Genomic DNA, 56,532 nt, shown 5'->3' with positions numbered 1-56,532 from the left:
GTTGACGGTGAAGCTAACCTTAAAGCACGTTTCGGCGGCGAAGGTGTGATCACTACTGAAAACAGCCGTGTTCCTGCAATGGTTGTTTCAACTAACGAAGAACTAGTTATCGCTGAAGATACAGCTCGTCTAGCTGAAATCTAATCGGTCGATACTGATTCCAACGGCTGGCCTAGGCCGGCCGTTTTTTCATGGCTTATGACCATAGGTCATGCTTTTTTGTGGTGCTGTCCAATACCGGTTCACCCATCGTTATTGCACAGCACTGTCGTGTTCAATAGTTGAGGAATCCATAGTGTCCCGTACTATTATGCTTGTTCCGGTTGGTGCCGGAGTTGGTCTTACTAGCGTAAGCCTTGGTGTGCTTCGTGCAATGGAGCGCAAAGGTGTTCGCGTTTCTTTCTTCAAGCCTATCGCCCAGCCACGTCACGGTGGCGGTCAGCCAGATCTAACAACGAACATCATCGCAGCCAACAGCGATATGAAAGTGGCTGAACCATTCTCAATGGCTTGTGCTGAAGAGCTTATCCGTAACGATAAGAGCGACGTGCTACTAGAAGACATCGTTGCACGCTTCAAAGAAGCAACAGCTGACGCTGAAGTTGCGCTAATCGAAGGTCTAGTACCGACTCGCAAGCACCCATTTGCTAACCAGATCAACTACGAGATCGCTAAGACTCTGGATGCGGAAATCGTATTCGTTGTTGCACCTGGTACTGATAACCCAGCTCAGCTTAAAGAGCGTATCGAAGTAGCATGTTCTAACTTCGGCGGTATCAAGAACAAGCAAATCGCTGGTGTTATTGTTAACAAGCTTAACGCACCTGTTGACGCTGAAGGCCGTACTCGCCCAGACCTATCTGAAATCTTCGACGACGCTGAAGCTACTGTGCCTTCAAACGTTGAAGTTATGCAGGTATTCAACTCAAGCCCAATCCGTGTACTAGGCTGTGCACCTTGGAGCGCTGAGCTGATCGCGACTCGTTCAACTGACATCGCTAAGCACCTGAACGCTGAAATCATCAACGAAGGTGAAATCGCAACTCGCCGTATCAAGAGCATCACTTTCTGTGCGCGTTCTATCCCGCACATGGTTGAGCACTTCCGCCCTGGCTCTCTGCTAGTAACTTCTGCAGACCGTCCAGACGTTATCGTTGCAGCATGTCTTGCGGCAATGAACGGCGTTGAAATCGGTGCCCTACTGCTTACGGGTGGCTACGAGCTACCTAAGCCAGTTATGGACCTATGTGAGCGCGCATTCGAAACAGGCCTGCCTGTTATGACTGCTATGGGTAACACTTGGCAGACATCTCTGAACCTTCAGAGCTTCAGCCTAGAAGTACCAGCTGACGACAAAGAGCGTGTTGAGCTAGTTAACGAATACATGGCAAGCCACATTGATGGCCAGTGGATTGAATCTCTAACTGAAGGTTCAACCAAAGAGCGTCGCCTAAGCCCACCAGCATTCCGTTACGAGCTAACTGAACTTGCACGTAAAGCGGCTAAGCGTATCGTTCTGCCAGAAGGCGACGAACCACGTACAGTTAAAGCAGCTGCTATCTGTGCTGAGCGCGGCATCGCTGAGTGTGTGCTTCTTGGTAACCCAGAAGACATCAAGCGTGTTGCTGAGCAGCAAGGCGTTACTCTAGGTGCTGGCGTAACTATCATCAACTCTGATGAAGTACGTGAAAACTACGTTGCTCGTCTTGTAGAGCTACGTGGCCACAAAGGCATGACTGACGTTGTTGCTCGTGAAAAACTTCAGGATTCTGTTTTCCTAGGCACAATGATGCTAGAAAACGACGAAGTTGACGGCCTGGTTTCTGGTGCGGTTCACACGACTGCGAACACTATCGTTCCTCCATTCCAGATCATCAAGACTGCACCTGATGCGTCTATCGTATCTTCTGTATTCTTCATGCTACTACCTGATCAGGTACTGGTATACGGTGACTGTGCGATCAACCCAGATCCAACAGCTGAGCAGCTAGCAGAAATCGCTATCCAGTCTGCTGACTCTGCAAAAGCATTCGGCATCGAGCCTCGCGTAGCAATGATCTCATACTCTACCGGTACTTCTGGTAAGGGTGCAGACGTTGAGAAAGTACGTGAAGCAACCAAGCTTGCTCAAGAGAAGCGTCCTGATCTAGTTATCGACGGCCCTCTACAGTACGATGCTGCGATCATGGAAAACGTTGCTGCTTCTAAGGCGCCTAACTCTCCAGTAGCAGGTAAAGCAACTGTATTCGTATTCCCAGACCTAAACACGGGTAACACGACTTACAAAGCGGTACAGCGTTCTGCAGACCTAGTATCTATCGGTCCAATGCTTCAGGGCATGCGCAAGCCAGTTAACGACCTATCTCGCGGCGCACTAGTAGACGACATCGTTTACACTGTTGCTCTTACTGCGATCCAGGCAAAACAAGCTGACGACGCTAACAAGTAATTTTTTGTTACTTGCATAATCTTTCAATGCCCCGCACCGCGGGGCATTTTTTTACTCATATAAAATCAGTTTCTTATCTTTTCCCCTGAATAATTATTCCTACTTTTTTCACGCAACTGACAGCATATGTTGACAGGCGTCACAATACCCACATAAAGAGTATGAATATTCGTTAACGGAATGTTTTTTCGGAACTTGTATACCACTTTTGGTGTAGTTGATGGTTTATAAACCCGAGTTAAGAACTTAGTGCAGAAGTTCGAGCGGTTATTGACTTATATGAAACAAGGATAATGGAATAATGTTCTGGATACACCTGTTATTACTGCTAGCTGTCATTTTGATCGGCATACGCCATGGCGGTATCGCCTTTGGTTTACTTGGGGGCCTTGGTGTCTCCGTAATGACATTCGTTTTTGGTATCGCCCCGGGCCAACCGCCTGTCGGTGTTATGCTTATCATCCTCGCGGTGGTTGCCGCCTCTGCCACCCTTGAGGCCACCGGTGGCTTGAAGCTACTGGTTAAATTTGCCGAGCGCCTGCTTCGCAAACACCCTGAGCATGTAGTTTTCCTAGGCCCGATTTGTACTTACTCACTGACAGTACTGGTAGGTACCGGCCACTCGGTTTACCCGCTACTGCCTGTTATCTATGATGTCGCTTATAAGAAAGGTATCCGTCCTGAGCGTCCGATGGCAATGGCCACCGTTGCTTCGCAAATGGGTATCACTGCCAGCCCAATCGCAGCTGCTGCTGCCGTGGTGATGGCAACGGCAATGGACAACAATCTGGATATCAACCTGATCAACGTGTTGATGGTGACCATTCCGGCAACCTTTGGCGGCCTATTGATTGCGTGTCTGTGGAGCCTGAAGCGCGGTAAAGACCTTGACAAAGATCCAGAGTTCCAAGCTCGCCTTGAAGACGAAGAGTTCCGCAGCAGCCTGGTAGATCCTGACCAGGAAGGCTCTGCTGAAGAAGAAGCCGAGCACGAGCGTACAGCCAAGAAGGGCCTTACTGTATTCTTGCTGGGTATTCTTGCCGTTGTTGGTATCGCCCTGTTCAGCAAGCAGGTGCTGCCACAAGGCGTTGGCATGTCGGTCGCTATCCAGTTCATGATGCTATCGGTCGGTGCGGTAATCCTGCTGACCACCAAGATTTCGCCTAAGCGTATCGTTAACAGCAACGTTTTCATTGCCGGTATGAGCGCGGTGATCACCATCTTCGGTATCGCCTGGTTCAGTGACACTATCATCGGCCACCACAAAGAGTACCTGGTTGGTCTGGTAAGCGGCATGGTTAACGTCTACCCATGGACCTTCGCCTTTGCAATGTTCTTCGTGTCAGTGTTCCTGAAGAGCCAGGCAGCCGTGCTGACGATTATGATGCCGCTAGGTTTTGCCCTTGGCATCGACCCTGCAGTACTGATTGGTGTGCTACCAGCGTGTTACGCTTACTTCTTCTTCCCGTTCTATCCAAGTGATCTAGCTGCTATCAGCTTCGACCGCTCGGGCACTACGGCAATCGGTAAGTACGTACTTAACCACAGCTTCATGATCCCAGGCTTTATCGGTGTGGGCTCTGCCACCATCATTGGTTACTTCATCTCTATGATGGTGAACTAAACCAGTCCGGAAATAAAAAAAGGCCGCTACATCCGTAGCGGCCAACATGTCAGACTCGAATCAACACAAGAAATAAAAAACTAACTCAATACCAAGCTAGTAAAACGTAGAACACGGTACTCCCCACTTACTTGCTGCGTAAGTAGATAATCCAATACCCCATACCGACAAACACACCACCACCGATGATATTCCCCAGAGTTACCGGGATCAGGTTATTGATAACAAAATTGCTAAGGGTCAAGTCAGCGAAATCCGCAGGATTCATGCCAGACATCTGCCAAAACTCTGGCGTTGCGAGGTGCTTGATACCAATAGCCATCGGTACCTGGAACATGTTGGCAATACAGTGCTCGAAACCCGAAGATACAAACATCGCTACCGGCAGGATCATCACCAAAATTTTATCTGTCAGGGTACGACCGCTGAAGGTCATCCATACCGCCACACACACCAGCACATTACACATAACGCCAAGGGCAACGGCCTGCATGAAGTCATGATGCAGTTTATGCTGGGCAATTTGCATCGCATTGATACCTACCGCACCGCTGCCAGACATGTACTGTTTGGTCATCAGCATGATCGCAACAAGCATCAGCGCACCGAGTAGGTTACCGATATACACCACACCCCAGTTGAGCCAAAGGCTCTTCCAGCTGATCTTTCCGCTGGCACGGGCAACAAGCGTCAACACAGAACTGGTAAACAGCTCGCCACCGGTGATCACAACCAAAATCAGACCTAGGCTAAATGCCAAACCACCGATAAAACGCGACATCCCCCATGGCATGTCACCGGCACCAGTAGTGACTGTGGTATAGAACACAAACGCAATACCAATATGCATCCCAGCGGTGATCGCCAGTAGCAACGACTTCATCGGATCTTTGGTGGCCTTGCTTACACCTACCTCGGCCGCTTTCTCCGCCATTTGTGGCGGTAATAACGAATCAAACTGATTCTGACACATATTGTTTGGCACCTGACACATCTTGAAATACACAAAAATAAGGAGGCGAGGATAGTGACTTTTATCACACAAATATTCAAGGGTTCACCAAAACAATAATTCGAGATATACGAACGAATTACTCGGATATTTCGAATCAACAAATATTGTAAACATCGAGCAACAAATCCGTACGCCAAAGATTCAAATCGCGCTAACATGCCGTCACATTGCAACTACATTTATACCCATATGTGCATAGCGGCTGAATGTTATGCAGCGGCTAAAGCCAGCAAACAAGCAATACCGAGATCAAAAAAGGCGGCTAAATAGCCGCCTTCCTCTCAACTGGTGAATAATTTGTCAATTACACCAACTCAACCTGGCAAATGATTTCGTCATCGAACGACAACACCTTGAGCATATTGTCTTCCATCAGGCCATAGCTCGCCTGGTATTCTCCACGCGGGATCGTCACTGAACCTGGGTTATAGGCATAAAGGGTATCTTTCTTTTCAGCAACAGGCAGGTGGGTATGGCCTGACACCACCACATCACCATCGCGCAGGCGCGGGTGCTTATCACCGTTGTAAAGGTGGCCGTGGGTTAGGAACAGGCGGCGGCCGTTTGGTAACAGTACTAGGTTGTAGTCCGCCATCATCGGGAAATCCAGCAGCATTTGATCTACATCACTGTCGCAGTTGCCTCGTACAGCGGTGATCTTCTCGGCATGCTGGTTGAGCTGCTCGGCTACCTCAATCGGTGCGTAACCCACAGGCAGTGCGTTGCGAGGACCGTGATTGAGTACGTCACCAAGCAGGATCAGGTGATCGGCACCACTCTGCTCGAACTTTGCCAGAGTACGGCGGGTGCTGTCGGCGCAGCCGTGGATATCAGAAGCAAAAAACAATTTCATGTCAGGAGATCTTTCTTTGGTACAGGATGCCAGTGATCCTACACCTAAGCCCATGACAATGCCATTGTACCAACGATTACGATTCTTCCCGCAGCATGCCGTTCAGTACGATGTTGTTATAGCTCACCATGCCGATGATATGGCCATTCTCAATAACCGGTGCGCGACTGATCCCAAAGCGCTCGAACAAACGGGCACAATAGCGGACATCCATCGAGGCACTGACCGACAAGGCAGGTTTGGTCATAATTTCATAGATGTTAGTCCGCTCCGGCGAGCGGTCCAGCGCCAATACCTTTTTGGCAATGTCGTTCATAAGCACAATTCCGTACTCATCATCGTCATTGCGCTTGTTGACGATCAATGCTTTAACTTGCTTGCGCTTGGCAGTGCGGATTGCCTCAGCCACCGTTGTCAGCCCTTCAACCGTCGCATAGGTGTCCATCATTACATCCCGTACCCGGACCAAGGTGTCATCACTCATAACTTCGCCTCAACAACTTTGGTTAACGTTTCAACCTGGTGGGCTACCCCCACCGCATCCTCGACATCGAGTTGGACTGCGATCCCCTGCCCTGAGGAGGAATCAAAATCCCCAACCCGCTCGATGGTTTCCAAAATAGTCCTAGCCAGGTGCTCTTCGACCACAAACAAGATCACATCCCGTTGGACATCCAGTCCGAGGCCGAAAAAGGTTTTCTTCTGGTACAAACCTTCCCCGCGGGCATTGTTGATCACCGTCGCTCCGGTCGCCCCAGCCTTGCGCGCAGCATCCAAGACAGCATCGGTTTTCGAGTCCTCTACAAAGGCCAATAACAACTTAAATCGCATTTCCTTCTCTCCTCTTAGCCTGTCTTGCCGACAACTGGGCATAAGCCATCACAGTGATCATCGGAAACAGGCTGGCAAACGCAATAAGCCCAAACCCATCGAGCATCGGGTTTCTTCCCGGCACAGTGGACGCCAGCCCTAGCCCTAGGGCCGTAACAATCGGTACCGTTACCGTCGATGTCGTCACCCCGCCTGAGTCATAGGCCAAGGGGACAATCATTTTCGGTGCGAAATAGGTCTGCACCACTACCACACAGTAACCCGCAAGAATGTAATAGTGGAGCGGGTCGCCGGCCACAATTCGGTAGCTACCAAGCGAGATCCCAACTGCCACACCCAATGCCACCGCAATACGCAGGCCGTTAACACTAATTGTGTCACCCGAAACCTGATTGGCTTTTATCGCCACGGCAATCAGTGAGGGCTCGGCAATGGTGGTACTAAATCCAATCGCAGCAGCAAAAATGTATACCCAGTAATACTGAGTCCAGGGGATCACATCCGGGATCCCCTCGCCACTGTCGAATAGGAAATCCATCGCCGTCAGCTGGGCGGCCATAGATTCTCCTAACGGAAACAACGCCAATTCAAGACCGAGTAGGAAAAATGACAGCCCGACCACGACATAAACGAACCCCAGTGCAACCCTCGGCCAATTGGTAACAGGACGGCGTAATACCACCAGCTGGAAACCGAAAATGATGACGGCAATCGGTACCACATCGCGCACTGTCATCAGCAAAGTGGAGAAAAAATGAGGAACAATCCCATTAAGCTCTGTCATCTCAGTCCTCCTAGTGCACCAGCATGCCGTAGGCCATGACGAATATCATCGGCGTCAGCGAGGCAAAGGCAATCAGGCCAAAGCCGTCCACTATCGGGTTACGGCCTTTTATCGATGAGGCCAGCCCGACACCGAGCGCAGCCACCAGCGGGACGGTTATGGTCGACGTGGTCACCCCGCCGGAATCATAGGCGATCCCGACAATGGCTGAAGGGGCAAACCAGGTCATGATCATTACCAGCAAATAGCCTCCGATGATCATCCGGTGGATCGGCCAGCCTTTTAAGATACGTATCACCCCAAGCATAATGGCTATACCGACCGACAGCGCCACCGTCAAACGCAGGCCCGTTGCATAATCCAGCTGACTTTTGGCATCAGTCGCTATCAACCCGCCTTCGGCTGCCACCTTGGCAGCCTCTGCCACAACAGCAGTTAGTGCTGGCTCTGCAATGGTGGTGCCAAACCCTAAGCAGAACGCGAAGCACAACAGCCACCACACGCTACCCTTGCTGGCAAAGGAGCGGGCCATCGACTCGCCAATCGGAAACAACCCCATTTCCAGCCCGAACACAAACAGGGTCAGGCCAATCACGACAAAGGCTAGGCCAACCAGAATAGGGCCGAGTTGCGGCATCGGTTGCTGCAGAACAACCAATTGGAAAAAGCCTATCACCAAGATGATCGGCAATAAGTCACGCAGACTGGAGAGCAGGGATTTCAGCAGGGCGAGTACAAACGACATTCCACCTCCTGGCTGTCGCCCGGTAATCAAAAGTGGGTATACCTTCAAGGTACTCCCCAATCGCATATAGACACAGCTTTTATATCCAAACACGAGAGCTAGCCCACATAACCAAATGTCATAAAGAAAATAGTAAGCGGTACCAACCCTTTGGTTTAGCTATACTTATGTCGGAAGTCTTACCACGTAGGGCAAAGCCATAGCCTAAAAGGAGAAGCATGAAGATATTAGTGACCGGCGGCACCGGGTTTATCGGCTCGGCCCTAATCAATGCGCTAAAGCAGCACGATGTCACCGTATTGAGCCGGGACCCAGCCAAGGCAAGCCAAAACCTCGGAAGCAGGATCAACGCCGTCGCCTCCCTTGACCAGTTCGATAACCTCGACGACTTTGATGCGATTATTAATCTCGCCGGCGAGCCGATCATCAACAAGCGCTGGAGCCCGCAGCAAAAGAAGAAAATCTGCCACAGCCGCTGGGGACTGACAGAGCAGCTGGTTGCAAAAATACAAGCCGGCAACCAACCGCCCCACACTTTTATCAGTGGCTCGGCGGTTGGGATTTATGGCGACCAGAAAGACACCGTCATAGACGAGTCGTTTGCCATCAGCGACCATGTGAACCACGAAGATTTTGCCCACCATGTCTGCCAGCGCTGGGAAGAGATAGCCCTTGAAGCAGAGAGTGAACAAACCCGGGTCTGCCTGCTTCGCACTGGCATTGTGCTGGGGAAACATGGCGGCGCGCTGGCAAAAATGCTGCCGCCCTACCAACTCGGGCTAGGCGGGCCGATTGGCAATGGCTCGCAATACACGCCTTGGATCCACCTGCAAGATATGGTCGATGCGATAGTGTTCCTGCTCGAGACGCCAGCAGCAAAAGGCGCATTCAACCTAACTGCGCCAGAGCCCGTCACTAACAAGGTATTTAGCCAAACCTTAGCCAAAGCACTGCGCCGGCCTCATATCTTCTTCACTCCGGCATTCGTGCTGAAACTGGCTCTCGGAGAAGCTGCATCGCTGCTGCTCGAAGGCCAACGAGCGGTACCGACCAAGCTCGAGGCGCTCGGCTACGACTTTCGCTACAGAACTATTGATGTGGCACTAGGAGATATTGCCTCTGCCTAAGCATCTCCCTAGGCTTGCCTAGTTTCCACATCTACGAGTGATGACTAAAAAGGCTTCCTGATTCGAATGAACCGGGAAGCCTTTTTTAGCAACATATTAATGTCTTATGCTTAACCCTTAACAGGTTGCAGCAGGCTGTTGATCATCGAGCGGATAATCAGCACCACCAGCATCAATGAGAGTAATGGCACCACCAACCACATCATCGGGTGCATGCTTACCGGCAGCTCAAAGCCCCACTTCACCAGCGCCGCAACGACCGCTTCAGCGCCAGCCGCTGCCATTACACCTGCCAGCAAGGCCATAATGCCGTACTCGCCCCACACCGTTGCCGAGACCCTTTTCCGGCTGGCACCCAGTGTACGGTACAAGCGGATTTCGTCCCGGCGCTGGGCCAGACTCAAGCGCAGCAAGGTCATTACCAACAATAAGCCACTGATCACACCCAAGCCCGCCAGCACCGACAGCGACAAGGAGACCTGCTGCATGATGCCCTGGATACGGGTTGCCATGGTGCGCAAGTCGAGCAGAGTAACGGTTGGATAATCCCGGCCAAGCTGATTAACAATAGCCTGTTGGTCTGCCTCAATACGGAAGCTCACCAGCCATGTAGACGGTATATCGGCCATCACATCAGGGGTGAAGATAAAGAAGAAGTTGGGCCGCATATTACGCCATTCGACTTCACGGATACTGGTCACTTTAGCACTGAAAGGTTGGCTGTTTACGTTGAAAGCTACAGTATCACCCACAGTGATTCCCAACCTTTCAGCCACACCCGATTCAACAGAAACCCCATTGGTGGCTTGCCATTCCCCAGCAATAACTTTGTTATGAACAGGAATGGACTCACGCCATGTCAAATTGAGCTCTCGTCGCAACGAGCCATCAATCTCTTGACCACCCTGTTTAGCGCGCTCAAGGAGGTCTTCTTGGTTGAGGTGGGTTATCCGCCCCCTTACCACCGGATAACTATCGGAGCGCATCACATTTTGCTGATCCAAATAGTTGAGATACTCCTCTTGCTGCTCTGGGCTAATATTAAGCGCAAACACATTCGGCGCATCTGCCGGTAGTGTCTGCTGCCAGTCCGCCAGCAGATCTGAGCGAAGCAGCCAAATCACTGTCAGCAGCATCAGTGAGCTGGTCAGAGCCGCCAATTGAGCCCCGGTTGCCATCGGGCTACGGTTGATTCGGCTCAATGCCAGCGTTATCGCCGGTCCCCAGCGACCTCGCTTGAGTCCCCGGACAATGGCGACCCCAACCACGGCAAGAATGACAAGAATTGCAGCTAATCCCAGCAAGGTTAACCACATTAATCCATTGCTTCCCAACCACAACAAGCCTGCGACCAAAGGCAACAGGGCCAGCAGGTAGCCCTTATTGCTGGTCTGCCAGCTATCCATTCGTTGTATCACCGAAATGGCAGGCGCATCCACCAGCTTCAACAACGGGATCCCCATGCCCGGGATAGCAACCAGCAAGGCAACAAGTACACTAACCACCAGCGGCGTAAAGCCTATTCCCGGTAAGGGATCGGGCAACACATCCACTAAGGGCACCCGAAGCAAGTATTCCAACAAAGCACCGATAGCAACCCCAGCTACCAGCGCAAGACCAAACAGCATGCCGAGCTGTCTTGCTAGCCATTGCCACAGCCACTTCTTGCTGGCGCCTAGGCTTTTCATCATTGCCACGACCTCGGTACGGGTCGAGGCGTAATGCATGCAGGTCAACACCAGGGTGGCCGTCGCCATCAAGATCACCAATATCAGGGTGAGCGAGAGGTACTGGCGGGCTTTTTCGATAACATCACCGGTTCGTCCCTGCGAGGTTTCACTCAGCCAGCGCTGCCCTGGCTCAAGCTCTACTTGTTCCTGCAATGCCTTGAGCTGGCTATCTGCGCCAGTGAAATACGCCCGGTACTGAACCCGGCTGCCCGGCTGGATTGCCCCGGTATTATCCAAGTCATCAGCATGAATGAGCACGGCCGGCATCTGGCTGAACGGGTTAAACGACAGCTCAGGCTCCTGCACAATGGTGCCGCTAACCTTGAGTTCGGCATCACCAATCGCCAGCACATCACCGGGCTGGACTTTCAATAAATCAAATAGCCGCTCTGCCAGCCATAACTCACCAGGCTGAACTTGATGATGGGTACCAGACGGGCTTTTCAGCTCAAGCTCGCCCCGAAGCGGGAAGTCACTCTCGACGCTTTTGACGCTGACCAGTTGCATGGCCTCATCACTGAAAGCCATGGTACCGAAGCGCACCTGCTGGGAGACGACCAGCCCTAGCTGCTCCGCCTTGTCCAGGGTGGGTTGCTTAACCGGATTGGCCGAGCGAAATACTAAGTCGGCGGCAATCATGGATCGGCCTTGATCGACCATGATCTTCTCAACCCTCACCACCAAGGCTGCCAAGGCAAACACACAGGCGATAATCAATGTCAGGGCCACGGCAACTGGCCATAACTGGCCGTGCCACAGTTCTCGCCAGCTCCACTTGAGCAGCATCGAACGGTTGGCTGCTGGGGAATCGGATTGGATATCAGTCATTTCTGTCATGCGGCTACCAAACTCCCACTTTCTAGCGTCAAGGTGCGATCACAGCGTTGGGCCAGCTGGGGATCATGGGTCACCAATACTAGAGTGGTGCCGTGATCGCGGTTGAGGGCAAACAGCAATTCAATAATGTTGGCAGCGGTATGCTGATCCAGGTTTCCGGTCGGCTCATCGGCAAACAGCACCTTGGGCCGGGTCATGAATGCCCTCGCCAGTGCTACCCGCTGCTGCTCTCCGCCCGATAACTGTGCCGGAATATGAACTTCCCTGCCATTTAAGCCGACCTTTTCAAGCAACTCGCGGGCACGGCCCTCATCGGCTTCTTCCCCCTTTATGATGGCTGGCAGCATCACGTTCTCCAGTGCCGACAACGACGGGATCAACAAAAAGCTCTGGAAGACAAAGCCAATGCTGTCACTGCGCAGTGCTGCCCGCGCCTCGTCATCCATCGCTGCCAGAGGCTTGCCCAGCAGATCAATGCTGCCCTTGCTGGGAGTATCAAGCCCGGCCAGCAAGGTCATCAGGGTCGACTTTCCCGCTCCCGAAACACCAACCAAGGCAATAGCCTCGCCCTGCTCGACCTCGAGCGAAACATCCTGCAAAATGGTGAGAGACGATGATGCTGTCGTCACTTGCTTGGACACTGATACAGCTTTAATCACGGATGTAGACATGATGCGATTCCTTTCAGTAATCTTTTTTCTTGTTTTCACTCAGCACGCCCTCGCGGCCAAACTGATGGTACTGGGCGACAGCCTCAGTGCCGGATACCAGATGCAGGCTGAGCAGAGCTGGCCTAACCTGCTGGATGCTGAGCTTGAAAAGTATGGCCATGATGTCACTGTGGTCAACGCCAGTATTTCCGGCGATACCACAGGCAATGGGATGGCTCGGCTTCCCCGCCTACTCGAACAGCACCAACCCGATTTCGTCTTGATTGAGCTGGGCGCCAACGACGGGCTCAGAGGATTTCCTCCTACTACTATACGCAATAATCTCAATGAGATGATCACCGAGATTGAGCAAGCAGGCGCTTACCCGCTGCTGATGCAGATATTTGTACCGCCAAACTACGGCAAGCGCTATAGCGACCAGTTTGCAAAAGTGTATCAAGATATCAGCAAGCAACTGGAGATCCCGCTACTACCCTTTTTCCTCGAGCACATTATCCTCAAGCAGGAATGGATGATGGATGACGGCCTGCACCCTAAGCCCGATGCCCAGCCATGGATAGCTGATTTCATGGCCAAAGAGCTTGCCCCACACCTCTAAAGACAAAAAAGACAAGGAATGCCCCTAATGACGGCTACGAACCCGCTCCGAATCCTGATCACCGGCTGCAGCAGCGGCATTGGTTACTACTGCGCAAAAACACTCCACCAGCAGGGCCACACTGTTATCGCCAGTTGCCGCCAGCACAGCGATGTCGAGCGCTTACAAAGCGAGGGCATTAAAAGTGTACTGATGGACATGGACAGCGAGGAGTCAATTGAGCAGGGATTCAGTGAAGCCCTTGCCATAGCCGGCGGCAAACTGGATGTCTTGTTCAACAATGCCGCCTACGGCCAGCCTGGCGCCCTGGAAGACCTCCCTACCCATGCCCTACGCCAGCAATTTGAAAGCAACCTATTTGGCTGGCACCACCTGACCCGGCTGGTTATCCCGGTGATGCTGGCCCAAGGCAGCGGTAAAATTGTCCAGAACAGCTCGGTGTTGGGCTTAGTTGCCATGAAATACCGCGGTGCCTACAACGCCAGTAAATTCGCCCTGGAGGGCTACACGGATACACTGCGCCTCGAGCTGAGCAACACACCTATCAAGGTAAGTTTGATCGAGCCCGGCCCGATTGAGAGCCTATTCAGGGCCAATGCCAAAGCAAAATTCGAGCAATTTATTGATATGCCGAGTTCTCGCCACCAGGCCAGTTACCAGAATACGCTAGACCGGCTGGGCAAAGACTCACCATCAAGCAAGTTCACCCTCGGCCCTGAAGCGGTGTTGAAGCCGCTGCAAGCGATTATGAAAACCGCAGAGCCGAAGGCCCGATATTATGTTACACAGCCCACTTATATCTTTGGTTTCCTACGCCGTATTTTACCTACCAGGCTACTCGATTCAATGCTGGTCAAAAGTGATTAATAAACTGAATCAGGCATAGATCCAAACATAACGCTGGAGAATGATGTTCAATAAACACACAATAAAATAAGCCACTTACCAATAACCGGGATCAAAAAAGCACCAGCGAGAGCAAACAAACCTGAAAAAACACTGAATAGGCAGGCGGAAGCAGAGTTTCCGCCGAAAAAAGTAAGAAATGTCATATTTGTGTCACACAGCACGGTTAAGCTTGTAGTGTAAATTAAGGTTGTTCCCTACCGGCCTTTATTTTCCTCAATAACCGTTCCGATACAGAATAAAGAAAGGTGTGACGATGACATTGCGCCAAATAAATATCCTTTGTGTGTGTGTGACACTCGCATTGCTGTTAACGTTTCAATAAAAATGGAGAGCCGGGCTCTCCATTTTTATTTGTCTCGTCTTTTTCAAGCCATCTCTACAAACACATCTATATTTCACCACGACCATCACCTTCTCACTGTTTCACCTTGAAAATCCTCGTCTTCCCCCCCATAACTATCACAACGAAGAAATTTATGGCCTACGCACTTTTTCAGAAGTCCAGGGAGTGAAGATAAACCCATGTATGCACATCTAGCCATCGAACTCAACGAACAGAATCTACAACAGGTGATCGAGCAATCGATGCAAACCCCTGTGGTGATCAGCTTCTGGGCACCATCCATGCCGGAATCCGCTGAAGTTAACCAAATACTGGAGAAGCTAGCAGCTAACTATCAGGGCCAGTTCACCCTTGCAACGCTAAACTGTGAAACCCAAGCCATGGTTGCTGGGCAGTTTGGTGTTCGCAGCTTGCCAACGGTCGCCGTGTTCAAAAATGGCCAGCCAGTTGATGGTGCGGCCGGTCCGCAGACAGAGCAAAGCCTTACCGAAATGCTTGCCAAGCACCTACCAAGCCCTGAAGAGCTGGCGCTAAAAGCCGCGCTGGAGCAAGTCGACAACCAGCAATACAACGAAGCTTTGCCAGTACTGCGTGAGCTAGCGACCAAGTTCACCCAAAACAGCGTGATCAATTTGGCGATGGCCGAATGCCTGCTAGGTACGTCTCAATACGATGAAGCAGAAGCCCTGCTGGCTACAATCCCAATGCAAGATCAAGATGCCAAATACAAAGGCTTGATGGCAAAACTTGAACTGCACCAGCAAGCCAGCGATTCGCCTGAAATCCGCCTGCTGGAAGAAAAGCTAGCCGCAGAGCCTGGCAACAACGACATTGCCTTTGAGCTTGCCGTACAGTACAGCCAAGTTGAGCGCTCGGAAGAGGCATTGGAGCTACTGATCAATCTGCTGCGCAAAGACATGAACTTTGCCGATGGTGGAGCCAAGAAAGCCATGATGGACATATTGGCAGCGCTTGGTCAAGGTAACGCAGTCGCCAGCAAATACCGCCGCCAGCTTTACTCGCTACTTTACTAGTGGGTTAGCATACTGCGATTAAGAGAAAAGTTTGAAAAGGCAGGGTTATCCCTGCCTTTTTCATAGAAGGGAGAGGATTAGCCATGCCGGCACAGCCCTTCAATAATCGGGCAGCTTGCCCCCTCATCGCCCGGACACTGCTTGGTCAACGTTTCCAAAGTTTGCTTCATTTCCAGTAGCTCTTTGATTTTTTCATCGATCTCCACCAGTTTTTGCTCGGCCTTAGCTTTGACGTCGGCACTGCGTCGTTGCGGATCACGAGAGAACGCCAGCAACTCACGGCCTTCATCGAGGGTAAAGCCCACCAAGCGCGAACGTCGGATCAAATGCAGTTCATCGACATGCTTGGCGCTGTACTGACGGTAACCGTTGGCCGCCCTGCCCGGCGGTGAAATGATGCCCTTGTCTTCGTAAAAACGAATGGTCTTGGTCGTCAACCCGGTCTGTTGGGCAACTTCACTGATATTCATATCCAGCCTTACAGTTAATGGAAGGTTATGCTTAATAGTATTCTCTGTCATCGCTTCGGTAGCAAGCCTATTATTGCTTTTTTCGATATCACTCAAAATAGTTTGACCTTCCAGTTGATGGAAGCTTTATGATTACCTCAAATGCATCAAACTGTCTTATCAGTAAGGCTTAAATATGGTCGAGTTAACCCTGCCACTACGAAAAGTGCGCTGTATGAACTGCGCCAATAAAATCAAAGCGGCCCTAACAGAATTACCGGGCGTCGAGTCCGTCGACGTCGATACCAAGCAAGCAAATCTGCAAGGTACCTTTGCACCTTTAGCAGCAATCGATGCCATTTCCCAGCTTGGCTATGAAGCGGGTTATCAATACCAGCTGCCACTAGCTGGCCTGTCATGCTGCAAGTGTGTACGTAAGGTCAAGGACGCGCTGGACAGCCAACCTGAAATTTTCTCTTCTGATGTCAGCAAAACTGAGCTTACGGCAACGGGTACGCTACCCGAGCCAAAATTAATCGAACTGATTGAATCACTCGGTTTCAGCGTACCTTTGCAGGACACTGAACAATCAGAAGTAATGTCTAGCACTTACGAACTTGCCCTGTCAGGCCTGAGCTGCGGCAAGTGCGTCGCCAAAGTCGAAGCCTTGCTCAAAGGGCGTGCCGACATCGACAGCTTCGCGGTGACCAAAACTCATGCCAGCGTACAAACCTCGCTGGAGCAGGCTGAGGTTATCGGCTTGATTGTTGGCGCTGGGTTTAGCGCCGCTCCAGCAAGTGAAAGCGTGACATATGCAAACAGTGCTGGCGATAACAGTACTAAAGAAAGTAGCGCTAACAACGCTGAGTCGGTACAGAGTGACACATCAACCGCAAATGACGAGGCGACATCTCAACAATTTATCCTGTCGGGCATGACCTGTGCCAGCTGCGTCAGCTCGGTCGAGAAAGCCATTCTCAGCGTACCTGGCGTTTCATCCACCAGTGTCAATTTGGCCGAGCGGACTGCATTGGTCAGTGGGCATGCACTAAGCAGTGTGATCATCCAAGCCGTTGAAGATGCGGGGTACCAAGCCGAGTTATCCGAAGACGAGCTGACCCGCCGCCAACGCCAGCAAGAACAAAACGAGAAGGTATACCGCCAACATATCAAGAATGCCTATATCGCACTGGCTGTCGGTGGCCCATTGATGGCCTGGGGTGTTTTCGGCGGCAGTATGATGATCGCATCGCGGGCTGACCAAATAGGCTGGGGCATCGTTGGGATCATCACCCTGTATTTACTGGCTACTGTCGGCAAGCACTTCTTCGTCAATGCCTGGAAAGCGTTCAAGCACCACCGAGCAACCATGGACACCCTTGTTGCGCTGGGTACCGGTGCAGCGTGGCTGTATTCAACATTTGTCGTGCTTGTGCCCGATTTGCTACCAATGCAAGCCCGCCATGTCTACTTCGAGGCATCGGCCATGATCCTCGGCCTGATCACGCTGGGACACGCCCTTGAAGCCCGTGCCCGGAGCCGGACTTCGAAAGCGCTCGAACAGCTGATGGACTTGCAGCCTCAAACCGCCATCATCGTTGAAAATGGCGAAGAGCGCGAAGTACCTCTGGCTGACGTGCGTACCGGTATGGTGCTGCGTCTTCATCCCGGCGCCAAGGTACCGGTCGACGGCACCATTCTCGAAGGCCAGAGCTATATCGACGAATCGATGTTGACCGGCGAGCCTATTCCGGCCAACAAGAAAACCGGTGATACCCTCCATGCCGGTACTATCAACCAGCACGGCAGCCTGCTATTTACGGCAGAAAAAATCGGCCGCGATACCATGCTGGCAAGAATCATCGATTTAGTACGCCAAGCACAAAGCAGTAAGCCGGCGTTGGCTCGACTGGCCGATACTATTTCAGCCATTTTCGTTCCTGCCGTCATGATCATCGCTATCGTCACCGCCATGATCTGGTATTACTTCGGACCAGATCCTTCATCGGTCTATATGCTGGTAACAGCAACAACGGTTCTGATCATCGCCTGCCCTTGCGCGCTTGGCCTTGCTACCCCAATGTCGGTCACCGTCGGGGTTGGACGCGCGGCGGAATACGGGGTTCTGATCCGCAACGCCGAAGCCCTGCAAATTGCTGCCGATGTCGATACCGTGGTACTAGATAAAACCGGTACCCTGACCGAAGGCAAACCAGCGCTGATCAGCAGCGAGTGCTACAACAGCTTCAACAAAGGCCAATTACTGACCTTAGCTGCCAGCCTGGAGCAAGGCTCCGAACACCCTCTGGCAGCAGCTATCGTCAATGCAGCCAAAGCAGAAGCACTTAGTCTTGAGCCTCAGCTGAACTTCAAAGCCCTACCGGGCTACGGCATCAGTGGCGAGGTCTTGGGCCATACTGTGTTGCTTGGCAACCAGAAATTAATGGCGCAACATCAAATTGATATTGACCAGGCCCAACCGGCTACCGAAAGCGCAAGTGAACAGGGGGCGACCCCGATTTATGTCGCGGTCGATGGCCTACTGGCCGGTTTACTGGCTGTCAGTGATCCTATCCGCCATGATTCGGTGGCTGCTATCAAGCGCCTAAGAAAAATGGGACTTGATGTGATCATGTTGACGGGGGATATCCCGGCAACCGCGAATGCCATCGCCAAACAAGCGGGTATCGAACATGTTATTGCCGGCGTCCTGCCGGATGGCAAAGCCAGCGAAGTGGAAAAAATACAGGCTCGTGGCAAAAAAGTGGCAATGGTTGGCGACGGCATCAATGATGCGCCAGCCCTCGCCCAGGCCGATATCGGTATCGCCATGGGCAGCGGTAGTGACGTAGCCATTGAAAGTGCCCAGCTGACCTTGGTCCGCCACTCGCTTCATGGCGTGCCTGATGCGCTGCAGCTCTCCAGCGCCACCCTACGCAACATGAAACAGAACCTATTCGGGGCCTTTGTCTATAACACCTTAGGCATCCCGGTAGCTGCCGGTATTCTGTTCCCATTTACCGGGGCATTGCTAAGCCCGGTTGTCGCCGGTGCCGCCATGGCGCTGTCGTCTATTACCGTGGTCAGCAACGCTAACCGGTTGAGGCTGTTCAAGCCTGATGGTGAAGACAGGCAAGCCACCCAGTCCCATTCACAACCACAGACGGAGAATTAATATGGTCGCTATCATCGGGTTCCTTGCCATAGCCTTTATTGTCTGGTGGTTCTGGCTTCAGCCTAAAAAGTAACTATCTAGCCCTATCCGATCCTACGATGAGCTGATATAACAAATAGATATCTGGTTATATCAGCTCACAGGATCATTATGCTCAAAGCACTCTTCACCCGGGCAGCCCTGCTGTTACCCTTCATCACTACCAGCGTGGTCGCCGAACCATTAGTTTGGCAAGCCCAAGATGCCCAGCGCGAATTTATCATTCTCGGCTCCATCCATGCCGGTGAAGATGACTTCTATCCGTTGCCCAATGCATTTACCTCCCATTGGGACAGTGCCGATGCCCTGGTAGTAGAAGCCAACATCCTCAAGCCCAGTTCGGCACAGCTCAATCCAGCAGTGGCTACCACTGCCGAGATGTTAACAGAGACTGAGAAGCAATCTTTGGCCGCGACTGCCAAGCTAGCCGGTTTATCATCCTTGCCCCTACTTAGCTCCCCACCATGGCTGGCAGCGATCAGTTTGCAGATGAAAATGGCCGAACAGGCAGGCCTCAGTCCAGATCGGGGGATTGATATTACCCTGCTAAAACGCGCCCAGGCCAGCCAACTGCCTATCCTCGAACTGGAAAGTATCGAGAAGCAACTTCGCCTGATGGAGCAACTGGACGATCATGGCAAAAACCTGCTGATGGCCACGGTCAATGAATGGGATGAAATGACTAGCCAGCTCACCTGCCTGATCAGCGCCTGGCAAGCAGGCGACCAAACTCAGCTTGATAACCTGTTTGATGCAAGCCAGTACAATGATGACACCGACGCCGCCCTGATTGTCGATCGCAATCATGACTGGGCGACCAAGCTGATTGAGGATCCTACCTACCAGCAAGGCAAGTTCTTGATCGTCGTCGGGGCGATGCATCTATTGGGAGAGGAAGGGCTGCCAGAACTGCTCAAGCAAAAAGGTTTTTCAGTCAAACAGCTGAGCCAAAGCAAGCAGGTATATTGCAGTTAAGGCTTGATGAGGGAGATGCGCTACCAAACTGCGTTATTCTCCGACGTCGGAAATGAAAAAAGCCCCAAACTACGCGTCCCGGACTTTCGCTACAGGCTTTGAAGAGTGGTCGGTGAAGAGGCCAAGAACAAGGAAACAGGTAACCCCCGACCCTCTGGCCCTCCATTTACCTAAGAGCAGGAGATGCGCGACCAAACTGCGCTATTCTCCGAGGTCGGAAATGAAAAAAGCCCCAAACTACGCTTCCCGGACTTTCGCTACAGGCTTTGAAGAGTGGTCGGTGAAGAGGCCAAGAACAAGGAAACAGGTAACCCCCGACCCTCTGGTCCTCCATTTACCTAAGAGCAGGAGATGCGCGACCAAACTGCGCTATTCTCCGACGTCGGAAATGAAAAAAGCCCCAAACTGCGCGTCCCGGACTTTCGCTGCAGGCTTTAAATAGTGGTCGGTGAAGAGGCCAAGAACAAGGAAACAGGGAACCCCCGACCCAAGCTCGCACAAAATAGTTCCTCCATTTACCGAGGAGCAGGAGATGCGCTACCAAACTGCGCGTCCCGGACTTTCGCTGCAAACTTTGAAGAGTGGTCGGTGAAGAGTCCAAGATCAAGGAAATAGGGAACCTCCGACCCTCTGGTCCTCCATTTACCTAAGAGCAGGAGATGCGCGACCAAACTGCGCTATTCTCCGACGTCGGAAATGAAAAAAGCCCCAGTCTTTCGACTGAGGCTTTGAAGAGTGGTCGGTGAAGAGGGATTCGAACCCCCGACCCTCTGGTCCCAAACCAGATGCGCTACCAAACTGCGCTATTCACCGACTTTGTCAGCAGCACGCCATACCGGCTTACCACTTGAATAAGTGGTCGGTGAAGAGGGATTCGAACCCCCGACCCTCTGGTCCCAAACCAGATGCGCTACCAAACTGCGCTATTCACCGACTTAGTCAGCAGCATGCCATACTGGCTTACCACTTGAATAAGTGGTCGGTGAAGAGGGATTCGAACCCCCGACCCTCTGGTCCCAAACCAGATGCGCTACCAAACTGCGCTATTCACCGACGTTGTCAGCAGCACGCCATACAGGCATACCACTTGAATAAGTGGTCGGTGAAGAGGGATTCGAACCCCCGACCCTCTGGTCCCAAACCAGATGCGCTACCAAACTGCGCTATTCACCGACGAAATAAGTAAAAAGCCTTTGAAACTCTTTACTTGAATCAGCATCGCTGCTGAGGTGGCTTATAATACTCAGCCAAAGAATTTACGCAAGCAGAAATGCTCATTTTTAAAAAAAACCATATCCAATTGCTCACAGAAGTACCAACCAAGGCGAAAAAGTGATCGCAACCGCACTAGTTAACACAAAGTTAATACAACCCGTAAACCATTGATCCAGATCATCACAACATTTTCGCTGCATTGTTTATCTTATGACCACTATCCCGCGACCTAAAGGAATACTTATGGATTTTTGGTTAGATCTACTTTTTGGTAATGCCGTAGGCCTGTCGTCAATGATCGTAATCTTTGTCACACTGGGATTGATGTTATTTTTTGGCGGTTACTTTGTTTACAAAGTTCTGTCTGCACCCTCTCCTCACTAGAGCCATTTCGCAATGTCATCTGCTTGCGCCAGGGTCCAAATTGTCGGTTGTGGCCCTGGATTTATTTCCACTCCCTTTTAAGTATTAACTCTCTGCTCCATCATTCACCTTTTTATGCCATCCCCAGCCTGAAAACTACTCTGCAATTTTCGCTCAAACATGCAACTTAAAGAGACTTGGGTATATAATCGGACATATATGCCTTCAACCCTGAAACACCATGTCTGAGAACGATGAATTAGATCTCTTCCGAGAGATGATGGCTGATGTCGCTCCTATCAAACAGGACAAAGTCGAAGTCGCCCACAAACACCAAGTTACCGAAGCCCAACTCGCAAGACGCCTGGCAGCACAGACCCTGTCCGACGGCGATCCTGAATACCTGTCTCTGGATTACGCCAAGATGGTCAAGCCAGATGATATGCTGGCATTCAAACGTGATGGTGTTCAGGAAGGCGTATTCCGCAAGCTCCGCTTAGGTAAGTACGATATCCATGCCCGGTTGGATCTGCACCGCAAAACCCTGAAAGACGCCCGTGACGAAGTAGTCAAGTTCCTCCGCCAATGCCAGCGGATGGATATCCGCACTGTGATTATCGTCCATGGCAAAGGTGAAAAGTCCAACCCGCCGGCAATGATGAAAAGCTACGTCGCAACCTGGCTGGAGCAGATTTCCGATGTGATGTGCTACCACTCCGCGCTGCGCCAGCACGGCGGCAACGGTGCGCTCTATGTGATGCTGAAGAAGAGCCCTGAGCGCAAGCTGGAAAACCGCGAGCGCCACAGCAAACGACAAGGCTAAACCTGGCTTTAGCTATCAATCACACATGAAAAAAGGAGCCTGAGGCTCCTTTTTGCGTTTAATTCATTGGTATTTTCCTACCTGCATTACGCTTGGATAATCACCCGCATTGCAAGCAAGATAAGCACCACGCCAGATAGCCTATCGATCAACTGTGCCTTGGTCCGCAGTTTTTCCAACACTTTCGGGTTCGACAGCACGAAAGCAATCAAGGTGTACCACAGACCATCCACCAGCAGAGGCGTTGCCACTATAATCGCCCGGCTGCTGAATTCTGTACCGACCGCGACAAACTGGCTAAACAGTGCTAGGAAAAACAACGCCAATTTTGGGTTCAGCAGTGAAATCATCGCGCCATCACGAGCGGCTTCAACCAAGCTGGTTGATTGACCCGCCGCCAACTTTGCCGCGACGCCGCCTTTCGAGCGCAAGGCATTGACCCCAAGATATGCAAGGTAAGCTGCCCCCGCATAGGTAATGACATTAAACAGGGTCGGTGATTGCTTGAGTACCACCGCCAGGCCCAGCAAGGTCACCAAGGCATAAACCCCAACACCCGCGGCATGTGCCCAAGACGTCACAACACCGTGCAGACGGCCGCCCGCCAAACTGTGCTTGGCAACAACGGCCAAGCTAGGGCCCGGTGACATTGCCCCGAGCATACATATCATGAGTAACGAAAGCCAAATACTGAATGTCATTGTTAGTTCCTATCCGCTAGAGCTAATTGTGTCTGTTTTATGCAATGTAGCAAGTGAAGGCTATGCGAGGAAATCAAAAGAAATCATCTTGGCTATGACTTGAAATCATAGCTAAGTATTATTCCACGAGTAGAAGCCTCTAAACGAGTATGAGCCTCTAAATAAAGCCCTAAATCGAATACATCGAGTCTCTCATCACTGTTAGCACTTCCTCACGGAACCAGCGATGGGCTGGGTCATTTTCATAACGGGGATGCCAAATCAGCCAATAGCTATGCTTCGGCTTTGGGATAGGAAGGGCTTTGTAGGTGATCGGCAGCAAAGCCTGCATATTGTGGGCAATGTGCTCCGGCAGCACCATCAACATATCAGTACGAACCAAAGTCTGGAAAGCCGCACTGAAGAACGGAACAGAAAACTGCACATCACGGTTTAGTCCCTGCGCTTTTAGCTCCCGCTCGACAAAACTGTCTTTATCGCCCCCGGCCGAGACCCGCATATGAGGGTATTCAACAAGCTGCTTTAATGACAAAGAAGATTGCTTGGCCAAAGGGTGCTGATCGTGCATTGTACACACCGGAAAATCCGATCCGATGTGGGCACCACACAAGCCTTCAGGGATTTGCGGCAGCATGGTGGACACCAGCTGGATATCAAGGTCAGCCAAATAGGATAAGTATTCCGGCGACCACAAACGATAGCTGATATTGGCCCCCGGTGCCTGTTGCTGCACCCGCTCAACAATATCGGGCAAGATGTACTGGGCGACATAATCGGATGAGGCCAAGATCATCGGCCCAGTCCAATGCTGTGGTGCGAAATCTGGCTCGTCCAGAAGCCCCTGACAACTGGCAAGGATTTTGTCGACCTTGTCCTTGAGCTGCTGCGCCTTAGGAGTCGGCAACAAGCGGTTACCCTCTCTTATCAGCAAAGGATCACCGAACAGCTCACGCAGCTGGGTCAGCTGGCGGCTAACAGCTGATTGGGTCACACACAAGCGATCTGCCGTCCGGCTGACATGCGACTCTTCCAGCAATACCTGAAGGGTACGCAGCAAATTCAAATTGATGTTTTGCATGACTCCCCTTTAGTGAAAACAAGATATTGATAAGGCAGGGCTTAAATCTGGGTTATGGCAAGCTGGATTATTGAAAGCTAGGTTATTCAAAGCTATAACTTTGCTATTGGAGCAAACTGCCCGCCGGTCAAAGTGAGCAGATCAGCAGGCGCCAACTCGATTTCCAAGCCCCGTCGCCCGGCACTGACACAGATGGTCTCGTACTGCTGGGCTGAAGCATCAAGAAAAGTCGGTAGGCGCTTCTTCTGTCCCAGAGGGCTAATACCACCGACAATATAGCCCGTGGTTTTCTCTGCGATTTGGGGATCGGCCATATCGGCTTTCTTGGCACCCGCCGCCTTCGCCGCCGCTTTCAGATCAAGCAAGCCCGCGACGGGTACGATCGCCACCGCCAGTTTTTTCGGGTCGCCATTGAGTGCAAACAGCAAAGTTTTGAACACCTGATTCGGATCCTGCCCCAGCACCTCTGCCGCCTCCAGGCCAAAGTTGGTATTGGCCGGATCATGCTTGTACTGATGGATGGTGTGGGCGATTTTCTTTTTCTTGGCAAGATTGATAGCAGGTGTCATAGCCGCTCCGGTTCCGTTTCCAATTAACGACAGCCACTATAGCCCAACACAGTTGATGCCAAAAGAAAAAAGACGCTTTGGCTAAATTGGAGCCATTAAAAAGCCCTGCATGTGCAGGGCTTTGTTCATAACCACTAAACGCGATAGTTAGCGGTAAACCATCTCACCTTTTGGTGCGAATGCATTGACGTCTATTGGGCTGTTGGTCTGCAGGAATTCCTTCAGTACTTCTGCATCAACAAAACCAGTATTCACGTGGCCTGAGTGTTCAGTGATCTTAGGATAACCATCACCACCTGCCGCGTTGAAGCTCGGTACGGTGAAACGGTATGTGTCAGTCAAGCTCATTGGCTTACCACCGATCTTCACATCGCTCACTTTACCGTTAGCAACGGTCATTGAAATACCGTAGAACTGGGCATAGGCACCAGAGTCAACCGGCTTGGTCGCAACCACATTCAGGTAGTCCATCACTTCGCTACCTGTCATATCGGTGTAAGTCACGATATTGCCAAATGGCTGAACTGTCAGCACATCCTTGTAAGTGATATCACCACCAGCAATTGAGTCGCGGACACCGCCCGAGTTCATGACAGCAAAGTCAGCCTTAGCGCGCTGCATATGAGAGGCAGCAATCAAACGACCTAGGTTAGTCTGCTGGAAGCGAACCACATTACGGTCACCCTCAAGCTTACCGTTCGACTCGGCGATCTTGATATTCAGCTGCTCCTGACCGCGCTCCTGGAATGGCTGTAGGAAGGCCTTCACTTCGGCATTCTGGGCAATCTCGTCCTGGATGAACACACGCTGTTTAGAACCATCAGCCATTTTCACTTTCTTCTTCAGGTTAACCGGGATCAGATCATAGCTAACCATCTGTAGTTCACCGTTCTGGAACTCAAAATCAGCACGGCCAACATATTTGCCCCACTCATGGGCCTGGACTATCCAGGTGCCGTTTTGCTGATCAGGCTGACAGTCGTCACCCGGGTTGAAGTTCTTGTTGTACATGTTAGGGCCTTCCATGCACACCGGCTCCTGGGAGTGACCACCGACAATCATATCCAGCTCACCGGCAGGCAAGTAACGGGCAAGAGCCACATCACCCGGCGCATTGATGCCGTTGTTACCATTCGCGTAGTGACCCATGTGGGTTGCCGCAATGATCACGTCAGGATTTTCCGTTTCCTTCAGCTGCTCGATCACCTTCTTGGCTTCATCCTTAGGATCACGGAAGTCAACGCCACCAATATATTCCGGGTTACCGATCTTCGCCGTATCTTCTGTTGTCAGGCCGACAACCGCAATCTTGATGCCTTGCTGCTCGAAGATCTGGTATGGCTGGAATAGACGCTCACCGGTTTCCTTGTCGTAGATGTTGGCAGACAGCATCGGGAACTCAGCCCACTCTTCCTGCTTGCGCAACACTTCCAGCGGGTTATCGAACTCGTGGTTACCCAATGCCATTGCATCGTAACCCAGCATGTTCATGCCCTTGAAGTCCGGCTCAGCGTCTTGCAGATCAGACTCAGGCACACCGGTATTGATATCACCACCAGAAAGCAACAAGGTCGTACCGCCCTCTGCTGCAACCTCCGCACGGATCTGATCCAACAGCGTCTTACGTGCCGCCATGCCGTATTCGCCATAAGAGTTATGCCAGAAACGACCGTGGTGATCGTTGGTATGGAGAATGGTTAGCTTATACGTTTGATCAGCCTGCCAAGATGGCGCTGTGGTTTCAGATTGGCTCGCGCAGCCTGCCAGAGAGGCCAGAATCGCAGCAGTTAATGCCGCTTTGGTGAAAAAGCGTTCCTTCATTGGGGGTCACCTTAACCTAATTATGTGATTTTACTAGAATTGACAAGCGTCAGTTTAAGTTATTTAGTGAACGCTGTTGTATGGTTTTCATCATTATGTTGACTAGATCACTATACTGGCTTCGCATTTTCATAACGATGAGATAACAAGCAAAAAAAAGCCTCACTGGCGTGAGGCTTCTGATATCATTTTCGGTTTTTCGAATCTTGTCTTGCTACTATCAAGCCGTTGCTAGTTTGCGCGCTGGATGCTTGATAAAAATCGCCGCAATGGCAGCAAATGCCAAGAAGAAACAATAGTAGGAATGGCTCACCACCTCAAGTGGCGACAGGCCGAAGACCGAGCCCAGCAATAGTGCCTGAGCACCGTAAGGCAGCACACCCTGTACCACACAAGAGAAGATATCGAGCAAACTTGCCGAGCGACGTGGTGTGACACCATTCTCTTCCGCCAGTTCACGCGCCACACCACCAGAGACGATAATTGCCACCGTATTATTCGCTGTACAGCAGTTGGTCAGACCGACCAGACCGGCAATACCCAACTCGCTAGCACGCAGGTTCTGATCTTTTGAATGCTGCTTGCTGAATACTCGGATCACCTTGCTGATCAGTTGTGTCAGGTAAGCCAGGCCACCCTGACGGCGCATCAGCTCGCCCATGCCGCCGATCAGCATCGACAGCAGGAAAATCTCCTGCATATTACCGAAACCGGCATAGATATCCTGGCCGTAGGTCGACAGACTGTAATCAGGCGTGCCGAACAGGCCGATACCACCCGCCAGTAAGATACCGATGCTCAACACCACGAAAACATTCAAACCAGACACCGCCAATACCAAAATAGCGATATAAGGCAGTACTTTCAGCCACTCAACATCTGTGGTCGCTGGTACTTCAGTCGGCGTGCTGCTGAATAGGAACAACAGAATCGCGGCAATTGCCGCAGGTAGGGCAATACGGATATTTTCGCGGAACTTGTCTTTCATCTGACAACCCTGCGAGCGGGTCGAGGCAATCGTGGTATCCGAGATAATCGATAGGTTATCACCGAACATCGCACCGCTCAGTACCACACCGGCGGTCAGTGCTACATCCATACCGGCAGTTTGGGCGATACCCAAGGCAACCGGTGCCACTGCCGCAATGGTGCCCATTGAAGTGCCCATAGCGGTTGCAATAAAGGCAGAAATCACAAAGATGCCCGGCAGGATCATGCTGGCAGGTAGCATAGACAAGCCAAGATTCACCGTGGCATCCACGCCACCTGTGGCTTTGGCAACCGAAGCAAAAGCACCCGCCAATAGGTAAATCATACACATAGCAATAATATCGCTATGGCCTACCCCACGCAGGAACTGCTCAATCGCCTTGTTGAGCTTTTCCTTACTCAGCAGGATGGCTGCAATCACCGCAGGCAACGCAGCGACTGGCGCTGGCAATTGGTAGAAAGCAAAATCAACGCCTTGCATGGTCAGGTAAGTACCGACACCGATAAACAAAGCCAAGAAGATCCCCAAAGGGAGTAATGCCAACGCGGAAGGAGTCGGCTCGCTAGAATGTTGTTGTGTATTGTTCGACATGATGACTACAGGACATCTATTTTAGAAATTGCGCCTAGACTAAGTGTTGTTAATGGCCGCGTCAACATCTAGACGTCTAAACATCTAAAATAATCATCACCGCCAGCACAATAAACTTATCAGGTATTAATGTAACAACGCGCATATCACCTACCAATAAGGCGTCAATATATTGGCGAAAACAACCTTATTTTCGTCAACCAAAAGTCATGAAAAATCATCAGGTTGTTTTTTTTTCGACCAAGGCCACTTTTCCGTGCAACAGGCAGAAAATCGCTATAGAATCCGCTGCGCAGACACCTCCCCCACCTGTTGTTGAGAAAAAGACAATGACGCTAACCTTGAAACAGAAACTCATTGGCGCCAGCCTTTTTGCTGTTGTGATTATGGCAACGGCATTGACTTGGCTTGCCGCCGACCAACTCTTTGATCAAACCCGTCAGGGCATTTATGCCCGTGCCGAGAGTATTGCCCACGCTGCCAATGAAGGCATTGCCGATTGGGTGCAGATCCGCCGTGATATCGCCAGCTCGTTCAATGACTACAGCAGCGAAGAAAACACGGTGCCTTACTTGCAGATGGCACGAAAAGCTGGCGGTTTCGATGATATTTTCTTTGGTACGCCGGCCGGTGGTATGTTCCGCTCTCATCCAGAGCGTAACCGTGCCGACTACGACCCGCGTACCCGTCCGTGGTACCAAGATGCCGTAAGTGCCAACCGCCAAATCGTCACCACCGCCTACCGTGATGCCATCACCAACGCATTGCTGATCACCATTGCCGAACCAGTCCGCAAAAACGGCAGCCTGCAAGGTGTTGTCGGTGCCGACGTACTGATTGACCAGCTGGTAAATGATGTTATTAGCCTGGATGCGGGTAAAAATGCCTACGCCATGCTGATCAACAAACAAGACAACACTTTTCTTGCCCACCCTGACGAGTCTTTGATCCTCCAGCCAATCAACCGCTTCAGCAGTGAACTTAATATGGCGCAGATCGATGAAGCCGCTCGCACTGGCAGTATTGAAATGGCCACTATCGACGGTAAAGAGAAGCTGTTCTACTTTGCTACAGTACCAGGAACAGACTGGGTACTGGGCCTAGAGATGGATCGTGCTACCGAAGAAGCAAGCCACACCACCCTACTACGCCAGCTGATCATCACTTCCATTGTGATCACCCTGATTGTGGTAGCAATTTCAGCCACACTAGTAGGATACCTGTTCCGCGATCTGGCCCGAGTCTCTGAAGCCCTGGCAGAAATTGCCACCGGTGAAGGTGATCTGACCCAGCGCTTGGAACCTCGTAGTGACGATGAAGTGGGCCAGCTTGCCCATAACTTCAACCGCTTCGTCGGCAATATGCATGCCATGGTGTGCAAGCTGAATGATGTCTCGAACTCGCTGACCCAACAGGCGCATGTTACCGCTTCTCAAGCTGAAGAGCGCAGCACCCGTATCCAGCACCAGCAGGACGAGATCAATATGGTGGCAACAGCCATCAACGAAATGGCTGCTGCAACCCAGGAAATTGCCGGCAATGCCGACAACACAGCCCGTACTGCCGGTGAAACTGTCGAGGTTTCTGATCACGGTGCAACTCAGGTCGGCCAGAGCCAGCACTCTATTACTAGCCTAGCGACTGAAGTTGATACGGCGACAGGTGTGATCAGCGAGCTGAACAGCCACGCCCAGAGCATCAATACTATTCTATCTACGATCCAGGGAATTGCCGAGCAAACCAACCTGCTTGCACTCAATGCTGCGATCGAAGCAGCCCGTGCCGGCGAGCAAGGCCGTGGCTTTGCCGTGGTTGCCGATGAAGTCCGCGTACTGAGCCAGCGTACCCATGCCTCGACGCAGGAAATCCAACAGATGATCGAAACCCTGCAGCAGACCACAGGCAAAGCCGTCGGGATCATGGAAGACAGCCGCAAGCTGGCGGAAACCAGTGTCGATGATGCCAACTCGGCCTCGGCCAGCCTGTCTCAGATCAACAGTGCGGTGACCAACATCAGTGATATGGCTACCCAGATCGCCTCGGCTGCAGAAGAGCAGTCCTCGGTAACATCAGAGATTACCCGCAATACCGAAGGGATCCGTGATGTGTCCAACGAACTGGCAGTAGAAGCCAGCGAGGCAGCCAAGCAAGCCGCTGAGCTATCTGAGCTATCATTCCAGCTACAGCAGGAAATCAGCCGCTTCAAGTTGTAAGCGAACAGCTCATTACGCTAAAGCGACAGCAATAAAAAAGGCGATACCGAAAGGTATCGCCTTTTTACTAACAAGCAACAATATGATTTGTTACTTGATTTCGATCTCTTCGAAGCCTTTGACTAGGTCATCAAGCTGCTTCAACTGCGCTAGGAATGGCTCTAGCTTGTCCAGTGGGAAAGCCGATGGGCCGTCACAGCGAGCCTGATCCGGATTCGGGTGCGCTTCCATGAACAGGCCTGCAATCTTAGTTGCCAGACCAGAGCGTGCCAAATCAACAGTTTGCTCACGGCGACCACCAGAAGCGGCACCGTTTGGATCACGGCACTGTAGGGCGTGGGTCACATCAAAGATGATCGGGCTGCCTTTAGACGCCTTTTTCATTACGTCGAAGCCCAGCATATCAACCACCAGGTTGTCATAGCCGTGCAGCACACCGCGCTCACACAAGATGATATTTTCGTTGTCGCACTCTGCGAATTTTTCAACGATGTTACCTACTTGGCCCGGGCTCATGAACTGAGGTTTCTTCACGTTGATCACCGCACCGGTTTTCGCCATTGCCTGAACCAGATCAGTCTGGCGAGCAAGGAAGGCAGGCAACTGGATAACGTCAACCACATCAGCAACTGGCTGGGCCTGGTACTGCTCGTGGATATCAGTGATGATTTTCACGCCGAAGGTATCTTTCAGCTCTTGGAAAATCTTCAGACCTTCTTCCATACCCGGACCACGGTACGAATGCACAGAAGAGCGGTTAGCCTTATCGAAAGATGCCTTGAAGACATAAGGAATGCCTAGCTTGTCTGTCACTTCAACGTACTTTTCACAGATCTGCATCGCCAGATCACGTGATTCCAGCACGTTCATACCACCGAATAGGACAAACGGCTTATCATTGGCAACATCGATATCGCCAACGCGAACAACTTTCTGTTCCATCATCTTCTCTCTTCAATTTTTGTTAGCCAAAGCCCCACAGCAATTAATGCAGGGTTAACGGCTCTTTGTTGAGTTCTTTGACCTGAAGCTTCAGCAACTCGGCGGCTGGGTCTTCAGGGCATTGCTCGATAAAATATTCGTAATCCAGGGCAGCGGCATGGCCACACTCTAGCTGCTGATAAATATAGCCGCGATCACGGATTTCGTGCGGGTCGCCAGGACGGAAAGCTCCCAACACAACATCGCTGCAGTGCAACGCTTCGGCAAACAATCCTTCGCGCAGCAATGCGCTTTTCATCACAGTCAACCAGCGTGCCAGCACATCATAGTTACCGGCTGTTGCAAAGTGTTCGCTGCGCAGCTCGGTAAACGGGCCTTTGTGGCCTTTCAGCCAGGCTGCCATAACATGCTTGCTCAGATACTCACCATCAAACGGGTTGATAAACTGAGGTTCGCTGCCGTACCACTCTACCTTAAGGACAAACTGGGTCGGGAATGCCACGGCGCTAACCGGCAGATCCAGACGCTGTGCCAAAAACAGGAACAGGGCGCCTAAAGACACCGGGATCCCTTTCTTGCGCTCTAGCACTTTGTCGAGGAAGACGTTGTCGGATGAAAAGTATTGCTCGTGATCGCCAATAAAGCCCCACTCGCGGTAAAACAGGCGGATCAAGCCCTCAAGACGCAAGTAGCTATCGGGCTCATCCATCAAGGCCTGCTCGGCCTCCTGGGCAAGACGTTCCAACTGGATGCTGACCCAGCCAGCAGGGAAACGCGGATCCACCGCTTCTGTCATCGCAACCGCGCCATCCACCAGCGGCATCTGCTCCAGTTCTTGTTCGGTAAAGCGTAACATGGTTATCCTAGGAAAGAGGTTTTGGTCATTGCTATTTTGGCGGCGGCCATTACCCAGCCCAGCGAGCCGAAGAAGGCAAAGGTCTTGAAGACCTTGTTAGAGCCCATCTTGAGGGTAAAATAGCCAAGCGCAATATAGGCCAGTACGCAGCTAAGCTTCTGCGTCATCCAGCCACCAGCTGCCGTAAACGGCACGAAACCGGTTATGAAAATCAGGGTCACACCGGTAAGCAATAACACGGTATCCACCACATGGGGTGTGATTTTCAGAAACTTTTTCTCGTTCAATGACGAGTTGGCCATCATCAAGCAGTAACGCAAGATAAACAAAGTCACGCTCAGCGCGATAGCCAGCATATGTAGGTGTTTTACAGCGGTATACATTGTTGTTATCTCTCTATCCTTGCCAGCGGCCCATGGTCACACGATCCAGGCCGGCATAATCCTGTGCTGTGGAAACCTCATGGTAACCCAGCGTGTCTAAAATACCACGTACAGCCGAACCTTGCTCGTAACCGTGCTCCATTAACAGCCAACCGCCTGATTCAAGGTGTTGGCGACCCTGTTCGCTGATCACTTGGATATCAGCCAAACCGTGATCCTCAGCGACCAAGGCACTCTTAGGCTCAAACCGGACATCACCCTGTTCAAGGTGAGGATCGGCTTTGTCGATGTATGGTGGGTTACTGACAATCACCGCAAAACGCTCTTGCTCTGTCAGCGGGCTGTACCAGCTACCAGAAAGAAAGCGTGCATTGGCAATATGCAGGTTGGTACGGTTTTCCTCGGCAAGCGCAGCAGCTTCGGGGCGCAGATCTATACCAGTAACGGCAATATCGCGTCGCTCAGAAGCAATTGCCAGCGCAATGGCACCTGTTCCAGTGCCCAGATCCAGTACCTTGCAGGCATCGGCAGGCAGCTTTTCCAGAGCCAGCTCCACCAACCTTTCGGTATCCGGACGCGGGATCAGAGTGTGGGGTGCCACTTTTAGTGGCAGCGACCAAAACTCTCGCTCGCCGACAATATATGCCACCGGCTCACCGGTCAGGCGTCTTGCCATCACAGACTCAAAGGCTGCTTGCTGGGCAGCATCCAATTCTTTTTCCGGCCAAGTTAGCAGGTAACTGCGGGGCTTATCGAGGACATGGCACAACAAAACGGCGGCATCGATATGCGGGCTGTCCGAGCCCGCATCACTCAATGCCTTAGCCGCCAGCTTAAGCTGGGCGTCTATCGACAGGGTCATTAGTTCTGCTCAGCCATAGCTGCTAGCTGATCGGCCTGGTGCTCTTGCAGAACCGGCTGGATCAAGCTGTTCATATCGCCTTCCATCACTTCGTTCAGACGGTAGATAGTCAGGTTGATACGGTGATCAGAAACACGGCCCTGCGGGTAGTTGTAGGTACGGATACGGTCTGAACGGTCACCCGAACCAAGGAGATTACGGCGGGTGCTTGCCTCTTCGGCATGGCGCTTCTCTTCTTCAGCCTGGATAATACGGGCTGCCAGCACAGACATCGCTTTCGCCTTGTTCTTGTGCTGTGAACGCTCGTCCTGACACTCAACCACGATGCCTGTTGGCAAGTGGGTAATACGAATAGCAGAATCCGTGGTGTTAACGTGCTGACCACCGGCACCCGATGCACGGAAAGTATCGATTTTCAGATCGCCAGCATTGATTTCTGGGATTTCCGCTTCAGGGATCTCCGGCAGTACCGCAACCGTACAGGCTGAGGTGTGGACACGGCCCTGAGATTCAGTCGCAGGTACACGCTGAACACGGTGACCACCTGACTCAAACTTCAGGGTACCGTATACCGCTTCGCCGCTGATTTTGGCGATCATTTCCTTGTAGCCACCGTGCTCAGCATCGTTGGCACTCATCACTTCAACGCGCCAGCCGCGTGATTCTGCGTATTTGCTGTACATACGGAACAGATCACCTGCAAAGATGCCCGCTTCATCACCACCAGCACCGGCACGGATTTCAACGAAGCAGTTGCGCTCGTCGTTTGGATCTTTCGGGATCAGCAGAACCTGAAGTTCATCTTCAAGACGGATGATCTCCGCTTTTGCTTCCTTGACTTCTTCCTGCGCCATCTCGCGCATTTCAGGATCGTCTTCATTAGCCATCTCTTCAGCAGTTGCCAAATCTTCTTTGGCTTGCTGGTAGGCCTGGAAGCATTGGGTTACTTCCTCCAGCTGTGAATATTCACGGGAAAGCGCACGGAACTTGTCCTGGTTACCAATAACTTCTGGATCACCTAGCAAATGCTGGACTTCTTCATAACGCTCAACCAGCGTTTCTAATTTCACTAAAATTGAAGGTTTCATATAGGTTTCTACTGTATTCCACTAAAGGCAGGGAAGGTTTCCCTGCCAGGATTAATTCTTTGCGGTATCTAGCCCTAGTGTCTCGCGGATCACCGCCAGCTTTTCCGGCTCGCCATCTTTGGCGGCCTGCTGCATCGCGCGGGTAGGCGCATGGATAAGTTTGTTGGTCAGCTTATTGCTGAGCTCGACCAACACTTTTTCAGGATCGCTGCCATTGGCCAGCGCCTGCAAACTGCGAGTGAGTAAATCTGACTTCAGATCTTCTGCCTGGCAACGGTATTGGCGAATACTGTCCACCGCTTCCAGCGAGCGGATCCAACTCATGAATGCCGCACTCTCCTCGCTGACAATCGCTTCAGCCTGTATCGCCGCCACTTTACGCTGTTCACGGTTTTTCTCAACAATGCTGTGCAAATCATCGACCGAATAAAGATAAGCGTCGCTGAGCTCCCCGACTTCCTGCTCGATATCTCGCGGTACCGCAATATCGACCAGCAGCATAGGTTGATGACGTCGTGCCTTGATGGCTTTCTCGACCATGCCCTTGCCGATGATCGGCAGCGGACTGGCCGTCGAGCTGATCACAATATCAGCCCGGTGCAGGTGCTCTGGGATTTCTGGCAAGCTGATCACTTCCGCCCCGAACTCCTGAGCCAAGTTTTCGGCCCGCTCTTTGGTCCGGTTGGCGACAATCAGTCGGTTACAGCCCTGTTCGACCAAATGACGGGCAACCAGTTCGATGGTTTCCCCGGCGCCAACCAGCAACACCGTCGCTTCCTCGAGCGATTCGAAGATCTGCTTTGCCAATGTACAGGCGGCAAAAGCCACCGATACCGCGTTACCGCCGATATCAGTCTCAGTACGCACCCGTTTCGCCACGGTGAACGTTTTATGAAACAGTTTTTCCAACATTCCCTGGATAACTTGGTTATCACGGGAGTCGGAATAAGACTGCTTAACCTGGCCGAGGATCTGCGGTTCGCCCAATACCAGCGAATCAAGTCCACATGAAACCCGCATCAGATGACGTACAGCAGCCTGCTCCTCATGGAAATACAGGCTTGGCATCAGCTCTTCGGTGCTGATCTGATGGAACTTACTCAACCAGTCAATCATGAGCCCGGGGCCTTGCTGCGCCACATCGCAATACAGCTCTGTACGGTTGCAGGTCGAGACGATCACCCCACTGTGAATCTCGGGATGATCCTCCAGTTGAGCTAAGGCCTGCTTCATCTTTTCTGGCGAAAACGCAACCCGTTCACGCAAGTCTACCGAGGCTGTTTTATGGTTTATTCCTAGTGCAAGCAATGTCATGGAGACGGTGTACCACTTCGCCGATGAAATATGATGTAAGGGCGGATTTTACTTGATGCCCCCGCTTAATTAAAGAACGCAGATCGAATCTACATGGCAATAACCCACATAAATTAGCATTCAATTATTCATAGGATAGGAAAAAAGAGTGATATCAACCTTCCTTTTTCCGAGAGAAGGAGTTGGAAATATTAAGATTTTACCGCTATTGTTTGGCAACAATACTCAATAAAAAAGTGATAACGATGATGTCATTATTGCGACATGCCCGCCATCCTTTTGCCCGCATTCCCCGTAAAGCACCTTGGTTTGCCCTTATCATCTCATTGCTTGCAGGTTGTGCGACCCAGCCTCCACAGACAACCGAAACGGACTGGGAAAGCCATGAGCAAGCCCTTGAAGCACTCTCAGGCTACCAGGCTAAAGGAAAGCTGGGTTATAAAGGCCAGCAGCGTTTTGGGGCCAATCTGATCTGGGAAACCACGGCAAACAGTGATCACCTGCTACTAACCAACTTCCTTGGCTCAACGTTACTAAAGCTCGATGCGACTCCTAGCCGCGTGACCCTGGTTGACAACAATGGCAAAACTCACCAAGGCACCAATGCCAGCGCGTTGGTATCCAGCCTGACCGGTATCAATTTGCCAGTAGAGCAGATGCGTGATTGGCTGATTGGCTTGCCGACAGCAGCAGATACCTACCAGCTCAACAACGAAAACCGGGTGGGTTACCTAGCCAAACGTGTCGATGACAAACTGTGGCAGCTTGATTACAACGAGTATGACTACTCGGTAAGCCCAGCCCTACCTAAGCGCATGGTATTGAGCTCGGCCGGCACCAGCATTACCCTTATCATCCATCAATGGACCATTAACTAGAGTACGCTATGATCACCCGCACCACCGAATGGCCGGCACCGGCCAAACTGAACCTGTTCCTCTATATCACCGGCCGCCGCGCGGACGGCTACCACGAGCTGCAAACCCTGTTTCAGTTTCTTGATCACAGCGATACCCTGACCATCACAGCAAACAGCAGCGATCAAATTACCCTGACGCCCGCCATCGACGGAGTGAAAACCGAAGACAACCTGATCTACCGCGCCGCCGATATGCTGCGCCAGAAAGCCGGGATCCAGGCCGGGGCCGACATCCACATCAACAAGATCCTGCCGATGGGCGGCGGCCTTGGCGGTGGCTCTTCCGATGCCGCGACTACCCTGGTAGCCCTCAACTACCTTTGGCAGACAAACCTCAGCGTCGATGAGTTGGCCGAGCTGGGCTTGGCACTCGGTGCCGATGTACCGGTGTTTGTCCGTGGAGTCAGTGCGTTTGCCGAGGGTGTCGGTGAGCAATTACAACCTGCCGAGCCGGAAGAAAAGTGGTATCTGGTTGTCAAACCAGAGGTAAATATTGCTACGGTTGATATTTTCACCCATCCGGGGCTAAAAAGGGACAGCAAAAAACGGTCTTTAAGTGCACTGTTGGCAGGGGTTTACGAAAACGATTGCGAAAAAATCGTCAGATCACTGCACCCTGAGGTTGATAAGGCGCTTTCGTGGCTGTTAGAATACGCGCCGTCGAGATTGACCGGCACTGGCGCTTGCGTGTTTGCTGAATTTAGCACCCATGAAGCGGCCATTGCAACCCTGAATAAATTACCTGACTGGCTCCAAGGATTTGTCGCAAAAGGTGTCAACACATCTCCCCTTTTGACAGCCTTGAACGCACATTCTACGGATTGTCAGTAACTACAACTTGGACGCAACCTGAGGTTTCCACCGTGCCTGATATGAAGCTGTTTGCTGGTAACGCGACACCAGAACTAGCCCAACGCATTGCTGACCGTCTTTACATTTCTCTAGGAGACGCAACAGTTAACCGTTTTTCCGACGGTGAAGTCTGTGTTCAGATTAATGAAAACGTTCGTGGTAGCGACGTATTTATCATTCAATCTACTTGTGCGCCAACCAATGACAACCTAATGGAACTGGTTGTTATGATCGATGCGCTACGCCGTGCTTCTGCAGGCCGTATCACCGCTGTAATCCCTTACTTCGGTTATGCTCGCCAAGACCGCCGCGTCCGTTCTGCCCGTGTGCCAATCACGGCTAAAGTCGTTGCCGACTTCCTGTCAAACGTTGGTGTTGACCGCGTTCTGACTGTTGACCTTCACGCTGAGCAAATCCAGGGCTTCTTCGATGTTCCTGTAGACAACGTGTTCGGTAGCCCAGTACTACTAGAAGACATGCTAGCGAAGAACCTGGAAGATCCAGTGGTTGTTTCTCCAGACATCGGTGGTGTTGTTCGTGCTCGCGCTATCGCGAAACTACTAGACGACACTGATATCGCTATCATCGACAAGCGTCGCCCACGCGCCAACGTTTCTCAGGTTATGCACCTGATCGGTGACGTTGAAGGCCGCGACTGCATCATCGTTGATGACATGATCGATACTGGCGGTACGCTATGTAAAGCGGCTGAAGCGCTAAAAGAGCGCGGTGCCAAGCGTGTATTCGCTTACGCCACTCACCCAGTATTCTCTGGCAGTGCGCCACAGAACATCCGTGAGTCTGTGATTGACGAAGTTATCGTAACTGACTCAATTCCTCTAACTCAGGAAATCCAAGATACTGGCCGTGTATCGGTGCTAACCCTATCTGGCATGCTTGCTGAAGCTATCCGTCGCATCAGCAACGAAGAATCAATCTCGGCGATGTTCCAGCACTAATTCTGGACAGCCAAAGAGATCCAGCGCCCCGCCATGTGCGGGGCGTTTTTTTATCCACAAGAGAAAGATAAACCTATAAGAAATAATACAAAATGTGTTGATTTTGCTACCCGACCTTCAAAAATTAATTTAGGTAAATTAGTTAGAGTTCTAACTCAACTACAGATCACAAAATTTTGCTCGCCTGTTGTATATATTCCAGCACCTCTGTGACATATACCTACAACAAGAGACAAAACATGAAATTTACTAAACCACTCATTGTGTTATCGGTCGGTTTAGCCTTAGCAGGCTGTAACTCAAGTAGCTCAGACAATAAAACACTTCTAGATACCCCTTTTGATTTAACCATTGCTCATGTAAACGACACCCACTCAAGTTTTGACCCGGTAAAATCCAGCTTCAAAGTTGCTAAAACCAAGGTTTATAACGAATTTGGCGGCCACCCTCGTCTGCTCACTGAGGTTAACAACTACAAGGCCGAAGCCACTGAAAACAATGACAGCATTCTATTCCTGCATGGTGGTGATGCTTGGCAAGGCAGTGCTTACTTCAAATTGAACGAAGGCAAAATGAATGCAGATATTCTGAGTCAGATGGGCCTGGATGCAATGGCACTGGGTAACCACGAATTCGATCTTGATAACCAAAAATTGAATGACTTTATCGATTCCATCAACTTTCCGGTACTTGCTGCAAACATCGATACCAGTAATGATGCCGATCTAAAGGATCAAACAAACCTCAAGCCTTATATGGTTTATGCTTTTGACGGTAATACGAAAGAAGTGGTAACAGATCTTGATAACCTGCCGACAGATAAACATATTGCTGCTGTTTTTGGCTTAGTGCTTGATGATATGCCTAATATCGCACCAAATACTGGCGATATTATTTTCAAAGATATGGTGCAATCAGCTCAGGCAACCGTTGATATGCTCCACGCCAAGGGGATAAACAAAATAATTGCCGTTACCCATATCGGTAACGCGGTTGATCTAGATGTTGCATCTCAAGTAAATGGCATCGATCTGATTGTAGGTGGCCACTCCCATACACTGCTTGGCGACTTCACCAATCTAGGAATGGCCAACAACGGCACTTACGCCGAAATTGTCACCAACCCTGACGGGAAAGGCCTGACCTGCGTGGTTCAAGCTGGTGAATATGCCCAGGCTATCGGCAAAACAACCGTTGCCTTCAATGGACAAGGCGCTATCACCCGCTGTAATGGTAACAACACCCTGCTGAGTAACGATGAGTTCTACGATTCACCGGCCCGGGAGGAGAGCAATAAGTTCAGTGAACAAGAAACCGCAAGTGTCGTAAGCTTTATCGACGGTCAAGAAAATATTGCCGTTGTCGATGAACACGAAAAACTACGCCAGCATATTGATACCCACTACAAACCAGCAGTGGATGCAGCCTACGGCGAAATCATTTCAACAGCCCCTAGCGAAATCAAACACGAACGCCGCCCAGGTGACAACGGTTTCGACAAACATGGCTCAGATGTAGCCCCAATCGTTGCAGCAGGTCAATATTACTGGGCTGCAACCACAGAAGTCAGTAGCATTGCAGGGATTGAAGCTGACTTCTCACTTGTCGGTGCCGGTGGCGTAAGAACCGATATTGCTGCGGGTGATCTGCGTGAAGGCAACATCTCACTCGAGCTACTGCCATTTTCCAATTTCATGTCTATCGTGCCGCTAGAAGGCTCGGTCATCAAAGAGCTAATCACCAGCACTGTCAGCGCAACCCTGCCTGCAGGCTCTCACGCAGGTAAATTCCCTTACGGCGGTAACCTGCGTTACACCTTCACAGAAGACAATGCGGGTATCGACGGCACATTAACGTCAATCGAGGTTAACGAAGGGTCTCTCGATGCCCCGGACTGGGCACCATTGCAGGACGACACCACCTACAACGTTGCGATGAACAACTACAATGCAACTGGCAACGATGGCTGGACACCATTGTTTGAAGCCCAGAAAACGAGCTCCGGCCGGATTGACCTTGCCTATGTGAATGGCCAATTGACCGCATTTGCTGTCGAGCGCATTGAGGAAGATGACAATGGTAAATACAAAGTCATCTACAAAGATCAAAGCATCGACTGTGATGACTCGTCCTTTAGTTGCAATACCGATGCCCAAGCCGTGATTAATTACATCAAAGCGAACCACCCAACATTGGAGCCAATTAGTTACGAAACCGTCACTCTTGAGCGAGTAGAGCAGTAACGAGTTTCTATCAGCGACCTCCCCCATAGCTAAATGCCCTGCCATGTGCGGGGCATTTTTCGTTTAGATATCAATTTTGCCTATTTTGATATAACATAGCGCGCGATTTTACAGCCCCTAGACTTGAGAGATCAGTGTGAGTAACGATATTCGCCTACTTGTTGGCCTAGCAAACCCCGGTGCCGAATATGCCAGGACCCGTCATAATGCCGGTGCCTGGGTGGTAGAAGAGCTGGCCCGTATACACAATGTCAGTCTTCGCGAGGAAGCCAAGTACTTTGGCCAAACCGGCCGGATCCAGACCAATGGCCAGGATCTTCGCTTGTTGATCCCATCTACCTACATGAACCTCTCGGGTAAATCGGTAGCTGCACTGGCGAAATTCTTCCAGATCAAGCCAGAAGAGATCATGGTTGCCCACGACGAACTTGACCTGCCTCCGGGCGTCGCCAAGTTCAAGAAAGGTGGTGGCCACGGTGGCCACAACGGCCTGCGTGATATCATCAGCAAGATGGGCAACAACAAAGATTTCTACCGCCTGCGGGTTGGCATCGGCCATCCGGGCGACAAGAACAAGGTAGCTGGCTTTGTCCTAGGCAAAGCACCTGCCAAAGAGCAGGAAAATATCGATGCCGCAGTTGATGAAGCTGTACGTTGCATGGATATTTTGCTCAAAGATGGCTTAAACAAAGCCCAAAATCGACTACATTCATTCAAAGCTGTCTAAGCCGAATAGTGTAGCCAATACTGAATTTATTTTTCGGCAGCCGGTCTGCCGGACTGTTTTACCGAACAATTACCAAAAGGGTTTCAAACCATGGGTTTTAAATGCGGAATCGTCGGCCTGCCTAACGTAGGTAAGTCCACTCTTTTCAACGCCCTGACCAAAGCAGGGATCGAGGCAGCTAACTTCCCGTTCTGTACTATCGAACCAAACACAGGCGTGGTGCCAGTGCCGGATCTGCGTCTTGATGCCCTGGCAGCGATCGTTAACCCTGAGCGTATCCTGCCGACGACGATGGAATTCGTTGATATCGCAGGCCTGGTTGCCGGTGCGTCTAAAGGTGAAGGTCTGGGTAACAAGTTCCTGGCTAACATCCGTGAAACCGATGCGATCGGCCACGTTGTGCGTTGTTTCGAAAACGAAAACATCATTCACGTAGCAGGTAAGATCAACCCGCTTGACGATATCGAAGTGATCAACCTTGAGCTTGCTCTGGCTGACCTTGATACCTGTGAGCGTGCTATCCAGCGCCAAGCCAAGCGTGCTAAAGGCGGTGACAAAGATGCCAAGTTCGAGATCGCCGTACTAGAGAAAATGCTACCTACCCTAACCGAAGGTGGTATGGCTCGCTCGATTGAGCTTAGCAAGGAAGAGTTCGCAGCAATCAGCTACCTGAACTTCCTAACGCTTAAGCCAACTATGTACATTGCTAACGTGAACGAAGATGGTTTCGAAGATAACGAATACCTAGACATGGTTCGCGAGCACGCGGCAAAAGAAAATGCTGTTGTGGTACCTGTGTGTGCCGCTATCGAATCTGAAATCGCTGAGCTTGACGATGCAGACCGTGAAGAGTTCCTATCCGACATGGGTATCGAAGAGCCGGGTCTTAACCGTGTGATCCGCTCTGGTTACGAACTGCTTAACCTACAAACTTACTTCACCGCAGGTGTGAAGGAAGTTCGTGCTTGGACTATCCCTGTCGGCGCAACAGCTCCACAAGCAGCAGGTAAGATCCACACTGACTTTGAAAAAGGTTTCATCCGTGCAGAAGTTGTTGGTTACGATAACTTCATCGAGTTCAACGGCGAGAACGGCGCGAAAGAAGCGGGCAAATGGCGTTTGGAAGGTAAAGACTACATCGTTAAAGACGGTGATGTGGTTCACTTCCGCTTCAACGTTTAATATAGCCCAGCGCTTTTTACTGCTATCAAAAGCCAGCCATTGTGCTGGCTTTCTTTTTATCTGCCAGGTGGCAAGTACCCCGGCCCAATCCGCCTTAAAGATATACCCTTCTCACACGCGCTAAAACGCATAAAAGCAGATGTTTAGCACGGCAAACGCCCAGTTCGTCCAAATAAGCACCGAACAACCGGGTTTTTTCGAGATATTCAAAAAAACTATTGACGCTATTGGCTGGTATGAGCATAATGCGCCCCGTTCCCGACACAGCGGCCAGACAGGTAAGCTGCTAGGAAAACAACAAGATGGCTACGTAGCTCAGCTGGTTAGAGCACATCACTCATAATGATGGGGTCACAGGTTCGAATCCCGTCGTAGCCACCATCTCCTTTCTTCGGAATCGAGATACAATGTGCGGAAGTGGCGAAATTGGTAGACGCACCAGATTTAGGTTCTGGCGCCGCAAGGTGTGAGAGTTCAAGTCTCTCCTTCCGCACCATTATTCTTCGGTTGAGCTTTAACAGCTTGATTGAATGCAAGTCTCTGAAAAGAGCACCTGCAGGTCTATCGCCAAGCGGTAAGGCAACGGGTTTTGATCCCGTCATTCCCTGGTTCGAATCCAGGTAGACCTGCCATCTTTACAAGGTTGTTGATTACTAGTATAGTCGGCAACCCATGTTGGCTACGTAGCTCAGTTGGTTAGAGCACATCACTCATAATGATGGGGTCACAGGTTCGAATCCCGTCGTAGCCACCATCTCTCTTCTTCGGAAGCGAGAAACAATTTGTGCGGAAGTGGCGAAATTGGTAGACGCACCAGATTTAGGTTCTGGCGCCGCAAGGTGTGAGAGTTCAAGTCTCTCCTTCCGCACCATTATTCTTCGGTTGAGCTTTAACAGCTTGATTGAATGCAAGTCTCTGAAAAGAGCACCTGCAGGTCTATCGCCAAGCGGTAAGGCAACGGGTTTTGATCCCGTCATTCCCTGGTTCGAATCCAGGTAGACCTGCCATCTTTACAAGGTTGTTGATTACTAGTATATTCACCAACCCATGTTGGCTACGTAGCTCAGTTGGTTAGAGCACATCACTCATAATGATGGGGTCACAGGTTCGAATCCCGTCGTAGCCACCATCTCTCTTCTTTTGAAGTGAGAAACAATTTGTGCGGAAGTGGCGAAATTGGTAGACGCACCAGATTTAGGTTCTGGCGCCGCAAGGTGTGAGAGTTCAAGTCTCTCCTTCCGCACCATCATTCTTCGATTAAGCTAATGAGCTTAATTGAAAGCAAGTCTCTGAAAAGAGCACCTGCAGGTCTATCGCCAAGCGGTAAGGCAACGGGTTTTGATCCCGTCATTCCCTGGTTCGAATCCAGGTAGACCTGCCATATTTCAATCATTAGCATTAGCTGATGATACATGATGGCTACGTAGCTCAGTTGGTTAGAGCACATCACTCATAATGATGGGGTCACAGGTTCGAATCCCGTCGTAGCCACCATCTCTCTTCTTTTGAAGTGAGAAACAATTTGTGCGGAAGTGGCGAAATTGGTAGACGCACCAGATTTAGGTTCTGGCGCCGCAAGGTGTGAGAGTTCAAGTCTCTCCTTCCGCACCATCATTCTTCGATTGAGTCTTTGACTCGGTTGAAAATAACCAGAGAAGCAGCTGGCAACAGCACAAAAATGCGGAAGTGGCGAAATTGGTAGACGCACCAGATTTAGGTTCTGGCGCCGCAAGGTGTGAGAGTTCAAGTCTCTCCTTCCGCACCATTCTCTCTGGTATCAAGTCTCTGAAAAGAGCATCTGCAGGTCTATCGCCAAGCGGTAAGGCAACGGGTTTTGATCCCGTCATTCCCTGGTTCGAATCCAGGTAGACCTGCCATATTTCAATCATTAGCAATAGCTAATGATACATGATGGCTACGTAGCTCAGTTGGTTAGAGCACATCACTCATAATGATGGGGTCACAGGTTCGAATCCCGTCGTAGCCACCATTCTCTCCCTCGGGCGAGAAACAATTTGTGCGGAAGTGGCGAAATTGGTAGACGCACCAGATTTAGGTTCTGGCGCCGCAAGGTGTGAGAGTTCAAGTCTCTCCTTCCGCACCATCATTCTTCGATTTAGTCTTTGACTAGATTGAAAATAACCAGAGAAGCATGCTGGCAACAGCACAAAAATGCGGAAGTGGCGAAATTGGTAGACGCACCAGATTTAGGTTCTGGCGCCGCAAGGTGTGAGAGTTCAAGTCTCTCCTTCCGCACCATTCTCTCTCTGGCTTCAAGCCTCTGAAAAGAGCATCTGTAGGTCTATCGCCAAGCGGTAAGGCAACGGGTTTTGATCCCGTCATTCCCTGGTTCGAATCCAGGTAGACCTGCCATCATTTAGCTTAACGGTTATCTCGCGATAATTCGGTAAGTATGCGGAAGTGGCGAAATTGGTAGACGCACCAGATTTAGGTTCTGGCGCCGCAAGGTGTGAGAGTTCAAGTCTCTCCTTCCGCACCATCATTCTTTTATTGAGCTTCGGCTTAATGAAGAAAAAGTCTCTGAAAAGAGCACCTGCAGGTCTATCGCCAAGCGGTAAGGCAACGGGTTTTGATCCCGTCATTCCCTGGTTCGAATCCAGGTAGACCTGCCATCATTACACTTAACGGTTATCTCACGATATCTCGGTAAGTATGCGGAAGTGGCGAAATTGGTAGACGCACCAGATTTAGGTTCTGGCGCCGCAAGGTGTGAGAGTTCAAGTCTCTCCTTCCGCACCATCATTCTTCGATTTAGTCTTTGACTAGATTGAAAATAACCAGAGAAGCAGCTGGCAACAGCACAAAAATGCGGAAGTGGCGAAATTGGTAGACGCACCAGATTTAGGTTCTGGCGCCGCAAGGTGTGAGAGTTCAAGTCTCTCCTTCCGCACCATCATTCTTCGATTTAGTCTTTGACTAGATTGAAAATAACCAGAGAAGCAGCTGGCAACAGCACAAAAATGCGGAAGTGGCGAAATTGGTAGACGCACCAGATTTAGGTTCTGGCGCCGCAAGGTGTGAGAGTTCAAGTCTCTCCTTCCGCACCATTCTCTCTCTGGTCTCAAGCCTCTGAAAAGAGCATCTGCAGGTCTATCGCCAAGCGGTAAGGCAACGGGTTTTGATCCCGTCATTCCCTGGTTCGAATCCAGGTAGACCTGCCATCATTTAGCTTAACGGTTATCTCGCGATAATTCGGTAAGTATGCGGAAGTGGCGAAATTGGTAGACGCACCAGATTTAGGTTCTGGCGCCGCAAGGTGTGAGAGTTCAAGTCTCTCCTTCCGCACCATTATTTAAATTGACCATCTTAGATGTTCAGTTTGATGTTAGAGACAACGCTGAGTGATCAGCTACAATATATGCGGAAGTGGCGAAATTGGTAGACGCACCAGATTTAGGTTCTGGCGCCGCAAGGTGTGAGAGTTCAAGTCTCTCCTTCCGCACCATTCCTCTCTAACACGCTCTTATGAGCACCACTGCAGGGCTATCGCCAAGCGGTAAGGCAACGGGTTTTGATCCCGTCATTCCCTGGTTCGAATCCAGGTAGCCCTGCCATATTTTGCTTAACGTCATTAATGATTCATTGCTAAAATGAAGTTAGACGGTAAGTACGCGGAAGTGGCGAAATTGGTAGACGCACCAGATTTAGGTTCTGGCGCCGCAAGGTGTGAGAGTTCAAGTCTCTCCTTCCGCACCATATATAGAAACCCACCTTTTGGTGGGTTTTCTTATGTCTGGCACTTGGTTAACGAAATACATCGATATCCAGAAGGTTAGACAACAGTTTTTACAACCAACTCAATGATCGTATCTCTCTGGTTGTTAAGCCGAATGTTTTTCAATAAACATTCGGCTTTTTTCTTTGTGCCGCCTTTTGATTCACGAAGAAAGCCGACTACATCCCCATCGCGTATTTCAGTACCTTCTGCTTGATAGGCCCGGCCTGTTCGGCCAGCTTCAACCCAGCATTGCGCAGCAACTTCACTGGCAACAGATCATTACTGAACGTGGTGTAGAAAAAGTCCATACCACTTTGCATCAAGAGGTTATCTGGACGACGACGGCGTTCATAGCCCTTGAGTACCCGTAGTTCTGACCAGTCCTGTCCTGCTTTCTCGATTTCATGCAACAACACATCGACATCCTTGAAGCCAAGGTTAACCCCCTGTCCTGCCAATGGATTAATCGTATGGGCAGCATCACCCAGCAGTACGACACCAGGTTTGTAATATGTCTGGGCATGGCGGCGAGTGAGCGGGAAACGACCATGGTTCAGTACCTTGAACTCACCAAGCTCTGCCGGGAAATGGGCACTGATCTGTGCTTCCAATTGTTCAGGGCTCAACGCAGAGAGCTGCTGGATCCGGGATGGGCTGTCATACCACACCAATGAGGCCTGATGGCCCGGCAATGGCAGGAATGAGCGAGGTCCGTGAGGCGTGAACATCTGCCAGGTAATATCTTGTTGTGGCAAGGCGGTTTCGACATTGATCAACATACAGTGCTGGCGGTAATCCCATGCGGTGATACCGATGCCAGCCTGCTGGCGGACTTTAGAATTCGCACCATCGGCACCAACCAGCAAAGTCGCTTGGATTTGGCTGCCGTCTTCCAGCACAATCGTCTGGCCATTATCACTATCAATCGCCGAGACCATGCGGGCCGGGCATTTCACCGTCAAGTTCGGATAAAGCTCGAACTGCTGCCACAGTGCCAGCTGGATCACCCGGTTTTCGACAATATAGCCAAGACGTTCAAGGTGCATTTGCTCTGCATTAAAGCGGGTACGGCACTCCGGGTGCTCCCAGGTTTCAAGGCGTTTGTAAGGACACAGGCGCATAGCAGTGACCGCTTCCCACGCTCCTAGCCGCTCCAGCAATGAAACAGAATGCGGAGAGATGGCCGATACCCGCAAATCCATTGGCTGCGAGACCTCAAACGGGGCGGGTTGTACCCCTTCCAATACTGCAACAGATAACCCCTGCTGGGCCAAACCTATTGCTGTTGCCGCACCAACCATACCGCCGCCGGCCACAACCACATCAAACTGTTCCATTACGGTTTCCATTTGTTATGCTCAAGATAAAAGTTCAGCGCACACTGACGCGTTATTGCCTTTATTCTAACTAAATTTCACAGGCGCATCAGTGATTAATAACCGCGAACCTTCACGCAGGGATAAGATGGATGATCGGATTTATCAAACGTTGGCTGCTCAGGCTACTTTTGCTGGCTCTTGTGTTGCCCTTCCTGTTGGTATTGGCAGGCAAGTACATCGACCCGCCAGTATGGGGTTGGCAACTCCATCGCAATATCTTTCCACCGCAAGGCTATCCGCCTCGTGCTGCTCATCTATGGGTGCCCATTGAGGCTATATCACCCAATGCTCAACTCGCCGTCATTGCCGCCGAAGATCAACACTTTCCTGACCATCACGGCGTAGATATCAATGCCATTCTGACGATTATCAAGCAAACCGGCAGCGGAGGCCCCAGCCGTGGTGGCAGTACCATCACCCAGCAAACCGCCAAGAACCTGTTCCTGTTCCCCTCCCGCACATTCCTGCGCAAAGGGATCGAACTGTACTTTTCCCTATGGATGGAGATCCTCTGGGACAAGTCACGGATCCTTGAAGTCTATTTAAACGTTGTCGAGTTCGGGCCAGGACTTTTTGGAGTAGAAGCGGCAAGCCAAACCTTTTTCGGGATCCCAGCTAGCCGGCTTAGTGCCCAGCAAGCGGCCCAGTTAGCGGCGGTATTGCCTAACCCGTACCGGATGCAACCCGCCCCTATGACGCCGTATGTTCAGCAGCGCAGCCGCTGGATCCGCCAGCAGATGCGTCAGCTGGGTTTGCAAACCCTCAATAAACTCAAACCGGTAACGCCAGAATAAAAAACCACAAAATATTCGGGGTGGTGATGATCTAGTCAGGCAGGCTTTAAAGCAGTACAATACGCGGCTTGCTACCGCAGGCAGCCTGTTTTTTGGCTACCGAAGCGGTAACAAGCAATGTGAAATGCAATGAATAAACACTACGAGTGAAGAGTTAGACATGGCTAAGAAACTGCTTATCAAAACCTGGGGTTGCCAGATGAACGAATACGATTCATCGAAAATGGCCGATCTTCTTAATGCAGCCAATGGCTTCGAGTTAACGGAAGAACCAGAAGAAGCAGACGTTCTGCTGCTTAACACCTGCTCTATCCGTGAAAAGGCCCAGGAAAAAGTGTTCCACCAGCTTGGTCGCTGGAAAACCCTTAAAGACAAAAAACCTGACCTAGTGATCGGTGTGGGTGGCTGTGTAGCAACCCAGGAAGGCGACTCAATCCGCCAGCGTGCACCGTATGTCGATGTGATCTTCGGCCCACAGACACTGCACCGCCTGCCTGAGATGATCAAGCAATCACAGAGCGACCATGCGCCTGTCATGGATATCTCTTTCCCTGAGATTGAGAAATTCGACCGCCTGCCTGAGCCGCGCGCAGAAGGCCCGACGGCATTCGTATCTATCATGGAAGGCTGCTCTAAGTACTGTACTTACTGTGTGGTTCCTTACACCCGTGGTGAAGAAGTTAGCCGTCCACTGGATGACGTACTGTTCGAGATCGCCCAACTGGCAGAACAAGGCGTACGTGAAGTTAACCTGCTTGGCCAGAACGTAAACGCCTACCGTGGCGATACCCACGACGGTGAAATTGCGACATTCGCAGAGCTTCTGCGCCTGGTTGCGGCAATTGACGGCATCGACCGTATCCGCTACACCACCAGCCACCCGATCGAGTTCACCGATGACATCATCGAAGTGTACGAAGATACCCCTGAAGTGGTGAGCTTCCTGCACCTACCGGTTCAGAGTGGTTCGGACCGCATCCTGGCGAACATGAAGCGCCCGCACACGGCAATCGAGTACAAGTCGAAGATCCGCAAACTGCGCAAGGCGCGTCCGGATATCACTATCAGCTCTGACTTCATCGTTGGTTTCCCGGGCGAGTCTGATCAGGACTTCCAGGATACGATGAAACTGATCCGCGATGTCGACTTCGATATCAGCTTCAGCTTCATCTTCTCAGCGCGTCCAGGTACACCGGCAGCGGATTACCCGTGTGATCTTTCTGAGCAAGTGAAAAAAGAGCGCTTGTATGAACTGCAGCAACAGATCAATACTCAGGCTATGCGCTTCTCGCGCCTAATGCTGGGTACCGAGCAGCGTATTCTGGTAGAAGGCCCATCGAAGAAGAACGTGATGGAACTTCGCGGCCGTACCGAAAACAACCGTGTTGTGAACTTCGAAGGTTCACCAGAGCTGATCGGCCAGTTCGCCGACGTGAAAATCACCGACGTATTCACCAACTCACTACGCGGTGAGCTGGTACGCACTGAAGCGGAAATGGACCTACGCGTGGCCATGTCACCTGCCGAAGTGATGGAAAAAACACGCAAAGAAGATGAATTGGGTGTTGGCGTATATACTCCATAGTAAGACGCCCGTCTGAACAAAAGTAGGACGCGCCCTGAACCCTAGGCCGCCCGCAAGGGTGGCCCTATTGAGAGGCAAATCTTGAGCAAAGTTATTACTATTGAATTCAATCTGGAACCCGCCAATAACCAGCGCCTTTCCAGCCTTTGTGGCCCTTTCGACGATAACATCAAACAACTTGAACGCCGTTTGGGTGTAGAAATAAACCACCGCAGCAGCAGTTTCAGTGTGGTCGGCCAACCCCACACCGCCGAAGCCGCCGCCCATATCATCAAAACCCTGTATGTCGATACCGCCCCGGTTCGCAACACCATTCCTGATATCGAGCCTGATCAGGTTCACCTGGCGATCAAAGAGTCTGGTGTCCTCGAACAATCGACCGAGTCGAGCATTCCTTATGGCAAGGAAGTGGTGATCAAAACCAAAAAAGGGGTGATCAAACCACGTACACCGAACCAGGCCCAGTACATTGCCAACATGGTGCGCCATGACATTACTTTCGGTATTGGCCCTGCTGGTACAGGTAAAACCTACCTTGCGGTTGCCGCTGCTGTCGATGCCCTAGAGCGTCAGGAAATCCGTCGTATCCTGCTGACCCGCCCTGCAGTTGAAGCGGGTGAAAAGCTGGGTTTTCTACCGGGTGATCTAAGCCAGAAAGTCGACCCTTACCTGCGCCCGCTTTACGATGCCCTGTTTGAAATGCTGGGCTTCGAGCGTGTCGAGAAACTGATTGAGCGTAACGTAATTGAAGTGGCCCCACTCGCCTATATGCGTGGCCGTACCCTCAATGACGCCTTTATCATTCTCGATGAGAGCCAGAACACCACTGTCGAACAGATGAAGATGTTCCTGACCCGTATCGGTTTCAACTCCCGAGCGGTGATCACCGGTGACGTCACCCAGATCGACCTGCCACGTGGTGCTCGCTCAGGCCTACGCCATGCTATCGAAGTGTTATCTGATGTCGACGAGATCAGCTTCAACTTCTTCCAGGCTGACGATGTTGTCCGCCACCCGGTGGTTGCCCGTATTGTTCAGGCCTACGAGGTATGGGAGAGCGAAGATCAGAAGCAGCGTAAACTGACAGAACAGCGCCGTCGTGAAGAGCAGGCTGCGAAGCAAGCTCCGATTGCAGAAGCAGTTGCTGCCCCCGTTGCCACCCCAGAAGCAGAAACGGAAAAAACAAACTAATGGCGATTTATCTTGATCTCCAGGTTGCAACCGAAAACACCGACGGTATGCCTAGCGAAACTCAATTCCAGCAATGGTTAGATGCGGCTGTCACGCCTTTCCAGGCCGATGCCGAAGTCACCATCCGTCTGGTTGACGAGGAAGAGAGTCATGGCCTAAACCACGAATACCGTGGCAAAGACAAACCGACCAATGTCCTCTCTTTCCCGTTCGAGGCACCTCCGGGTGTTGAGCTGGAACTGCTGGGTGACTTGATCATTTGCCGACAAGTTGTCGAAAAAGAAGCCAAGGAACAGGATAAACCTCTACATGCCCATTGGGCACACATGGTTGTACATGGCAGTCTGCATCTGCTAGGTTATGACCATATTGAGGACGACGAAGCTGAAGAGATGGAAGGCTTGGAAACGGACATCATGCAACAGATGGGCTTTGCCGATCCGTATGCCGAAGAAAAGCGTTAACCTTTTCATGATATTGTTGTCAAACTGATACGGTACAATTTAAGCACCGTATTATTTCCCGTGGCACAGCCACTTAACTGAGAGAAGTAATTCTTACAAACAATGAACGAAGATAACTCACAAAATTCTGAAGGTCCGAGTAGAAAGTCCTTCTTTGAACGAATTGGCCAGCTGTTCCAAGGCGAGCCACAGAACCGCGAAGAACTGGTAGAAGTTTTCCGTGATTCAGAAGAAAACGATTTGATCGACCACGACACCCGCGACATGCTCGAAGGGGTCATGGAAATCTCCGAGATGCGTGTCCGTGACATCATGATCCCGCGCTCTCAGATGGTCACAATCGAGCGTTCTCAGAAGTTAGAGGATCTGATTGATTTAATTGTTGATGCCCAACACTCACGCTATCCGGTCATCAGTGACGACAAAGACCACGTCGAAGGGATCCTTCTGGCAAAAGATCTTTTGCGTTACCTACAACCGAACAGCGAACCGTTCGACATGGAAAAAGTACTACGACCAGCGGTAGTGGTACCGGAAAGCAAGCGCGTTGACCGCCTGCTGAAGGAGTTCCGTGAAGAGCGCTACCACATGGCTATTGTGGTGGATGAGTTTGGTGGAGTATCCGGTGTTATCACCATTGAAGATATCCTGGAGCAAATCGTTGGCGAAATCGAAGACGAATTCGACGACGAGGAAGAACAGGATATCCGTCAGTTAAGCAAGCATACTTTTGCGGTTAAGGCACTGACTACCATTGAAGATTTCAATGAGATGTTCCAGACCCAATTCAGCGATGAGGAAGTCGACACCGTCGGCGGCCTAGTTATGACCAGTTTCGGCCACCTGCCGACCCGTGGTGAAATCGTTGAATTGGCGGGCTACTCATTCAAGGTAACGTCAGCCGACAACCGCCGGGTTATTCAGTTGCAAGTGACCGTGCCTCACGAAGCACCACAACCGACGACAACATCATAACGAATGACGACAAATACCCTTAAGAAGTTGGGACAGCCATTGCTGGCTGTCCCAGCAGGTGCCTTGGCCACCTTATCTTTCGCCCCGTACCACCATTGGTACATTGCTCCCCTTTCCCTGTTTATTTTCCTCTACCTTCTCCAAAATCAATCCGTCAAGCGATCCGCCTTGATCGGTTTGCTGTGGGGGATAGGCTTATTTGGTACCGGGATCAGCTGGGTACATGTCAGTATCGCCAACTTCGGCGGGATGCCATGGATTGCCGGCTGGGGTCTGATGGCCCTGCTCATCGGCTACCTCGCACTCTACCCTGCGGTGTTTGGTGCCCTTTTCAACAAATTCAACCGGGGGCGCCCATTTCACCAGCTGATGCTGAGCGGCCCGGTGATCTGGCTCATCCTTGACTGGATCCGCGGCTGGCTGATGACCGGCTTCCCGTGGCTATGGCTAGGCTACAGCCAAATCGACAGTCCCTACGCCGGTTTTGCACCTATATTGGGCGTAGAAGGGATCACGCTCGCCATCGTAATCAGCTGCGGTGCTCTCGTCGCAGCGACTTACTACCGAAACTGGCGCCCGCTGCTCGTACCGGTGTTTATCTTGGCACTCGGCCTCTTCGCAGGCCAGAAGCAATGGGTCAAACCCGATACGGCCAATACCGTTGATGTCGCGATGATCCAGGGTAACGTGCCGCAAGAGATCAAATGGCTGCCAAGCCAGCGCTGGCCGACCCTGATGAAATACACCGATCTGACCCGGGAGAACTGGGGGGCCGATATCATCATCTGGCCGGAAGCGGCGATCCCTGCACTGGAAACCCAGGTCACCACCTTCCTGCAGAACCTCGATGCAGCTGCTCGTAACAACAACAGCACGGTGATCACCGGAGTGTTGGATCAAAATGAAGCTGGCGAGTTTTACAACAACATCCTGACGTTGGGCGTCAATGCGGTTGGTCCATACCAATACGAACAGGCCGAGCGTTACAGCAAGCACCACCTGTTGCCGTTCGGTGAATTCGTGCCGTTTGGTGATATCCTGCGCCCACTGGCTCCGTTCTTCAACCTGCCGATGTCATCGTTCAGCCGTGGTGATTACATCCAGCCGAACCTCGAGGCCAATGGTTACTCGCTGGCACCCGCCCTGTGCTATGAAGTCGCGTTCAGCGAGCAGGTACGCCGCAACGTCAATGTTGATACCGAGTTCCTGCTGACCCTGTCCAATGACACCTGGTTCGGCAAGTCCATCGGCCCGTTCCAGCATATGGAAATTGCCCAGATGCGCTCGTTGGAGGTTGGCAAGCCGTTGCTTCGGGCCACCAACAGCGGCCTGACCGGCATTGTCGATCACAAGGGTAAGATCATCGAGCAGATCCCGCAGTTTGAAACCGGGGTGTTGAGGGCTGAAGTCGTACCGACAATCGGTATGACGCCGTATACCACCCTTGGCAGCTGGCCGCTGTATATTTATATGCTTTGGTCTGTTGCCCTGTCTTGGATCCTGATCCGCCGCCAGGCAGGACGCTTCCGTGACGAGCAACCACAGATCAACTACCACGATTAACCCGCGTAGCAGCCAACGCTGAATATACGCTGACAATCCTCCCAAAAGGCGAAGGTAACCCCTTCGCCTTTTCATTCACCTTGTTAATATATTGGCCATATAACCAAGCACTGTGTATTCGAAAGAGCCACGGCACTTTCTGCAACTTGGAATAAAAACAGCACAACGTCTACTTGGGGAATGCCAATGAAATCGATCAACAAATTGTTCGCGATGCTATGTAGCGTCGCCATGCTCTGTGTCGCCACCGGCTCGGTAGCAAAAGAAGATCTTGAAACCCAAGCGGCCCTTACCCAGTTCCAGGCCGCCTCGCAAACCCAACCCTTTTTCCACACGGCCTATGGCTATGCCGTATTCCCGTCGGTCGGTAAAGGTGGTTTCTGGGTCGGTGGCGCCTATGGCAGCGGGACCGTTTTCAAAGACGGCCAGATCACTGGCCATGCCAAGCTATACCAAGTCTCTTTCGGCCTGCAGTTCGGCGGCCAGTCCTATAGCGAAATTGTCTTTTTCCAGGATAAACGCGCCTACGATCGCTTCATGAGCGGTAACTTCGAACTCGATGCCTCGGCTTCTGCCGTTGCCCTGACCGAGGGTGCCCAGGCCAATGCCGGCACATCGGGCTTCCGTGCCAGTGCAGGGGATAAATACGTCGACGCGGACTACACCAATGGTGTTGCCGTCTTCACCGTTGCCAAAGGCGGCATGATGGTGGAAGCCGCGATCGCAGGCCAGAAGTTCAGTGTCGAATCGGTAAACCACCAGTCTGCTGCTCAGCCAACACAGCTGCCGGAGCCGGTACAACTACCGGAAACCCAACCAACCACAGTGGTTGTTGAGACGGTAGAGCCACTGAGCTAAATCTGCGCGTATCTATACAGCTCACGGTAAAAAGCAGCACGCGATAAAAACGGGCCAGTTGGCCCGTTTTGTTATCTCTTTGTTTAATAATGGAAAGTAAAATGGTGGCAAGCTAAGGTGACAGAGGTTTGCGGGTAAAGCGAGTATGCCCACAGTTTAGACACGGTGAGATCTCCTTGACGTGAGTAATCACTTCGTCATGGCCGCATTTTTCACAAACCAGATGACCAAGCCCGACAATTTCGCCGGCTTCGTAGACGCCTTGGTGCTTGAGATCCCCCATTACTTCATGCCACTCAATCTGAGTTTTGTCCGTTGCCTCGGCAAGCCCTTCCCAGATGGTTTCTTTCACCACCCGGTAGAAAGGGCTATCGCCAAACGGGGCCGGGCTTTCATCGGCATTCTGGCCGAACTCCTGCACATCCCGCTTGAGGTAAGCAGAAATCAACGCCAGCTCATCCTTGGTCATGTCACTGGCCGCCTGGCGATACTTTTCCGTCACCTCTGCCCAGTGTTTTAGCTCATCAGGGCTGTGTTTGAGGGTTTCAGTTACTTGCTCGAGTAGCGCCTCATAATCCGTTTTCTTTGTTGCCATAGGTCACCTCCTATCCGCTAATTCACCGGCATCCGCCTGCCTTCTGCGTAATTGGCACCATTATCGGCCAACAATTCGTCCCCGAAGTGGTTTCAGCTATTGTTGACACCTTTACCTTTAGTTATTCTATGTCGATTATATTGAATGTGTTTGTACTCAACTCACAAAATCCCGGATGTCATCGATGCAAGAACAATATCGTCCACAGGACATTGAACAGAAAGTTCAAGAACATTGGGACAACAAAAAGACCTTTGTTGTAAGTGAAGACCCTAATAAAGAAAAATTCTACTGTCTCTCCATGTTCCCGTACCCAAGTGGTCGACTGCACATGGGTCACGTGCGTAACTACACCATCGGTGATGTGATCTCTCGTTACCAGCGCCTACAGGGCAAAAATGTCATGCAGCCTATCGGCTGGGATGCATTCGGCCTGCCTGCTGAAAACGCCGCGGTTAAGAATAAGACTGCACCTGCACCTTGGACTTACGAAAACATCGAATACATGA

General features: G+C 51.3%; 48 protein-coding genes and 31 tRNA genes (2 of these 79 cut by a window edge). 53 read left to right on the top strand and 26 right to left on the bottom strand.

From position 1 onward, the window contains the following. The 3 genes from ACXAD4_RS03900 to ACXAD4_RS03890 all read left to right on the top strand — a co-directional run. On the top strand, positions 1-144 hold the final stretch of the coding sequence (locus tag ACXAD4_RS03900; protein WP_222552137.1) for an acetate kinase. 1,053 nt of this gene lie to the left of the window's left edge; 144 of the gene's 1,197 nt are visible here — the last part of the coding sequence; its start codon lies beyond the left edge, outside the window; the stop codon is at positions 142-144. 166 nt (positions 145-310) lie between these two features. Further along, positions 311-2,449 carry a phosphate acetyltransferase gene (pta, locus tag ACXAD4_RS03895; protein WP_475242706.1) on the top strand — a complete coding sequence of 713 codons (2,139 nt, stop codon included), beginning with the start codon at positions 311-313 and terminating at the stop codon, positions 2,447-2,449. A 301-nt stretch (positions 2,450-2,750) separates the two neighbouring features. Continuing rightward, positions 2,751-4,073: an anaerobic C4-dicarboxylate transporter gene (locus ACXAD4_RS03890; protein WP_187462356.1), complete on the top strand. Its 1,323-nt coding sequence runs from the start codon at positions 2,751-2,753 to the stop codon at positions 4,071-4,073. A 127-nt stretch (positions 4,074-4,200) separates the two neighbouring features. On the opposite strand, the gene focA is transcribed toward ACXAD4_RS03890, so the two are convergent. The 6 genes from focA to ACXAD4_RS03860 all read right to left on the bottom strand — a co-directional run bounded on the left by focA (position 4,201) and on the right by ACXAD4_RS03860 (position 8,301). Continuing rightward, complete coding sequence (gene focA / locus ACXAD4_RS03885) at positions 4,201-5,046, bottom strand: formate transporter FocA (protein ID WP_475238821.1); 846 nt, start codon at positions 5,044-5,046, stop codon at positions 4,201-4,203. Positions 5,047-5,392: 346 nt separating this feature from the next. Next, positions 5,393-5,941, bottom strand: a complete 549-nt coding sequence (gene yfcE / locus ACXAD4_RS03880) for a phosphodiesterase (protein ID WP_475238818.1) — start codon at positions 5,939-5,941, stop codon at positions 5,393-5,395. Between the two features lie 76 nt (positions 5,942-6,017). Beyond that, a complete protein-coding gene (locus ACXAD4_RS03875) occupies positions 6,018-6,425 on the bottom strand; it encodes a CBS domain-containing protein (protein WP_475238816.1) in 408 nt (135 codons plus the stop codon). Further along, on the bottom strand, positions 6,422-6,772 hold the full coding sequence (locus tag ACXAD4_RS03870) for a P-II family nitrogen regulator (protein WP_039458099.1): 351 nt from the start codon (positions 6,770-6,772) through the stop codon (positions 6,422-6,424). Before ACXAD4_RS03870 ends, ACXAD4_RS03875 begins: the two co-directional genes overlap by 4 nt. Then, positions 6,762-7,556, bottom strand: a complete 795-nt coding sequence (locus ACXAD4_RS03865; protein ID WP_475238813.1) for a DUF1538 domain-containing protein — start codon at positions 7,554-7,556, stop codon at positions 6,762-6,764. The genes ACXAD4_RS03870 and ACXAD4_RS03865 overlap by 11 nt, the downstream gene beginning before the upstream one ends. Positions 7,557-7,566: 10 nt before the next feature. Beyond that, on the bottom strand, positions 7,567-8,301 hold the full coding sequence (locus tag ACXAD4_RS03860; RefSeq protein ID WP_475238811.1) for a DUF1538 family protein: 735 nt from the start codon (positions 8,299-8,301) through the stop codon (positions 7,567-7,569). A 218-nt stretch (positions 8,302-8,519) separates the two neighbouring features. Here ACXAD4_RS03860 and ACXAD4_RS03855 point away from each other — a divergent pair, with 218 nt between their 5' ends. Beyond that, positions 8,520-9,428, top strand: coding sequence for a TIGR01777 family oxidoreductase (locus ACXAD4_RS03855; protein ID WP_475238809.1), 909 nt, complete (start codon positions 8,520-8,522; stop codon positions 9,426-9,428). Positions 9,429-9,538: 110 nt separating this feature from the next. Here ACXAD4_RS03855 and ACXAD4_RS03850 read toward each other — a convergent pair whose 3' ends face one another. Next, on the bottom strand, positions 9,539-11,995 hold the full coding sequence (locus ACXAD4_RS03850) for an ABC transporter permease (RefSeq protein WP_475238807.1): 2,457 nt from the start codon (positions 11,993-11,995) through the stop codon (positions 9,539-9,541). Then, the gene (locus ACXAD4_RS03845) at positions 11,992-12,666 is read right to left on the bottom strand and encodes an ABC transporter ATP-binding protein (protein ID WP_475238804.1); all 675 of its coding nucleotides are present in this window, start codon (positions 12,664-12,666) and stop codon (positions 11,992-11,994) included. The genes ACXAD4_RS03850 and ACXAD4_RS03845 overlap by 4 nt, the downstream gene beginning before the upstream one ends. Between ACXAD4_RS03845 and tesA the strand changes: the two genes are divergently transcribed. The 3 genes from tesA to ACXAD4_RS03830 all read left to right on the top strand — a co-directional run bounded on the left by tesA (position 12,665) and on the right by ACXAD4_RS03830 (position 15,550). Next, positions 12,665-13,264 carry a multifunctional acyl-CoA thioesterase I/protease I/lysophospholipase L1 gene (tesA, locus tag ACXAD4_RS03840; protein ID WP_475238802.1) on the top strand — a complete coding sequence of 200 codons (600 nt, stop codon included), beginning with the start codon at positions 12,665-12,667 and terminating at the stop codon, positions 13,262-13,264. The genes ACXAD4_RS03845 and tesA overlap by 2 nt on opposite strands. Before the next feature lie 27 nt (positions 13,265-13,291). Further along, positions 13,292-14,131: an SDR family oxidoreductase gene (locus ACXAD4_RS03835; RefSeq protein ID WP_475238800.1), complete on the top strand. Its 840-nt coding sequence runs from the start codon at positions 13,292-13,294 to the stop codon at positions 14,129-14,131. A 564-nt stretch (positions 14,132-14,695) separates the two neighbouring features. Beyond that, entirely contained in the window at positions 14,696-15,550 is an 855-nt protein-coding gene (locus ACXAD4_RS03830) for a co-chaperone YbbN (RefSeq protein WP_475238798.1), read from the top strand. 77 nt (positions 15,551-15,627) lie between these two features. Here the strand turns inward: ACXAD4_RS03830 and cueR are convergent, their stop codons facing one another. After that, positions 15,628-16,020 (bottom strand): Cu(I)-responsive transcriptional regulator, encoded by a 393-nt coding sequence (cueR, locus tag ACXAD4_RS03825; protein ID WP_475242705.1) that lies wholly within the window; start codon positions 16,018-16,020, stop codon positions 15,628-15,630. 175 nt (positions 16,021-16,195) lie between these two features. Here cueR and ACXAD4_RS03820 point away from each other — a divergent pair, with 175 nt between their 5' ends. Next, the gene (locus tag ACXAD4_RS03820; RefSeq protein ID WP_475238795.1) at positions 16,196-19,174 is read left to right on the top strand and encodes a copper-translocating P-type ATPase; all 2,979 of its coding nucleotides are present in this window, start codon (positions 16,196-16,198) and stop codon (positions 19,172-19,174) included. A gap of 150 nt (positions 19,175-19,324) precedes the next feature. After that, positions 19,325-20,188, top strand: a complete 864-nt coding sequence (locus ACXAD4_RS03815; protein ID WP_475238792.1) for a TraB/GumN family protein — start codon at positions 19,325-19,327, stop codon at positions 20,186-20,188. Between the two features lie 736 nt (positions 20,189-20,924). Here ACXAD4_RS03815 and ACXAD4_RS03810 read toward each other — a convergent pair. From ACXAD4_RS03810 to ACXAD4_RS03795, 4 genes are all read right to left on the bottom strand, one after another. After that, positions 20,925-21,001 (bottom strand) — tRNA-Pro (locus ACXAD4_RS03810). Between the two features lie 43 nt (positions 21,002-21,044). Then, positions 21,045-21,121 (bottom strand) — tRNA-Pro (locus ACXAD4_RS03805). 43 nt (positions 21,122-21,164) lie between these two features. Continuing rightward, a tRNA-Pro gene (locus ACXAD4_RS03800) sits at positions 21,165-21,241 on the bottom strand. Between the two features lie 43 nt (positions 21,242-21,284). Continuing rightward, a tRNA-Pro gene (locus ACXAD4_RS03795) sits at positions 21,285-21,361 on the bottom strand. 285 nt (positions 21,362-21,646) lie between these two features. On the opposite strand from ACXAD4_RS03795, the gene ACXAD4_RS03790 reads away from it, so the two are divergent. Both ACXAD4_RS03790 and smrA read left to right on the top strand, forming a co-directional pair. Beyond that, positions 21,647-21,787 carry a DUF3149 domain-containing protein gene (locus ACXAD4_RS03790; protein ID WP_107350385.1) on the top strand — a complete coding sequence of 47 codons (141 nt, stop codon included), beginning with the start codon at positions 21,647-21,649 and terminating at the stop codon, positions 21,785-21,787. 220 nt (positions 21,788-22,007) lie between these two features. Then, positions 22,008-22,589, top strand: a complete 582-nt coding sequence (gene smrA / locus ACXAD4_RS03785; RefSeq protein WP_475238789.1) for a DNA endonuclease SmrA — start codon at positions 22,008-22,010, stop codon at positions 22,587-22,589. An 86-nt stretch (positions 22,590-22,675) separates the two neighbouring features. On the opposite strand, the gene ACXAD4_RS03780 is transcribed toward smrA, so the two are convergent. The 5 genes from ACXAD4_RS03780 to ACXAD4_RS03760 form a co-directional block, all read right to left on the bottom strand. Further along, entirely contained in the window at positions 22,676-23,290 is a 615-nt protein-coding gene (locus ACXAD4_RS03780) for a LysE family translocator (RefSeq protein ID WP_475238787.1), read from the bottom strand. A 169-nt stretch (positions 23,291-23,459) separates the two neighbouring features. After that, positions 23,460-24,368, bottom strand: a complete 909-nt coding sequence (locus ACXAD4_RS03775) for a LysR family transcriptional regulator (RefSeq protein WP_475238785.1) — start codon at positions 24,366-24,368, stop codon at positions 23,460-23,462. Between the two features lie 92 nt (positions 24,369-24,460). Next, the gene (ybaK, locus tag ACXAD4_RS03770) at positions 24,461-24,937 is read right to left on the bottom strand and encodes a Cys-tRNA(Pro) deacylase (RefSeq protein ID WP_475238783.1); all 477 of its coding nucleotides are present in this window, start codon (positions 24,935-24,937) and stop codon (positions 24,461-24,463) included. Positions 24,938-25,084: 147 nt separating this feature from the next. Then, on the bottom strand, positions 25,085-26,758 hold the full coding sequence (ushA, locus tag ACXAD4_RS03765) for a bifunctional UDP-sugar hydrolase/5'-nucleotidase UshA (protein WP_475238780.1): 1,674 nt from the start codon (positions 26,756-26,758) through the stop codon (positions 25,085-25,087). 220 nt (positions 26,759-26,978) lie between these two features. Then, positions 26,979-28,340 (bottom strand): Na+/H+ antiporter NhaC family protein, encoded by a 1,362-nt coding sequence (locus ACXAD4_RS03760; protein WP_475238777.1) that lies wholly within the window; start codon positions 28,338-28,340, stop codon positions 26,979-26,981. Positions 28,341-28,669: 329 nt separating this feature from the next. On the opposite strand from ACXAD4_RS03760, the gene ACXAD4_RS03755 reads away from it, so the two are divergent. After that, positions 28,670-30,553: a methyl-accepting chemotaxis protein gene (locus tag ACXAD4_RS03755; protein WP_475238774.1), complete on the top strand. Its 1,884-nt coding sequence runs from the start codon at positions 28,670-28,672 to the stop codon at positions 30,551-30,553. Positions 30,554-30,643: 90 nt separating this feature from the next. On the opposite strand, the gene kdsA is transcribed toward ACXAD4_RS03755, so the two are convergent. Genes kdsA through hemA form a run of 6 tightly spaced genes read right to left on the bottom strand, consistent with a single transcriptional unit; the run spans position 30,644 to position 35,998 of the window. Beyond that, a complete protein-coding gene (kdsA, locus tag ACXAD4_RS03750) occupies positions 30,644-31,498 on the bottom strand; it encodes a 3-deoxy-8-phosphooctulonate synthase (protein ID WP_317525274.1) in 855 nt (284 codons plus the stop codon). A gap of 40 nt (positions 31,499-31,538) precedes the next feature. Next, complete coding sequence (locus ACXAD4_RS03745; RefSeq protein WP_475238771.1) at positions 31,539-32,351, bottom strand: SirB1 family protein; 813 nt, start codon at positions 32,349-32,351, stop codon at positions 31,539-31,541. Positions 32,352-32,353: 2 nt separating this feature from the next. Continuing rightward, the gene (locus tag ACXAD4_RS03740) at positions 32,354-32,734 is read right to left on the bottom strand and encodes a SirB2 family protein (protein ID WP_475238769.1); all 381 of its coding nucleotides are present in this window, start codon (positions 32,732-32,734) and stop codon (positions 32,354-32,356) included. 13 nt (positions 32,735-32,747) lie between these two features. After that, entirely contained in the window at positions 32,748-33,596 is an 849-nt protein-coding gene (gene prmC / locus ACXAD4_RS03735; RefSeq protein WP_475238768.1) for a peptide chain release factor N(5)-glutamine methyltransferase, read from the bottom strand. Further along, on the bottom strand, positions 33,596-34,684 hold the full coding sequence (prfA, locus tag ACXAD4_RS03730; protein WP_317525278.1) for a peptide chain release factor 1: 1,089 nt from the start codon (positions 34,682-34,684) through the stop codon (positions 33,596-33,598). The genes prmC and prfA overlap by 1 nt, the downstream gene beginning before the upstream one ends. 51 nt (positions 34,685-34,735) lie before the next feature. Beyond that, a complete protein-coding gene (gene hemA / locus ACXAD4_RS03725) occupies positions 34,736-35,998 on the bottom strand; it encodes a glutamyl-tRNA reductase (RefSeq protein ID WP_475238766.1) in 1,263 nt (420 codons plus the stop codon). Between the two features lie 245 nt (positions 35,999-36,243). Here hemA and lolB point away from each other — a divergent pair, with 245 nt between their 5' ends. The 33 genes from lolB to ACXAD4_RS03560 all read left to right on the top strand — a co-directional run bounded on the left by lolB (position 36,244) and on the right by ACXAD4_RS03560 (position 46,597). Beyond that, the gene (gene lolB / locus ACXAD4_RS03720) at positions 36,244-36,876 is read left to right on the top strand and encodes a lipoprotein insertase outer membrane protein LolB (protein ID WP_475238764.1); all 633 of its coding nucleotides are present in this window, start codon (positions 36,244-36,246) and stop codon (positions 36,874-36,876) included. 8 nt (positions 36,877-36,884) lie between these two features. Beyond that, positions 36,885-37,748 carry a 4-(cytidine 5'-diphospho)-2-C-methyl-D-erythritol kinase gene (gene ispE, locus ACXAD4_RS03715; RefSeq protein WP_475238762.1) on the top strand — a complete coding sequence of 288 codons (864 nt, stop codon included), beginning with the start codon at positions 36,885-36,887 and terminating at the stop codon, positions 37,746-37,748. A 32-nt stretch (positions 37,749-37,780) separates the two neighbouring features. Beyond that, positions 37,781-38,728 carry a ribose-phosphate pyrophosphokinase gene (locus ACXAD4_RS03710; RefSeq protein ID WP_146157111.1) on the top strand — a complete coding sequence of 316 codons (948 nt, stop codon included), beginning with the start codon at positions 37,781-37,783 and terminating at the stop codon, positions 38,726-38,728. A 239-nt stretch (positions 38,729-38,967) separates the two neighbouring features. After that, positions 38,968-40,971 (top strand): bifunctional metallophosphatase/5'-nucleotidase, encoded by a 2,004-nt coding sequence (locus ACXAD4_RS03705; protein ID WP_475238760.1) that lies wholly within the window; start codon positions 38,968-38,970, stop codon positions 40,969-40,971. Positions 40,972-41,107: 136 nt separating this feature from the next. Continuing rightward, the gene (gene pth / locus ACXAD4_RS03700) at positions 41,108-41,698 is read left to right on the top strand and encodes an aminoacyl-tRNA hydrolase (protein ID WP_317525284.1); all 591 of its coding nucleotides are present in this window, start codon (positions 41,108-41,110) and stop codon (positions 41,696-41,698) included. Between the two features lie 90 nt (positions 41,699-41,788). Next, positions 41,789-42,880, top strand: coding sequence for a redox-regulated ATPase YchF (ychF, locus tag ACXAD4_RS03695; RefSeq protein WP_107300566.1), 1,092 nt, complete (start codon positions 41,789-41,791; stop codon positions 42,878-42,880). Positions 42,881-43,184: 304 nt separating this feature from the next. Further along, a tRNA-Met gene (locus tag ACXAD4_RS03690) sits at positions 43,185-43,261 on the top strand. A gap of 30 nt (positions 43,262-43,291) precedes the next feature. Continuing rightward, positions 43,292-43,376 (top strand) — tRNA-Leu (locus ACXAD4_RS03685). Between the two features lie 61 nt (positions 43,377-43,437). Beyond that, positions 43,438-43,512, top strand: a tRNA-Gln gene (locus ACXAD4_RS03680). Positions 43,513-43,557: 45 nt separating this feature from the next. Next, positions 43,558-43,634: transfer RNA gene (locus ACXAD4_RS03675), tRNA-Met, on the top strand. A 32-nt stretch (positions 43,635-43,666) separates the two neighbouring features. Beyond that, a tRNA-Leu gene (locus ACXAD4_RS03670) sits at positions 43,667-43,751 on the top strand. A 61-nt stretch (positions 43,752-43,812) separates the two neighbouring features. Next, positions 43,813-43,887: transfer RNA gene (locus tag ACXAD4_RS03665), tRNA-Gln, on the top strand. Between the two features lie 45 nt (positions 43,888-43,932). Beyond that, positions 43,933-44,009 (top strand) — tRNA-Met (locus ACXAD4_RS03660). A 32-nt stretch (positions 44,010-44,041) separates the two neighbouring features. Beyond that, positions 44,042-44,126: transfer RNA gene (locus ACXAD4_RS03655), tRNA-Leu, on the top strand. A gap of 60 nt (positions 44,127-44,186) precedes the next feature. After that, positions 44,187-44,261, top strand: a tRNA-Gln gene (locus ACXAD4_RS03650). 36 nt (positions 44,262-44,297) lie between these two features. Continuing rightward, positions 44,298-44,374: transfer RNA gene (locus ACXAD4_RS03645), tRNA-Met, on the top strand. A gap of 32 nt (positions 44,375-44,406) precedes the next feature. Then, a tRNA-Leu gene (locus tag ACXAD4_RS03640) sits at positions 44,407-44,491 on the top strand. 69 nt (positions 44,492-44,560) lie between these two features. Continuing rightward, positions 44,561-44,645, top strand: a tRNA-Leu gene (locus tag ACXAD4_RS03635). Between the two features lie 37 nt (positions 44,646-44,682). After that, positions 44,683-44,757, top strand: a tRNA-Gln gene (locus tag ACXAD4_RS03630). Positions 44,758-44,793: 36 nt separating this feature from the next. Beyond that, positions 44,794-44,870: transfer RNA gene (locus ACXAD4_RS03625), tRNA-Met, on the top strand. A 29-nt stretch (positions 44,871-44,899) separates the two neighbouring features. Continuing rightward, a tRNA-Leu gene (locus ACXAD4_RS03620) sits at positions 44,900-44,984 on the top strand. Positions 44,985-45,054: 70 nt separating this feature from the next. Next, positions 45,055-45,139, top strand: a tRNA-Leu gene (locus ACXAD4_RS03615). Between the two features lie 39 nt (positions 45,140-45,178). Further along, positions 45,179-45,253, top strand: a tRNA-Gln gene (locus ACXAD4_RS03610). Between the two features lie 42 nt (positions 45,254-45,295). Continuing rightward, a tRNA-Leu gene (locus ACXAD4_RS03605) sits at positions 45,296-45,380 on the top strand. A gap of 58 nt (positions 45,381-45,438) precedes the next feature. Continuing rightward, positions 45,439-45,513 (top strand) — tRNA-Gln (locus tag ACXAD4_RS03600). 42 nt (positions 45,514-45,555) lie between these two features. Beyond that, positions 45,556-45,640, top strand: a tRNA-Leu gene (locus ACXAD4_RS03595). A 69-nt stretch (positions 45,641-45,709) separates the two neighbouring features. After that, a tRNA-Leu gene (locus ACXAD4_RS03590) sits at positions 45,710-45,794 on the top strand. A gap of 69 nt (positions 45,795-45,863) precedes the next feature. After that, positions 45,864-45,948: transfer RNA gene (locus ACXAD4_RS03585), tRNA-Leu, on the top strand. A gap of 39 nt (positions 45,949-45,987) precedes the next feature. Then, a tRNA-Gln gene (locus tag ACXAD4_RS03580) sits at positions 45,988-46,062 on the top strand. A gap of 42 nt (positions 46,063-46,104) precedes the next feature. Further along, positions 46,105-46,189: transfer RNA gene (locus tag ACXAD4_RS03575), tRNA-Leu, on the top strand. A gap of 72 nt (positions 46,190-46,261) precedes the next feature. Then, a tRNA-Leu gene (locus tag ACXAD4_RS03570) sits at positions 46,262-46,346 on the top strand. Positions 46,347-46,380: 34 nt separating this feature from the next. Next, positions 46,381-46,455, top strand: a tRNA-Gln gene (locus ACXAD4_RS03565). 57 nt (positions 46,456-46,512) lie between these two features. Then, a tRNA-Leu gene (locus tag ACXAD4_RS03560) sits at positions 46,513-46,597 on the top strand. 198 nt (positions 46,598-46,795) lie between these two features. Here the strand turns inward: ACXAD4_RS03560 and ACXAD4_RS03555 are convergent. Further along, positions 46,796-47,956: a 2-octaprenyl-3-methyl-6-methoxy-1,4-benzoquinol hydroxylase gene (locus ACXAD4_RS03555; protein ID WP_475238758.1), complete on the bottom strand. Its 1,161-nt coding sequence runs from the start codon at positions 47,954-47,956 to the stop codon at positions 46,796-46,798. Between the two features lie 131 nt (positions 47,957-48,087). On the opposite strand from ACXAD4_RS03555, the gene mtgA reads away from it, so the two are divergent. From mtgA to ACXAD4_RS03520, 7 genes are all read left to right on the top strand, one after another. Beyond that, positions 48,088-48,792, top strand: a complete 705-nt coding sequence (mtgA, locus tag ACXAD4_RS03550) for a monofunctional biosynthetic peptidoglycan transglycosylase (RefSeq protein ID WP_475238755.1) — start codon at positions 48,088-48,090, stop codon at positions 48,790-48,792. A gap of 160 nt (positions 48,793-48,952) precedes the next feature. Beyond that, the gene (gene miaB / locus ACXAD4_RS03545; RefSeq protein WP_475238753.1) at positions 48,953-50,377 is read left to right on the top strand and encodes a tRNA (N6-isopentenyl adenosine(37)-C2)-methylthiotransferase MiaB; all 1,425 of its coding nucleotides are present in this window, start codon (positions 48,953-48,955) and stop codon (positions 50,375-50,377) included. A 78-nt stretch (positions 50,378-50,455) separates the two neighbouring features. Then, positions 50,456-51,568 carry a PhoH family protein gene (locus ACXAD4_RS03540; RefSeq protein WP_475242704.1) on the top strand — a complete coding sequence of 371 codons (1,113 nt, stop codon included), beginning with the start codon at positions 50,456-50,458 and terminating at the stop codon, positions 51,566-51,568. Beyond that, positions 51,568-52,032 carry an rRNA maturation RNase YbeY gene (gene ybeY, locus ACXAD4_RS03535; RefSeq protein ID WP_475238751.1) on the top strand — a complete coding sequence of 155 codons (465 nt, stop codon included), beginning with the start codon at positions 51,568-51,570 and terminating at the stop codon, positions 52,030-52,032. Before ACXAD4_RS03540 ends, ybeY begins: the two co-directional genes overlap by 1 nt. Before the next feature lie 102 nt (positions 52,033-52,134). After that, complete coding sequence (corC, locus tag ACXAD4_RS03530) at positions 52,135-53,007, top strand: CNNM family magnesium/cobalt transport protein CorC (protein ID WP_475238748.1); 873 nt, start codon at positions 52,135-52,137, stop codon at positions 53,005-53,007. Positions 53,008-53,010: 3 nt separating this feature from the next. Continuing rightward, the gene (gene lnt / locus ACXAD4_RS03525; protein ID WP_475238746.1) at positions 53,011-54,570 is read left to right on the top strand and encodes an apolipoprotein N-acyltransferase; all 1,560 of its coding nucleotides are present in this window, start codon (positions 53,011-53,013) and stop codon (positions 54,568-54,570) included. Between the two features lie 186 nt (positions 54,571-54,756). Continuing rightward, positions 54,757-55,428: a lipid-binding SYLF domain-containing protein gene (locus ACXAD4_RS03520; protein WP_475238744.1), complete on the top strand. Its 672-nt coding sequence runs from the start codon at positions 54,757-54,759 to the stop codon at positions 55,426-55,428. A gap of 112 nt (positions 55,429-55,540) precedes the next feature. Here the strand turns inward: ACXAD4_RS03520 and ACXAD4_RS03515 are convergent, their stop codons facing one another. Next, positions 55,541-56,023, bottom strand: coding sequence for a zinc ribbon-containing protein (locus tag ACXAD4_RS03515; RefSeq protein ID WP_475238743.1), 483 nt, complete (start codon positions 56,021-56,023; stop codon positions 55,541-55,543). Positions 56,024-56,207: 184 nt separating this feature from the next. Here ACXAD4_RS03515 and leuS point away from each other — a divergent pair, with 184 nt between their 5' ends. Then, positions 56,208-56,532, top strand: the beginning of a protein-coding gene (leuS, locus tag ACXAD4_RS03510; protein WP_475238741.1) for a leucine--tRNA ligase. Its footprint extends 2,249 nt past the window's final position; the window shows 325 of its 2,574 coding nt (coding positions 1-325); it begins with the start codon at positions 56,208-56,210; its stop codon lies off the right edge, out of view.

Source organism: Photobacterium sp. AWH4_225, assembly GCF_056158405.1.
The sequence above is the reverse complement of the archived record's forward strand: the minus strand, read 5'-3'. Positions and strand labels throughout refer to the sequence as shown.

Bases quoted from the DNA above. Each gene is read 5' to 3' on its own strand.
- ACXAD4_RS03520 (WP_475238744.1), top strand. From the start codon at position 54,757: ATGAAATCGATCAACAAATTGTTCGCGATGCTATGTAGCGTCGCCATG.
- ACXAD4_RS03780 (WP_475238787.1), bottom strand. From the start codon at position 23,290: ATGACATTCAGTATTTGGCTTTCGTTACTCATGATATGTATGCTCGGG.
- ACXAD4_RS03775 (WP_475238785.1), bottom strand. From the start codon at position 24,368: ATGCAAAACATCAATTTGAATTTGCTGCGTACCCTTCAGGTATTGCTG.
- ACXAD4_RS03820 (WP_475238795.1), top strand. From the start codon at position 16,196: ATGGTCGAGTTAACCCTGCCACTACGAAAAGTGCGCTGTATGAACTGC.
- ACXAD4_RS03845 (WP_475238804.1), bottom strand. From the start codon at position 12,666: ATGTCTACATCCGTGATTAAAGCTGTATCAGTGTCCAAGCAAGTGACG.
- cueR (WP_475242705.1), bottom strand. From the start codon at position 16,020: ATGAATATCAGTGAAGTTGCCCAACAGACCGGGTTGACGACCAAGACC.
- ACXAD4_RS03835 (WP_475238800.1), top strand. From the start codon at position 13,292: ATGACGGCTACGAACCCGCTCCGAATCCTGATCACCGGCTGCAGCAGC.
- hemA (WP_475238766.1), bottom strand. From the start codon at position 35,998: ATGACATTGCTTGCACTAGGAATAAACCATAAAACAGCCTCGGTAGAC.
- ACXAD4_RS03760 (WP_475238777.1), bottom strand. From the start codon at position 28,340: ATGTCGAACAATACACAACAACATTCTAGCGAGCCGACTCCTTCCGCG.
- ACXAD4_RS03865 (WP_475238813.1), bottom strand. From the start codon at position 7,556: ATGACAGAGCTTAATGGGATTGTTCCTCATTTTTTCTCCACTTTGCTG.
- smrA (WP_475238789.1), top strand. From the start codon at position 22,008: ATGTCTGAGAACGATGAATTAGATCTCTTCCGAGAGATGATGGCTGAT.
- ACXAD4_RS03515 (WP_475238743.1), bottom strand. From the start codon at position 56,023: ATGGCAACAAAGAAAACGGATTATGAGGCGCTACTCGAGCAAGTAACT.
- lolB (WP_475238764.1), top strand. From the start codon at position 36,244: ATGATGTCATTATTGCGACATGCCCGCCATCCTTTTGCCCGCATTCCC.
- ybeY (WP_475238751.1), top strand. From the start codon at position 51,568: ATGGCGATTTATCTTGATCTCCAGGTTGCAACCGAAAACACCGACGGT.
- ispE (WP_475238762.1), top strand. From the start codon at position 36,885: ATGATCACCCGCACCACCGAATGGCCGGCACCGGCCAAACTGAACCTG.
- ACXAD4_RS03860 (WP_475238811.1), bottom strand. From the start codon at position 8,301: ATGTCGTTTGTACTCGCCCTGCTGAAATCCCTGCTCTCCAGTCTGCGT.
- focA (WP_475238821.1), bottom strand. From the start codon at position 5,046: ATGTGTCAGAATCAGTTTGATTCGTTATTACCGCCACAAATGGCGGAG.
- ACXAD4_RS03705 (WP_475238760.1), top strand. From the start codon at position 38,968: ATGAAATTTACTAAACCACTCATTGTGTTATCGGTCGGTTTAGCCTTA.
- ACXAD4_RS03850 (WP_475238807.1), bottom strand. From the start codon at position 11,995: ATGACAGAAATGACTGATATCCAATCCGATTCCCCAGCAGCCAACCGT.
- tesA (WP_475238802.1), top strand. From the start codon at position 12,665: ATGATGCGATTCCTTTCAGTAATCTTTTTTCTTGTTTTCACTCAGCAC.
- kdsA (WP_317525274.1), bottom strand. From the start codon at position 31,498: ATGATGGAACAGAAAGTTGTTCGCGTTGGCGATATCGATGTTGCCAAT.
- pta (WP_475242706.1), top strand. From the start codon at position 311: ATGCTTGTTCCGGTTGGTGCCGGAGTTGGTCTTACTAGCGTAAGCCTT.
- ACXAD4_RS03740 (WP_475238769.1), bottom strand. From the start codon at position 32,734: ATGTATACCGCTGTAAAACACCTACATATGCTGGCTATCGCGCTGAGC.
- ACXAD4_RS03555 (WP_475238758.1), bottom strand. From the start codon at position 47,956: ATGGAACAGTTTGATGTGGTTGTGGCCGGCGGCGGTATGGTTGGTGCG.
- ybaK (WP_475238783.1), bottom strand. From the start codon at position 24,937: ATGACACCTGCTATCAATCTTGCCAAGAAAAAGAAAATCGCCCACACC.
- ACXAD4_RS03755 (WP_475238774.1), top strand. From the start codon at position 28,670: ATGACGCTAACCTTGAAACAGAAACTCATTGGCGCCAGCCTTTTTGCT.
- ACXAD4_RS03870 (WP_039458099.1), bottom strand. From the start codon at position 6,772: ATGCGATTTAAGTTGTTATTGGCCTTTGTAGAGGACTCGAAAACCGAT.
- ACXAD4_RS03875 (WP_475238816.1), bottom strand. From the start codon at position 6,425: ATGAGTGATGACACCTTGGTCCGGGTACGGGATGTAATGATGGACACC.
- ACXAD4_RS03890 (WP_187462356.1), top strand. From the start codon at position 2,751: ATGTTCTGGATACACCTGTTATTACTGCTAGCTGTCATTTTGATCGGC.
- ACXAD4_RS03855 (WP_475238809.1), top strand. From the start codon at position 8,520: ATGAAGATATTAGTGACCGGCGGCACCGGGTTTATCGGCTCGGCCCTA.
- prmC (WP_475238768.1), bottom strand. From the start codon at position 33,596: ATGACCCTGTCGATAGACGCCCAGCTTAAGCTGGCGGCTAAGGCATTG.
- miaB (WP_475238753.1), top strand. From the start codon at position 48,953: ATGGCTAAGAAACTGCTTATCAAAACCTGGGGTTGCCAGATGAACGAA.
- mtgA (WP_475238755.1), top strand. From the start codon at position 48,088: ATGATCGGATTTATCAAACGTTGGCTGCTCAGGCTACTTTTGCTGGCT.
- yfcE (WP_475238818.1), bottom strand. From the start codon at position 5,941: ATGAAATTGTTTTTTGCTTCTGATATCCACGGCTGCGCCGACAGCACC.
- ACXAD4_RS03830 (WP_475238798.1), top strand. From the start codon at position 14,696: ATGTATGCACATCTAGCCATCGAACTCAACGAACAGAATCTACAACAG.
- ACXAD4_RS03790 (WP_107350385.1), top strand. From the start codon at position 21,647: ATGGATTTTTGGTTAGATCTACTTTTTGGTAATGCCGTAGGCCTGTCG.
- corC (WP_475238748.1), top strand. From the start codon at position 52,135: ATGAACGAAGATAACTCACAAAATTCTGAAGGTCCGAGTAGAAAGTCC.
- lnt (WP_475238746.1), top strand. From the start codon at position 53,011: ATGACGACAAATACCCTTAAGAAGTTGGGACAGCCATTGCTGGCTGTC.
- ACXAD4_RS03815 (WP_475238792.1), top strand. From the start codon at position 19,325: ATGCTCAAAGCACTCTTCACCCGGGCAGCCCTGCTGTTACCCTTCATC.
- prfA (WP_317525278.1), bottom strand. From the start codon at position 34,684: ATGAAACCTTCAATTTTAGTGAAATTAGAAACGCTGGTTGAGCGTTAT.
- ACXAD4_RS03745 (WP_475238771.1), bottom strand. From the start codon at position 32,351: ATGTTACGCTTTACCGAACAAGAACTGGAGCAGATGCCGCTGGTGGAT.
- ychF (WP_107300566.1), top strand. From the start codon at position 41,789: ATGGGTTTTAAATGCGGAATCGTCGGCCTGCCTAACGTAGGTAAGTCC.
- ushA (WP_475238780.1), bottom strand. From the start codon at position 26,758: ATGAAGGAACGCTTTTTCACCAAAGCGGCATTAACTGCTGCGATTCTG.